Below are 57,671 nucleotides of genomic sequence, written 5' to 3'. Positions count from 1 at the left end.
GCATGCCAACTACCTTCCGACGAACTTAATTTATCCCAAGTATGTATAAATATATCTATTTCCCAACCATCGTCTTTATTTGCTTCTACAATATTCTTTAAAAAATTTTTATATGTTTTTTGATATGTTCTAAGATGACCAAAAAATTGAATCGCCAATTTTTTATTTGTTACAAGATCTTTCATAATCATCTTCCAATCTTACTATATCATCTTCACCTGTGTATTCACCTACTTGAACTTCTATCATCACAATAGGAATTTTGCCATAATTGCTTAAACGATGTTTTTGTCCCATTTTTATATAGATTGATTCATTAGGTCTTACTAAATTTTCAACTCCATCTACTTCTACGCTTGCTATACCGCTTAAAACTATCCAATGTTCATTTCTGTGAAAATGTTTTTGCAAAGAAAGTCTTTTACCAGGTTTAACTTCTATACGTTTGATTTTATATCCTTTTTCATCTTCAAGTATAGTAAAACTCCCCCAAGGTCTATGTGTGCAAAGATGATTTTTACTTAAATTTTCATTTTCTTTAATAGCTTCATAAATTTGCTTTACTTTTTGAGAGGATGATTTTTTACTAATTAAAAGTGCATCTTGAGTATCTATGATAAATATATTATCAAGATCAATTGTAGCTATAAATTTCTTTTGATCGCTTGCATAGCAAAAGATATTATTAGAATCTAAAAATTTAGTATTAACATTAGAGTAATTATTACCATTATTAAACTCTTTAGCTAAGCTTTCAAAGCTTCCTACATCACTCCAAGAAATATCACTAGGTATTACTTTTACTTTGTTTGATTTTTCCATTAGAGCATAATCTATGCTTAGTTCTGGAATTTTCTTCATGTCTGCTGATTTGATTTTAATAAAATCATTTTGCATCAAAGCATTTTTATGCGCTTTTAAACAAAAATCATATATTTCTTTTGCATAAGTTTGCATTTGCTCTAAGAAAAAACCAACTTTAAACATAAACATACCAGAATTCCATAAATAACTTCCATCTTCTAAAAATTCTTTAGCATTTTTAAAATTTGGTTTTTCTATAAAAGCTTCAGCATCATAAGCGTTTTTAGATTTAATATAGCCATATCCAGTATGTGGATTATCAGGTTTTATGCCAAAAGTTACAAGATAATTGTTATTTGCAAATTCTATAGCTTTAGTTATTGCTTCTTGATATGCTTTTTCATTTTTGATTAAGTGATCACTTGGTGTAATTAAAACTATCTCTTCTTTAGGCAAAGATAAACAAGCCAAAGTAATAGCTGCCGCAGTATTTTTTGCTAATGGTTCCAAAATAAACCTAGTATTACTTGTGTTTGAAATTTGATCAAGAGCCAGAAAATACTGTTCTTCATTGCATACTATTAAAGTATTAAAGCAAAATTTGGAATTTCTTTGCAAAGTCAATTCAAATAAAGTCTTATTATTAAATAATTTTAAAAATTGTTTTGGCATTAGTGTTCTGCTAAGTGGCCAAAGTCTCGTGCCGCTACCACCACAAAGAACAATGTTAGTCATTAATAAACCTCTTCTGTAAATATTTTTATTTTAATAATTATATCTATGATTAATGTTACATTATATAATATTACTCCTGTGTACACCTTAAGAAAGAGAGTTAAAACATAATTTATCAACTTTGCATATCTAAAAACATGATTTCATTATATATTCTTTTACAACACTCACCATCTCTAAATTTAAAAGTTGACATGATGTTATGCTTATAAATACCTTTTATCTCACAATCATCTTTAAGAAATTTTTCAATATTATCAATTAATTCATCTTCACTTATTGCAACTGGACCAAATCCATCTTTATCAAAATCAAAATAACCCAACTGAGAAGTATGATTATCTAAATTAAAATATTCATCTTTATCAAATTGAAAATACAATACAGGTTTTTCTAAATAAGCCATCTCAAAAGCTACACTAGAATAATCTGTTATCATCATCGAAGACTTTATAAATAAATCACTCAAACTACAATTATCTTCACGTTGATAAACTTCTATATAATGAGGAATATCCATTAAAGGCAACATAACTCTCATATTAATATGAGGACAAAATATGATTTTATAGTCAAATTTAACACATAATTCTCTAAATCTCTGACTTTTTAAAACACTCATCCAATTGATATAGTAATCACTGATAAACAAATCATCACTTATTTGTTTGTTAGCTGTATCTTCATTCAAGGGCTTAACTAATGTTTTTCTCCAAGTTGGCATTATTAATATAGTTTTTTCTTGGCTTCTAGCTTTTTTGGCATAAAGTCTATCATGTCTAGGAAGACCTGTCAATTTTACTTCTCTTTTTGTGTATAAATATCTATTACAATTATCAACTATTGAATGATATTCATTTTCCGTTGATGTAACAAATAAATCGATTTTTTTAGTATTCAACCATCTAGATAAATCATCTCGTATTACACCATGTTGTAAAAAGACAAAAAAATTTACATTTTCAAAATGCTTCAAAATATAATTATCTGCATGTGATGATATCAAAATATAAGTATTTTTTGCAAGAGCTTTAAAATCATCTGAGTTAAAATCCACCAAATTAAACCCTTCATCTTCAAGTCTTTTCCAATCAATAGAAGTTGAATCTAATGCAAAATATATTTTTTTATCCGGATGGTTGTGCATTACATATCTATACATACATTCAGCATTATCATCTGCTTCATAATCTCTATCGATAAACATCCAAACATCCTTTACTTGATGTGGAATAGATAATCTTGAATATAATTTATCGATAGAAAGCATAGAATAATGTTTTCCCTCAAATGAGATTTTAGTTACTTGTGAATTTAAATATATTTTCAAAAAATTAGCAGTCCTATATTCTTGTAATTTTAAGTATATTCTACATTGATAAATAAAAACTTCATTTATAAAATCATATTGTACTATTTTATACTCAAAGTTAATTTTATTATTATCAATATATATTTCAATATTTTCAATATTACTAGTTTCCATAAAACACATTAACACCACTTCTTTTTTATACAAATTAAGACTATCAATATAAACTATTTGAAAAGGTGGCTTTTCTTTTTTAAAGCAATTTAAAATTCCTACTTTATGAAAAAACCAACAACCAGCTAAATTAAAATCCATTATAGTATCATTATCTATATAAGTAAAAATTTTTCTTAACAAATCAAAATATTTTCGTTTTTCAGAAAAAGCCATAAAAGCAATTTTTTCCGGACAATTAATAAGAGAATTGATCTGCCAATAAAAAAAATATAAAGCAATATTTTGTGCATATTTAATATCAAAAGACTTCTTTTCAAACTTATAAAATAACTGTTGAATATATTCTCCAATTTGAAGATATACATTCTTATCTAATAAAGCTTTAGATGTGGTGGAAGATATATTTTTTCTATAAAAGTACACAGAATCTTGCAAATAGCAGATTTTAAAATCAGAATTATCTAAAATATAATCATAAAAAAATAAACCGTCTTCAAAATTTGATTTTAAATTTTTATCTTCATTAAATAATGTTTTAATATCATTAAAACAAAATAAAGAAGTTGTTGAACTCTGCATTTCATTTTGCAAATCACGGAAGAATTTTATATTTATTTTTCTATTAAATTTATAACTTAAAGGATGTTGATTAGTTGCTTCTGTTTGATTATTAAATATCAGAACATTAGTAGCAATTACTTTAACATCATCATCTTGATGAGTTGCTAAGAATTTATCTATTTCATAAAAATAATGTCTATCTAAGAAATCATCTGGATCGGTAAAAGTAACCCATGGAGTTTTATAGTTGTTTTCTTGCATATATTTTAAACCTAAATTTCTCGCACTAGCTTGTCCACCATTTTCTTTATAAAGATAGACAATGTTTTTTGGGTATTTTTCTTGATATTTTTTAATAATATTTGCAGAATTATCCGTAGAGCCATCATCTACTAGTATCATAAAGATATTTCTTTTAAAATCAAGTCTTTGATTTATAATTGAATTAAAATAATCATCTAAATATTTTTCTGTGTTGTATACAGCTGATATTATTGTATATTGAGTAAAGCCTTTGTATTTTTTCCTTTTTTCAATAGCATCCTTGAAGAATAGTTTTGGATTTTTAAACATTTTTTTTACTTTTTTAAAAACAAACATAAACAACCTTTTTGTATTCAAAAATAGGCCTTGAATTATAATTTAAATTTCCTAATATTATACTGAATTTAATATTTCATAAATTCTCTCACAACACTTACCATCTTTAAAAACAAAGGTTGAATCTATATTGTCTTTATAAACACCAAAAGGTTTACAATCATTTTGCAATAAGTTTTCTAGTTCTTTTAATAAATTTTCTTGATTCTCAACAACCGGCCCAAAGCCATCTTTTTTATAATCAAAATATCCTTTTTGTAATGTGTGGGAAGTAAAAAATTCCTCTTTATCAAACTGATAATAAACTACTGGTTTTCCTAAATAAGCCATCTCAAAAGCTACACTAGAATAATCTGTTATCATTAAAGAAGAATTGCAAAATAAGATTTGTAAGCTTTCATTTTGATTAGCTATTTTTATATAAGATGGAAGATTAAATTCTTTTAAATATGGTATAATATTAGGATGAGGATTAAAAACTATAGTATAAGAATATTGTTTGCACAACTTGCTTAAGTTATCACTATTTAATAGAGAATTCCATTTTTTAAAATATTCGCTTTCTTTAAAACTATCTTTCAACTCTCTTTTACTAGAATTTAATGTTACGCCAACTATATTTGCTCTCCATGTTGGCATAATAAGAATTTGTTTGACATCATATTTATTATTTTCCAATAAAACATCATGTCTTGCAAGACCTGTTAAAACCACCTCTTTTTTTCCAAATTTATAACGGTTATAATCATTTGCTATAGAATCATACTCTGCTTGAGTTGAAGTTATAAATAAATTTATTTTTTTAGAATTAAGCCATCTTGAAAGATCGTTTAAAATAATACCGTGTTGTGTAAAAATAAATTTATGCTCAGGTAATAAATACTTAATCAAATATTCATCAGCATTAGAACTTATAATTTTTGATGCTTTTTTTACAATCCTTTCAAATTCAAAACTTCCAAATTCTGTTAGATTAAATCCTTCTTTTTCTAATCTTTTCCAGTCTGAACTTTCTTTTCTTAATGCAAAAACTATTTCTTGTTCAGGATGATTTTGCATAATATATCTATATAAATGCTCTGCGTTATCATCTGCTTCTACATCTCTATCAATAAAAAGCCAAATATTACTTTTTGGTAGTCTTTTTTGAAATTCTTTTCTGATATCTTGAATAGATAAAAAATACTCACCATATTTACTAATCATAACTTGCTCATTGTTAACAAATATTTCTAATTTATCCTTTGCCTCTTTTGAAATACGAACCCATAGTCTTTTTTGATAACAAAACACCCTATCTAAAAAATCATACTTTACTATCTTTTCATAATCTGCATATACTTCTTCTCCATCAACAAGCATACTTTCAATATCTTTATCATCTCCAGTATAGTAAGTAATTAAAATTTGCTCTTTGTAAGGATCATAATCTTCTATATAAGCCATTTGAAATGGTGGTTTTTCATTTTTAAAGCAATTTAGAATTCCTACTTTATGAAAAAACCAACAACCGGCTAAATTAAATTCCATTATAGTATCATTATCTATACAAGAGAAATTTTTATCTAGCAAATTTAAGTATTCTTTTTTTTCACTTTCATTTAAAATAGAAGTTTTTTCAGGTGAGTTGATCATATCTATAACATGCCAATACAAGTCATATAGTATTAATTTACGAATAAAACTATAAGAAAAATTTTCATGTAATATTTTCAAATAGCCATATTTTGGAACAATTAAAAAAAATTCTTTTAATCGTAATTTTAAATTCAAAGTAGAATTTCCTTCTTCTCGTTTTCTATAAAAATATTTTGCATTTGGTAAAAAGGCACTTTTTAAATCAATATTTTCCAACAAATACTCATTTATAAATTTGGCATCTTCGAAATTAGATTTTAACTTTTCATCAAAATATATTTTATTAAAATACTTAGAGTTCATGAAACAACTAGCAGCAGATAATTGTATAAAATCATTAAGATTATAGTTTTTTTTAATTTGTATACCGTTTTTAAATTTAAAGCTTAAAGAATGATTGTTTCTATATAGCTTTTGCTTTTCATGATAAAAAACTATATTACACCCTATCATACAAATATCATCATCTTGATGAGTTGCTAAGAATTTATCTATTTCATAAAAATAATGTCTATCTAAGAAATCATCTGGATCGGTAAAAGTAACCCATGGAGTTTTATAGTTGTTTTCTTGCATATATTTTAAACCTAAATTTCTCGCACTAGCTTGTCCACCATTTTCTTTATAAAGATAGACAATGTTTTTTGGGTATTTTTCTTGATATTTTTTAATAATATTTGCAGAATTATCCGTAGAGCCATCATCTACTAGTATCATAAAGATATTTCTTTTAAAATCAAGTCTTTGATTTATAATTGAATTAAAATAATCATCTAAATATTTTTCTGTGTTGTATACAGCTGATATTATTGTATATTGAGTAAAGCCTTTGTGTTTTTTAGGAAGATATTTTTTATATATACTATTTATCCAAATTGATTTTTTCTCTATAGCATCTTTAAAAAATAATTTCGGATTATTTCTAAATTTTCTAAGCTTTTTATAATTTAAAATCACCTCTAACCTTTTAATTTTGCAATTTTAGAACCTATATTATACAATAATTTAATCATTTTTTGATTTTTAAGATCTAAAGCTTTTTGATAATCTCTATAAAACTCTAATGGTAATCTTTTATTTAAAACATCTTTTTTAATACTTTTTTTATATTCTATGGCATCTTTTTGATGTTGTAAAGATACTCTAATAACACTAAAAGGTAGAGTTAATTTTAATATGCCTTTTTTTCTAGAGAGTTCTTTTGTAAGTTTATACGAAAGATATTCTTTCACTCTATCAACTGCCCCTAAGGGTTGATTTTGTATATATATTTTTAAATTTTTAGTATATTTTTTTAAACATAGTGGATCTTTATCAAACCTTTGTAAAACCAAAGCTTTATTACAAACTACTGGCAAAAAATGTGTTTTTATATCTTCACTTAAATAATGATTAGAATTAATAAATTTGATAAAATCTAATGCGATTTGTATCCAGCTTGCACTTTCATAGTATAATCTAGTTATATTTGAGCTCTCAAAAACATCTATTTTTTTAAGATGTGAATTAGGATGTATTATCCATTTTTTATTAGTAAAATTCATAGAGCTTAGTTCTCTTAAGCGATATATATATACTTGCTTTGGATATATATATATATATTTACTTAAAGCAAATAGTAACACTCCAAAATGACAATCTTCTGCAAAAATCCCATTAATAAATTTTAATTTTATATTTTTAAAAAAATTAAAATTAATCATACCTTGCCAAGCAAACCAAAAATAAAAAAGTTTTCTTTCTCTAGCCTTCTCTAGCCATTCTTTAGGTGTGATAATAATCTCATTTTTATAATCAAAATAAGTCATTTGGCTAATATGTTTTCTTTTGACTTTATCGTATAAAGGCCTATAATCAAACCACAACGCATCTACCCCATCCATTCTAGGTACACATTCTTCTATGCAGTTTAATTCCCAATAATCATCAGAATCTAAAAAGATAATATAATCTATAATAGGATAAGTAAAGCTTGTTAAATCTTGTTCATCATTAAAAGCTTTATAGCTTTTATATACAGTATATATTTCATAAGGATTATTATCCTCTATATTAAATTCTATTAAAGAATTTTCTTTTATAGTTTGGGTTTTGTTTTTGAGTTTATATTCTCCGCTAAAATATTCTATACCTACATTTCTTGCTGTGCTTTGTCCACCATTTTTTTTATCAAAAAGAGTGATTCTTTTATCTTTTAAAGTGTATTCTTTTGCAATATTGAGTGAGTTTTCATCCGTGCTGCCATCATTTACTAGTATGATTTCTAAGTTAGTATAAGTTTGATTGATTACACTATCTAAACATTCTTTTAGATATTTTTCTACATTGTATATGGGGATTACTACGCCGATGGTTTTAGTTTGCATTTTTAAACTTTTTAAAAAATTTAGAATCATTAAAAAACGCTTTTGGATTATAAAAAAATTTTTGAAGTAAACGATAAAATTTTGTGTGAGAAAATTTAGTTTGTATAAACTTTAAACCTATATATTTATTGAACATTTTTATAAATGAAAATGACGAAATCTCGTATATAAAAGGCTTATAAATCAAGGAATTTAAACTATATTTGCTTTTTCGAATATCTTTAAAAAATATTTTTTTATTTTCTAAATTTATTTTATAAAATTTTATAATTTCTTGTTCTTTTTTGCCAAAACAGTATAAATCATTAATTAAAAAATTTACAAAAAAATCTAAATCATTTTTATCTATATTTTTTTCTACCATAAGATTTAAAATTTTATCATTGTCTTCTTTTGACAAGCTTTTTAAATACAATCTTGCTTGCGTTATTTCATCTTGATATAAAGTTTTATCAAATTCTAACATTTTATTTTTGTTGCTAGTTATCAAATAAGACTCTGGTAAAATTCCTTTTTCAAAATAAACAATCTCTAAATCTAGTTTTTGAAAAAAGTCTAATAAATTTTTGTTTTTAATGTACTCATTTAAAAGCAAAACTTTATGAATTTGTTTTTCTGTGATTATACTTTCGAGTTTTTTTTGGCTTTTGTAAATTAAACTATCTTCGTTTACATATATAATATTACCTATATAAGGTAGTATTTCTTTTATGGAATATAATGTTTCATTAGAGTGAATAAATAAAACATTATATTGATAAACACTTTTATCACATAAATGCTTTATAGAATGCGCTTTGATATTTGATATATGCTTGTAAAATCTTTGATGATTTTTGTGCTTATTATCCATATAACCATTTTGATTTGGTTCATCATGATAAAAATGATATAAATACACCCCATGAAAACTTACTTCATATCCAAGCAAAGCAAACCAGGCTCTAAAACCTTCAAAATTTTTAAAATTCCAATTTCTTGCATCATAGTTTAAATTAGCTGGTATTTGTTCTAAATCAATACAAGAATATAAAATTCTTGCCAAAAGATCAAAATCCTCATATCCATGACCTATAAATTGCTCATCATTTCCACCAAGCGTTAAAAATTTATGCTTATTAATCACTATACTAGAAGTAGAACTTGGGGCAAAAAATTTGATCCACTCTTTTTTTCCGCTAATTAAATCATTCTTTATCAAACCATCCCATAATTTTTTATCTTGAGTTTCGATAAACTTACTACCCTTTTGGTTTAAAAATACAACTGGTAAAGATAAAATATAATTTGGCTTTAAAGCTATTTCTTTAACATTAATAAGATCTAAAATATACTCCAAAGATCGCTGTGATAAATAATAATCCACATCTAAAAACATCACTACATCTGAATTTGCAAAAGATGCACCGAGATTACGGCATTTTCCTTGCGAGAAAAAATCTTTTTGACTTTCATCTTTAAGATAAATATGCCCATTTTCTTCAATGATCTGTTTTAAATCATTTTCTAAAGAAGAATATCCTTCAACAAAAATATATTCAATTCTATCATCACTTTTAAACTCGCATGCTTTTTGACTAACACGATCTTTTATATAAATTCTTTCCTTACTTAAACCAAAAGGTATGATAATAGAAAGCTTCACACATTGCCTATCGCATAAAGTTGTATAATGCCTACTATTTTTTCATCTTGAGTAACAACTATTTCTTTGATTTTATATTTTAGCATAAGCTCTTCTGCTTCACTTGCCATAGCACTTGCTTCTATGGTTTTTGGACTATCGCTCATGATTTCTTTAGCTTTAAAATCAAATCTTGGCTTATCATTTGCCCTTAAAGCTCTTCTTAAATCACCATCTGTGATGATCCCGACTAATTTTTTATTCTCAAGTACTATACAAAGTCCTAATTTACCACTAGTCATCACATCAACTAGCTCATTAAATTCACTCTCAGGACTTACTATAGGTAGATTATTTGACACCATCAAATCACCCACTCTAGTTAAAAGCTTTCTACCTAAGCTTCCTCCTGGATGAAATAAAGCAAAATCATCAGGTCTAAATTTCCTTGCTCTCATCAAAGTCACTGCTATAGCATCACCCATAGCTAAGGTAGCTGTAGTAGAAGAAGTTGGAGCAAGCTGGAGTGGGCAAGCTTCTTTTTTTACTGCTATATTTATAAAAACATCTGCTTGCTTAGCTAAAGTAGAGTTTTGATTTCCCGCCATAACAATTAAAGGAATTTTTCTTTTTTTGATCACCGGTATGAGTTTTAAAACCTCTTCAGTTTCTCCTGAATTTGAGATAGTCAAAAGCACATCCTCGCTTGTAAGCATACCAAGATCTCCATGTAATGCTTCACCTGGATGCATAAAAAAGCTTGGAGTGCCTGTGCTAGCCAAGGTTGCAGCTATCTTAGCTCCTATATGGCCTGACTTACCCATGCCACTTACTACACATCTGCCTTTGATAGATAAAATCAGCTCAATGGCTTTATTAAAACCTTCATCTAAATTATCACATAAATCTAAAATCGTTTTTGATTCTATTTCAAAAACTTCTTTGGCTATTTTAATCGCATCAATTTGGCTCATCTAAATTCCTATATATTTAACACTACATTAGTTGCAATAGCTATTTGGTACAAAATTTGTGTTAACATGCTAAAGATTTGTAAATTTTGACTATCTACTTTTGGTAAAACTAAAATAGAATCTCCTGCTTTGATATCTGCTGAGCTTCTACCGCTGTATTTAGTTGCTTTACCATTAGCGTTGATTACCAAAACTCTTGATATATCCGCCCTATCACTAAAACCACCCGCTAGGTTGATATAATATCTTAATTTTTCTTTATCCATATACACAAATGCACCTGGTATAGAAACTTCACCTTGAACTAAAACAAGATTATTTTTACTAGGTACATTTACTACATCACCTTCTTCTAATACTATAGAATTATACGCTTTGACATTGTCTATAACGATTTGTCCTTTTGGTTGGGCTTGTTTTGCACGCGCAATAAATTCTAAAATCGTCTTAGCTTGAGTAGCCCTAATGCTAGCTTGCTCAGCATTAACCGAAGAGCTTGTTAGAGCTAGTGTTTCAAGTTCCTTAAGCTGAGCTTCAATAAGTTGTTTTTGAGTCGCCGCTACGCTTTTTCTAAAAACTTGCAAGGCATTAATGTTTGATTGCTCATTAACTGTAATCATTTTAGCAAGTTCAGCTAAAGTTGTGCCTTTTTTTATCACCACTGAGTGCAAACCACTATGCTCACCTTCTATACTAATGCTAATATTTTGCGCAGTATAATCAGGTCTAAATTCTATCTCATCGCCATTGTATAATTTCACACCTAAAAACTGCTTTTTACTGTAAGCATCCACATGTAATTTATGATCATCTCTATAGCTTTTTACCACAGCATTAGTTACTATAGGTTTAGCTCCTGCAACTTTAGCTATATCTTCTAAATTTAAAATATCATTACTGAGCTCAAATCTAAAAGGCTTTTGCACATCTCCTTCTACAAAAACATACTTTTGCACACTACCCACTAAGATCACATCGCCCATTCTAAAAGGAAAAAGATCAAGCTGACCTTTAAGTAAAAAGTCATATAAATCTACCTTTTTAATGACTTTATTATCTCTTAAAATTTGAATATCTCTAAAACTACCATATTCTAGATTAATACCGCTTGCTTTATCTAAATACTGTATAATAGAATCTGAACTTAGTCCTTGATAAAGACCTGGTTGATTTACATTTCCTGTAACAAATACCGATACATTTTGATAAATATCCATATCCGCATATACATAGACATTGCTTTTATAGATTTTATTAATAGCTTTTGTAATAACTTGAACTAAAGCACTATTTTTCACACCCAGAAGATTAATCGCTCCTACTTTAGGTATAAAAATATTTCCTTGAGAATCTACTGTTAAAGTTTGTATAAACTCTACTGCACCCCAAATTTTTACATTAATCCTATCGCCTACTGCTAGTTTATAATCAGGGTTATAAACATGTTGGGCAAATTTAGTAAAATTACCATTAAATAAATGTGCACCAAATACTTTAGTTATCGGAGTTTGAGTTTGATTAAAATCACTTTGGTCGCTATCGTAATTTATAATTTGTGGCTCTAAAGATGGAGCTAATGGTTGATTTTGAATTTTTGCAATTTGAGAAACATCTACCGCAGAAAATAAAAACAAAGGTAAAAGTAAAAATAAAAATATCTTTTTCATTAGTATCTATGCTCCTCTATAATCATTTTAATAAATTTAACAATTCCATAAATCAAAGATAAAATCATAAAAGCTGTGAGTATATTATACAAAGCTTCTGGGTATTTAGCACTTTGAGGTAAACTTGGACTTTGCACTATAACTACTTGTTTTATCTTTCTTAAAGCTTCTATCCTAGCACTCTCATAAGCTTTTAGTGCAGCCGTATAAGCACTTTCTGCAAAACCTGCCTCTATGGTTAGATCTTGGAATTTAGCCGCAAGATCATTAAGTTTTTGAGAAGATTTTGGGGATGAAACTTTAGATTTTTCTTTTTGAAGTTGTTTTTTCAACGCATCTATCTCACTTTTTATAGTGACAATTTGCGGTGCATTATCATTTATATAACTTTGCATCATCAAAAGTTCAGCTTCTTTGGCTGCTATTTTTGATTCAAGTTCAGCTATGAGTTTTAAAGCACCTTCTGCTTGTTTAAGTGGATCAAATACTCCATATTTATTTTGAAAAGCTAAAAGCTCATCTTTAGCCTTTTGATATCTTTTTTTAAACTGCAAAAGCTCTTCTTCAGCAAATTGCATTTGATCTCTTGCGGCCTTATGTGAAATTTCATTGATAAATTTTTCACTTTCTTTAACTATAGTTGAAGCTATTAAATGTGCGCTTTGTGGATCAAAACCTTCTACTTCTACACGCAAAAGCCCATTGGCTGAGTTTTCTTGAATAATCTTAACACGATTTTGATAATACTTTAAAAAATCCTCTTGATCAGCTGATGAAGAAATACTATAAAAAAAATCAAGTTTTTGTTTTTGATATAACTTGCGAATTTGAATTTTTTCTTCTAAGATATTTAGCATATCTAAAGAATGAATATATGATTTTAAGAAAGTTATATCCTCGCTTGAAAAAGAATTATTGGTCAAAAATGCAGCAATTCCGGTAATAGCTCCGCTATCTCCTGTAGTTGATTTCACACTTAAAACACTTTCACTCACATAACGATTTGCTGCTATAAAAACATAATAAAATACAACAAATGCTGTCAAAATCAATACTATTTTAAAAGAATTTAGTATCTCTAAATTTTTAAACTTTTTTAATAAATCATTTTGCATTTATTTTTCCTTGATACACCGCTATACCCTCATCTACATCATCATATATAGTAGCTTGTCCATCTTGCATGAATATAATTTTATCACACCATTGTTTAATTTCAGCTACATTATGTGAAACCATGATAACTTTTGACTGACTTAATTTTTCTTTATAAATTTTAGAGCTTTTTTCTCTAAATTTAGGATCACCCACAGCACCTGCTTCATCGATTAAATAATAATCAAAATCAAAAGCCATACTTAAACCAAAAGATATCCTAGCACTCATACCAGCTGAGTAAGTATTCATAGGCTCATCAAAAAATTTACCAAGCTCAGCAAAATCTTCCACAAATTTAATCTTTTCTTCTAAGGCCTTTCCTTTATAACCATATACTCTAGCCACGAAGCGCGCATTGTCCCTTGCTGAAAGTCTGTGTTGAAATGCACCTGCTAAACCCAAAGGCCAAGATAATTTTTTATTAGTTACAATCTTACCCCTATCAGGAAGCAAGGAGCCACTTAAAAGTTTCATTAAGGTAGACTTTCCAGCACCATTGCGACCCATTAAACCTATGCTACAATTTTCAGGAAACTCAAAACTTAAATTTTTAAAAACATAATGTCTTCCACCATTGCGCAAAGGAAAAGATTTTGTTAAATTAACTAATTTTATCATCGCACTGCTATCAACTTTTCTCTAGTAAAATAATAAAAAAACAAACCCAAAAACAAAATCACACTCAAACATATAATAGGGTAGTAGTAATTATAATCATCAAGTAATGGATAATTTTGAAAAAAATTATATTTTAAAAGCTCCATAATATGTAAAAGTGGATTATAATATAAAATATCTAAAATAGGTTTTGGAACTATCCATACTGGAAATACTACCAAAGCTGTCCAGTATAAAACTATATTTAAATAATTTAATGCCGTTTTTAAAGGTTCTGCAAAATGCCCTGCTATAGCAAAACACATCCCCATAGCAAAACCAAACACCACAAGTAAAAAAAGCGAAAACATCACTTCTAAAAAATGCTTAGGTATAACTTGCATATGCAAAAACCAACCTGCTAAAAACATCACACAAATAAAAATAGTAAAATAAATGCAAAACTCAAGTATAGTTCTAGCAATAAATACATGTATAGGTCTTACTGGCTTATAAGCATATAACGCCAAATTTGCACCTATACCATTTAAAAGTTGGGTAATAATACTTCTAAACATAAAAAAAGGTATAATCCCTACTGCTAAAAATAAAAAAATAGAAATACCCTCGGGCATGATTTGATGATGAAATTCTCTAATAGCTGCCACAATAGAAGTGATTACTAAAACAACCATCATAGGCTCACCGATTACCCAAAAATAGCCCAAATATTTATTAATACCAAATCTTGTCTTTAGCTCTCTAAAAAAAAGAGCATGTATGACATTAAGCATATTTTTAACAAACCTTTTTAAATTTTCAAAATTTTTATATTATACTTTTTTATCTTATATAATATTTAACAAGGTTTAAAAATGAAAAGAAATTTCTTTGAAGAATTAGAAAAAATTTTATATCATAAAGATATTTTTAAAAAGATTGAATTATTTAATGAATTTTATGAAAATTTTAAAGCTAATTTGTATGATTTTAATCATTCCCATGAGGCGATCATTTGTGAAAACTCGCAAGTTAAAATCCTTCATCCTATGAAAATAAGACGCCCAAAAGAAGCAAATAGCACTTTGTCTTTAGCTAAAATCTTACATTCAGTTGCGCATATAGAATATAATGCTATAAACTTATCCTTAGATGCTAGTTATAGATTTAAAAACTTACCATTGAAATTTTACCAAGATTGGCTTGAGGTAGCTAATGAGGAAATTAAGCATTTTTTACTTTTAGAAAAAACTTTAAATGAACTTGGTTTTAAATATGGAGATTTTCATGCGCATGATAATCTTGAAAAAGCCTTATTTTTAACCAAAGATAATCTTGCTCATAGAATGGGTATAGTGCATAGAGGACTTGAAGCAAAAGGACTTGATGCTAATCCTTTTGTCTTAGAAAAATTAAACACCACTAATCATCCTATAAAAAGTTTATTTAGTGAAATTTTTACCATTATACTAAATGATGAGATTAAACATGTAAATAAAGGGGATTTTTGGTGGAATTATGCAAAAAATGAAAATGATAGTTATCTTGATCTTTGCGCCAAATATAAAGAATTTAATCTTTTAGGAAAAGTATATAACAAAACAGCTAGAATTCAAGCAGGATTTAATGAAAGCGAACTTCAAAAATTAGATGATTTTTATAATAGAAAATGAATGGTGGTTAGAGGCAGAATCGAACTGCCGACACGCAGATTTTCAGTCTGCTGCTCTACCGACTGAGCTATCCAACCACTGAATTGAAGTTGTAATTATACAATATTTTTTTTAAAAAAAGTTGAAATTTGCATAAAAATGCAAATTATTCGGAAAAAGCCCCAAATTTAAAGATTTTTTGCATTCTTAATGCAGCCAATTCGCGTTTATCGTATTGTTCTAATTCTTCTATAGCTTTTAAGACATAATCACTTAAATTTTTAATCGCATTTTCTTTATCTCTATGAGCTCCGCTCATTGGTTCTTCGATAACATCATCTATTAAACCTTGAGTTTTTAAATCATCAGCAGTTACTTTCATGGCTTTAGTTGCAGCTTCACTTTTTGATGGATCATTCCATAAAATAGCAGCACAACCCTCAGGTGAAATCACAGAAAAAACTGAATTTTTCATCATAGCAAGTTTATCAGCTACTCCTATAGCCAAAGCACCACCACTTCCACCTTCGCCTATAACTACTGCTATAGTGATTGTTTTAAGAGCGCTTAATTCATATAAATTTCTAGCTATAGCTTCACTTTGACCACGCTCTTCAGCACCCACTCCCGGATAAGCACCTGGAGTATCTACTAAAAACAACACTGGTATCTCAAATTTTTCAGCCATTTTTGCTACCCTTAGAGCTTTTCTATAACCTTCGGGATGAGGCATACCAAAATTTCTATGAAGTTTATCTTTAGTACCTCTACCTTTTTGCTCACCTATAACAATAACTTTTTTACCACCTATATAACCTGCATAACACACAATAGCAGGATCATCTCTAAAAGCACGATCACCATGAATTTCATAAGCATCACTTAATATAGCTTGAATATAATCAAGTGCATAAGGACGGTCAGGATGTCTTGCAAGCTGTAAGCGTTGGTAATCACTTAAATTTTTATAAACTTTTTGAGTTTCTTTTTCAAGATTTTTTTCTAAAATTTTTACCGCTTCATCATCGCCTTTGATTTTAGCATTTGCTAAATCCTCATCAATTTGCTGAATATTTTTTTCAAAATCTAAATAAGAAGCCATATTAATCTACTTTTTTGAAAATCACACAACCATTTGTTCCACCAAAACCAAAAGAATTGCTCATTACAACATTAACTTCGCTTTTTCTTGCAGTATTTGGTATATAGTCAAGATCACAGTTTTCATCTGCTACGATTTGATTGATAGTTGGCGGTAATATACCTTGATCAAGCGCCATTAAAGAAATAACAGCTTCAATAGCACCAGCAGCACCTAAGCAATGTCCTGTTTGACCTTTTGTAGAACTAACTAAAGGAATTTGATCTTTAAAAAGTTCTTTAATAGCTGCTGTTTCATTTTTATCATTTACCGGAGTAGAAGTTCCGTGCGCATTAATATAATCTACTTTTGGATTTCCTGCCATTTTTAAAGCTTTTTTCATAGCACGCAATGGTCCTTCTAAAGTAGGCGAAGTGATATGATGTGCGTCCGCACTTTCGCCAAAACCTATTAGCTCGGCATAAATTTTAGCTCCACGCTTTTTAGCAGCCTCATACTCTTCAAACACTAGAGCACCAGCACCCTCACCCATTACAAAACCATCTCTTTCTTTGTCAAATGGTCTTGAAGCTTTAGCTGGATCATCATTTCTAGTAGAAAGAGCTTTCATGGCAGCAAAGCCACCTATACCCACAGCACAAATGGCTGCTTCAGCACCTACTACAAGCATTTTATCTGCATTACCTAAAGCTATGCTTTTATAAGCTTCGCCTATAGCATGAGTTCCTGCCGCACAAGCAGTTACACATGAGATATTTGGTCCTTGTAATCCATGCTCGATTGAAATAATCCCACCAAGCATATTAACCAAAGCTGATGGTATGAAAAAAGGAGTAATTTTACGTGGTCCACGCTGTGCACAAGTAACGGAATTTTTTTCTATATTTGGTAAACCACCTATACCAGCTGCTGAAACTACGCCAAATTCTTCTTTGTTTATAGTTTCATCAAATTTAGCATCCTCCATAGCTTCTCTTGCTGCTTTAATACCAAGTTGTATAAAACGATCTATTTTTTTAACCTCTTTAGCATCACAAACACTTAAAGGATCAAAATTTTTTACTTCGGCAGCAATTTGCACTGGAAAATCAGTGGTATCAAAAAGAGTGATTTTATCAACACCACTTTTGCCATCACAAATTGCTTTAAATGAGCTATCTTTGTCTAGGCCAAGGGCATTGATCATTCCTATACCTGTTACTACAACGCGTTTCAAACCGCACTCCTTATTTTAAAAATTAAAATTATTTTTGAAGATTTTCTATATAATTAACAACATCTTCGATTTTTACTAGTTTTTCAGCATCGCTGTCTGGAATTTCTACATCAAATTTTTCTTCTAAAGCCATAACTAATTCAACAACATCTAAAGAATCTGCACCTAAATCTTCAATGATTTTAGATTCCATTTTAACTGCATCTTCATCAACACTAAGTTGCTCAACAACTACTTTTTTTACATCATCAAAAATTGCCATTTTTATCTCCTAGTTTAAAAAATTAAACCACATTTTACAATAAAAAAATAAATTTCTTGTTTAAAAAGTTAAAAATTAAAGATTATTACGAAAAATTTAATTATCTGTGTTTAAATAAAAGCTTAATTTTTAACAAAGGAAATTAATGCTTTTGGATAGACTTATAAAAGAAAATAAAAAAACTTGGGAACAATACATCCATCATGAATTTGTAAAAAAACTTCAAAATGGCACTTTAGAAAAAGATGTATTTTTGTTTTATCTTAAACAAGATTATATCTTTTTAAATAATTATGCAAAATGCTATGCCTTGCTTGCTTTAAATGCAAATAATGCTAAAGAAATTCAATTTGCTATTAAAAATCAAAACTACACTTTGGAAGGAGAGTTAGAGCTTCATAGAAGTATTTTAAAGCTAGGTATTAATGTAGAAAAACTAGACTATAAGAGTGAAAGTTTAACTAATATTGCTTATACAAGGTACTTACTAAGTGTGGGACAAAATGGAGATTATTTAGATATGCTATGTGCTTTGAGTGCTTGTGCTATAGGTTATGCATATATAGGAGAAGAAATTTGTAAAGAACTTGATGAAAAAAGCTTAGAAAATCATCCTTATAAAGAATGGATTTTAACCTATGCAGGAAAAGAATTTCAAGATGAAATCAAAGAATTTAAAGACTTTTTTAATTCTTATACAAATAGCATTAGCGAAGAAAAATTTAAAAAATTAAACGAAATTTTTTATACTACCGTAAGACTTGAAACAGCCTTTTGGCAACACTCTTTAGAGCAAAAAATGGAAATTTAATCATCATAAAAAAGATGATTAAATTATCAATTTAGTAATATTAATCCCTACAAAAGCAACAAAATACGCACATAAAGATGTAAATATAAAAAGATACCATGTATATTTTTTATTTCCTGCTTCTTTAGCAAAAACTATAGTTGCTGCAAAGCAAGGATTATAAATCATAACAAAAAGTATAAAAGCAACTGCTGTACTAAAAGGGATGTTTTCTTTTATAGCTTCTTGTAAATTTAAGCTTGTCTCATCAACCTCATCACCTAAAGAATAAAGCACACCCATAGTAGAAATCATCACTTCTTTAGCAGCTAAACCACTTACCAAAGATACACTAAGTTTCCAGTCAAAGCCAAGTGGTGTAAAAATAGGCTCTATTGTTTTGCCAAATTGTCCAAGATAACTATTTTCTATCTGAAGCTCTTGAATTAAAGCATCTTGAGTATTATTTTCTTGTGCAGGAAAATTACTCGCAAACCAAATAAGCAAAGAAGCTATCAAAATAAATGTTCCTGCTTTTTTTAAATACATTTTAGCTTTATTAAACACCATAAACCACACCAAATTCCAATTTGGCATTCTATATTTTGGCATTTCCATTACAAAAGGTTCATCTTGTCCTCTAAAAGCGCTCATTCTTAAAATCTTAGCTGCAATCAAACCCAAAAACGCGCCTAAAAGATAAATCCCAAAAAGATAATTTCCTGCCACATCAGCAGGAAAAAATACTCCGACAAAAAGCACATATACAGGAAGTCTTGCACCACAACTCATAAAATTAATAATAAAAAGAGTTAATAATCTATCTTTTTTATTTTTTAAAGTTCTTGTAGCCATAAATGCAGGCACTGAACAACCAAAACCCGTGATTAAAGGGATGAAGCTTTTACCATGTAAGCCAAATTTATATAAAATTCCATCTAATAAAAACGCAACCCTAGCCATATATCCGGTTGTTTCAAGTAAGGCTATACCAAAAAATAAAATCATAATATTTGGTAAAAAAGTCACAACCGCACCAACCCCACCTAAAACACCATCAGCTAAGGCTGAAGCGATAAATTCATTGCTAATATTATTCTTTACCATATCACCTAAATTAGCAAAAAATATTTCTATATAATCCATAGGGATTTGACCTAAAGTAAAGGTTAGTTGAAATAAAGTCCACATAAAAAACAAAAATATAGGAATTCCTAAAAATTTATTGATTAAAATAGAATCTATTTCTTTAGTATGATTTTTATACTTAACACCCTTGCTTAAAACCTTAGCACATATACCATTTGCAAAAGCAATCAGCTCTTCTTTAAAAATACTTTCTATATCTTTACTATGATATGCCATATAAATTTTTTCTAAAGCTTCATCAAGTATTTTTCTCAAAGCGTGTGAAATGACTATATTAGCTTCATTTTTAAGCAAAGCTATCGCCAAATCTTTTGTAGAATAATCTAAATAAGTAATTTCATTTTGATTTAAAAAATCACTTATTTTTGCAAGTTCTTCTTCTATAATATCACTATAAACACGCTCTTTGGCTTCAAATTTAGCTTCATGGGTTGAAATGATTAAATCCAAAAGTGCATTTAGATTTTCTTTAGTTTTAGCACACACGCCAAGACAATGTGTATTTAGAAGTTGGGATAAAATTTTAAAATCTATACTAAAACCTTCATTTTTAGCTTCATCTTGCATATTTAAAGCCATAATCATTTTGGTTTTAGTTTCTATTAAAGATGCACTCAAAATCAAATTACGCTCCAAATTTGTAGAATCAAGCACATTTACTACAAGATCAAATTTACCCTTTTTTAAAAACTCTTTTGTGATTTTTTCTTCTTCGCTATAACCATCTAATGCATAAGTTCCTGGTAAATCTATAAATTTAAACTCATAATTTTTATAAATTAATCTAGCCTCAGCCTTTTCAACCGTAACACCGCTAAAATTGCCAACTTTCATATTAGCTTTGCAAAGTGCGTTAATTAATAAACTTTTACCAACATTTGGCTGACCTACTAAAGCAACGATGATTTCTTTCATTAAAACTCTTTTGAAATTTGTATTATTTTTGCTTCACTTGAGCGTAAAATCACACAAGTTGTATCAAGTTCTACCATAATAGTAGAATTTGCAATAGAAGAGCGAATTTTTTTAACTTTTTTGTTTTTTGCAAAACCAAAACTAAAAAGTCTTGCTTGGAGTTGTTTATCTGCTTCAAAGCCTACTATAATAGCTTCTTCATTATCTTTTAATGTATCTAAAGTCATGTTTTTCCTTACAAAAACTAAGATAAAACATTATATAAAAAATTAAATTATTTCTTTTTTAAAATAATAAGCAATCTCAAAAAATGAGATTGCTAGAAATCAAAATCATTTAGATTTTCTAAATTTTGAAGCTTTTTGACTAATTCCTCAGCCTTTTCTAGAGAAAGTGCTATGCTAGCATTAGAAAGAAATTTATCTTTTAATTCATCAAAACTTAAAGGATTATCAAAATTTCCTTTGTTAATCAGTACATCTTTTTTAATTACTCTTCCATCATTTAAAACAGCTTCTAAATGTCCTGGAAAGTATTTAGGGAAACCGCTAGATTTTTTCTTTTCATAGCTAATTTTTTTAGCAAATTCTATTAGTTCGGCTCTATTTAAATTTTCATAAGATTTTAAAGTGATCTTGCCATCAAAAAACGCTAAAGCCATTAAAAAAGGCATGGAAAATTTAGCAGCATAAGCACTTTGTGGAGTGTATTTTGCTTCTATTGGATCACAGATAAATGAAATTGGTACCTCATCTACAAAACAATGCAAACTTTTGATATCTTGTGCTTTTAAGCCATCATTTCTTAAACTCATAGCACAATCAATAAGTCCATGCGCAAAATGACAACTTGGATAAGGTTTTAGTGAAACTTGCATTACTTGCCAAATTTCATTCAAACCCTTACAAAGTTCATTTTTATCACACTCATCTTCTAAGCCAAAAGTTCTAAAGATATTATCCCTTCCTTCAAATATACTCAAAGGACCGCTCATATTAGCTTTTGCGAAATTTGCTACTAAAATTCCATTTTTCAAAGCATTAGCTATGTGCAAAACTTTAGAATTAGAACCATTAGATAAAAACTCATTTACCCCACTTGCAAAACTTCCTGCTAAGCCTAGAGCATTGATGATTTGTTCTTTGTTTAAATCAAGCAAAACACAGCTTGCAGCCACACTACCAAAAATTCCTGCTATAGCTGTAGTATGAAAGCCACGTTTATGGAAACTTCCTTTGCTTGCTATACCCACTCTAGCAGCAATTTCCCAACCAACTATAAAAGCTTTTAAAACTTTTTTTCCATCTTTACTTACGCTAAATCCATAAGTTAAACAAAGCGGAGTTAAAATAGCACTAGCGTGCAAAATAGCTTCAGTATGAGTATCATCAAAATCAAGGGCATGCGCTGCAATAGCATTTACCATCGCAGCATAAATTACATCAAGCTTTTTATCTTCACTCCAAATTTTTTCACTAGGATTTATGCTTAAAGCTTCAAAAGCCTTAGTTGCATTTAAAACACAAGCTTCATTTTTAGCAGCTATGGCTGTTCCTAGTGCATCAAGCATAAGCTCTTTTGCTCTTTGCTTTACTTCACTAGGGATAGCTTCATAGTCTAAATTTACGATAAATTCGGCTAGTTTTTCACTTAAATACATTTTTTCCTACTTTAGAATTGGTGCATTAGCAATTTTTTCTAAGAACTCATCAACTAATTTTGGTGCATAACCTACATAAGTTGTAGCATCCATTAAAGTATCGATATCTTTTTCACTTAAAACCTTATTTACACGCTCATCTTCAAGTAAAACAACTTTAAAAGTTTTATGATTTTCTATGCCTCTCATAGCATTTTCATAAACAATTTCATGTGCATGTTGTTTACCATAATGATCACTCAAAGCAAACATCACGCGTTCTGCCAATACAAAACCATTAAGTGTATCAAGATTTTTTAACATTTTGTCTTTTTTAACTTCTAAATCATCAAAGACAAATTTCATATTTGCTAATACCACTGAAAGCATTAAAAATGCTTCTGGTAAAAGCTTCCATTCCATTTTCCATACTTGACCATCTCTTTCATGCTCATGTCTTTCTATATCGCTTAAAATTGCAATATTAGCTCTTAGGGCATTACTTACAGTCACTGCATTTTCACTTACTGCAGGATTTCTTTTATGAGGCATAGTAGAACTTCCTACTTGACCTTTTCCAAAAGGCTCAGCAATTTCATCGATTTCATTATGAGCTAAAATTAAAAGTTGATGTGCGATTTTGTTAAAGGTTGCATTGATATTACCTAAAACATAACCAAGCTCAATAAAACGATCTCTTGCTGGTTGCCATGAGATATCAGGAACTTCTAAACCTAAGCTTTCTAAAGTAAGTTTTTCTACTTCATTAGCCTTGTCACTTAAGCTTGCTTTAGTTCCCACTGCACCTACAATTAATCCTACATATAATCTTTTTTCAAGTTCGATAATTCTTTCGTAATGGCGATTAAGCTCACTAAGCCAAATTGCAACTTTGTGTCCAAAAGTTATAGGTAAAGCTTGTAAAGCTAAGGTTCTTCCCATCATCGCTGTATTTTTATGCTCTTTTGCGATTTTTGCTAAATTTTTAGCTATATCTTTTAAATCTTGCTTGATTAAAGCCATAGCTTCTTTAAATTGCAAAACTATACCTGTATCAATGATATCTTGCGTTGTTACACCAAAATGTACATATTCACCAAGACCATTTTCACAAGCTTTTTCTAAACCACGCACAGTAGGCACTAAAGGGTGTTTGGTCTTTTTAAACTCAGCAAAAATAAAATCCATATCCATAAATTTATAATGCGCTTTTTTAGCTATTTCTATAGCTGCTTCATTAGGGATAATGCCAAGTTTTGCTTGGGCTTTTGCCAAAGCAGCTTCTACATCAAGCCACTTTTGAATTCTATTTTCTTCACTAAAAATAGCTCTCATTGCAGGAGTGCTCCAAGAATCTTGAAGCAACCTCATATCAAATACACTCACACCCATGTTTTATCCTTTAAAATTTATTTTTTCAAATGCTTGTTTTAAGTCAGCAATCAAATCCTTACTATCTTCAAGACCTATATGAAATCTCACAAAAGGTCCTCTAGCACTCCAATCTGTTGCTGTTCTTGGCGGAGTAGTAACAGTAGCTAAACTCTCATATCCACCCCAGCTTGCACCGATTGAAAAATATTCTAAATTATCTACAAACTCGATAGCTTGTTCTTTAGAAATGCCATCTGCAAATTCAATCGTTACCATACCATTAGCACCTTTATGATCACGCATAAAAACTTCGTGGTTTGGATGAGTTTTTAATTTTGGATAAAAGATTGTTTTAACTTCTTTTCTACTTTGTAAAAACTCTACTACCTCATCTGCACTTTTTTCATGTGCTTTCATTCTTACATCTAAAGTTCTCATACCACGAAGCACTAAATAAGCATCATCAGGGCTTGTAGTAAATCCTAAAGCTTCTGGTAATTTGTCAAAATTTTTCCATTCTTTTTCATTAATCACTACTATACCCATGGTTACATCTGAATGTCCGCTTAAGTACTTAGTTGCAGCGATAACTGAAATATCCACTCCAAGCTCAAGCGGATTTAAAAAATACCCACTTGAATAAGTATTATCAATCGCTACTGGTATGTTGTGTTTGTGCGCAATTTCACAAAGTTTTGACAAATCTATGATTTCATAAAGTATAGAACCTGGGCTTTCACAAAGAATTAATTTTGTGTTTGGTTTGATTTTTTCTTCTACATCAGACGCATCAGCTTTTAAAAAGTCAATTTCTACACCCATTTTAGTTAAAAATAAATCACAAATTGTTCTAACAGGTCCATAAATAGCATCAGTGATTAAAAAATGAGCATCTTTACTAGCATAATTTAAAAGTACCATAGCTAGTGCTGCAAGTCCTGTTGGGAAAAGTTGTGCTCTATAGCCACCTTCAAGCTCACAAATTAGTTTTTCAAGCTCAAAATTAGTTGCTGTTCCTCTAGCACCATAACTTAAAACACGATCTGTTTTTCTTAGCTCGCGGTATTTTTGCCAAGTTGCATGATCTTTAAAAAGTATAGTTGATGCACGCATTAAGGTTGGATTAACTGATCTTACTTCAGCTTTTTGATCGCCTCTTCCTAGGTGGATTAATTTAGTTTTGTTGTTCATTTTGTACTCCTTTTTATAGATAAATATAAGTCATAATCACATTAACAATAGCAGCTACAAGCATAGGAATAGCCGTTCTTTTTACAACTTGTAATGGATTTACTTTAGCTATAGCCGAAATTGCCAAAATAGCAGGTGCAATAGGTGAAACACATCTACCAAAACCTGTCATGATTTGAATAGGTGCTATCATAGCTATGGTTTCAACCCCAAAAGATTTTGCTATATTTGGAATAAGTGGCGCAAAAGAGAAAAATGCTGCATTTCCTGAACCCATTAAAAATGCACATACAGCAAGCAAAATAGAAACTGCTATAATAATAGCAAGCACTCCAAAACCTGCATCTTTTGCAAAACCTATTAAAGTATCTACAAAGCCAACTGATAAAAGTCCGTTTGCAAAAACTTGACCACAAACGATCAAAGAAACTGTGATTACAAACAAATGCCCCATACCTTTGAAAAATACCATAATAGAATTTAAAGTATCAATCAAACTTCTATAACGAATGATTTCAAAAATAATCGCAATAAAGGTTGAAATCATCATTGCAACTGGCACATTCATTTTAATAGCAGTAGATGAAGCGGCTTTAACTTCTTCCATGGTAGTAAATCCCATTAACACCATAATACTATCTAAAACACTACTAAAACCCAAAATTAATACTAAAGGTATAATAGGTAAAATCGCATAGATTCTAGGTGGTTTTTTCACCTCTTCTTTTTTGCTATCATTTTCTGATAATTCTTTTTCTATCTCATCACGATTAAAAACAAAATTTTCCTTTTTATCAAAATATTTTGAGCAAAAATAAATCGCAATACCTACTGCTATGATAATAGGTACAGTTGTAGGAAGCTGATAATGCACAAAATACACCGCAGGATCAATTTCAGCTGTTTTTGCAGCTAAAATCACATTACCACTGCCTGGACCATGGTCAATGTATTGACAAATAGCGATAATTGAAAGCGCAGAAAGCTTAGAAACGCCTGAGCGTACCAAAATAGGATACATTGTAACCATAAGTAAAAGCGCCAAACCTGCATGTGAAGGTATAAAAAGCACTAAAAACTGGATTACAAAATATGAAACTAACAATAAAACATAAGGTGATTTTACTGCCTTTAAAGGTCTTTCAAATACTTTAAATAAAGCATAACTTGCACCCACATGATCCATATATGCAGAAAATCCCGCTATACACATCAAAGTAAGTCCAAGTCCTGCTAAAGTGCTTGACATATTTGTATTAACAACTTGGAAAATATCAAAAAGACCTAAATGTAAAGATTGCTTTTCACTAATGATAGGAGAAAGTCCAAAAATTCCTGCTAAAGATAGTAAGAATAAACCACTTAAAAGCAACGCCATATGGGCGTTGATTTTTTTATAGAGCATAAATACAAGTAAAAATACAGAACATCCTGCAAAAAATAAACCCAACATGCTCTATCCTTTATGAGCAATAACCTCTATCTCCACTTTAGCACCTTTAGGAAGATCTTTTACCGCAAAAGCACTTCTTGCAGGATATGGAGCTGCGAAAAACTCAGAATAAACCTCGTTAAAAGCTACAAAGTCATCAATATTTGCTAAAAAACAAGTAGTTTTTACCACATTGTTAAAATAAAGATTATTTTCTTCTAATATAGCCTTAACATTTAACAATGATTGTCTTGTTTGTTCTTTTACATCTTCACTTTCTATATTCCCATTTTCTGGATTAATAGGAAGTTGTCCTGAAATAAATAACAAACCATTAGCTTCTCTATAAGCTGAATATGGTCCTATAGCCTTTGGATAATTTGCCATGTATACTCCTTGTGTTTAAATGAAATCATAATATAATATTATCATCATAATAATAAATTGTCAATATTTTTTTATCATGATAATAATTTTTTTTATTATTGTAAATATTGACAACTTTGATGAAATATTTTGTAAAATAACAAAAAATAACAAAAAGGTCTAGATCATGGATGAACAACAAAAAGAATTATTTATCAAGCTCACTCAATTTTTAGGGCAGGTGCTTGGAGATCAATATGAAATAGTTTTTCATGTAATTGCACCTGAGGGTTCGTATATTGCAGCTATTGCAAATAACCACATTAGCGGAAGAACAATTAATTCTCCATTAACTTCTTTTGCAAGTGAGCTTGTACAAGAAAAAGAGTATTTAAACAAAGATTTTTTATGTGATTATAAAGCAAAGGTTGGAAAATCTAAGATTGTTACTGGATCAACTTTTTTCATTAAAAATCAAAATAAAATCGTAGGAATTTTATGTATAAATCATGATACCACAGAACTTAGAAATGCTATTAGTAAAATCATAGAACTTGAAAAAATCAATGATTTTAGTGATTTATTAGATATTCATAACCAAAACAATGTAAATTTACATAATATGAGTAATATAGAAACACTTAGTCATTCTATAGAAGATATTTTAGCTGAAAACATAGACTTAAAATATTTAAATTCAGGATATAGTTTAAGCACTGAGCAAAAAGATGAGATTATTAAAAAACTTCATTCAAAAGGAATTTTTAACATCAAAGGAAGCATACCTATAGTTGCTAAATCACTTAATATATCAGAACCTAGCGTCTATAGGTATTTACAAAAGCTTAAAAACAATCTCTAAGCTAAAATACAAGCTTAGAGATAAAATAACCCGTGATAGTCGCACTAATAATCAAAACAAAACCTGGCCTTAAGTAAGAGTGATTGATCACAAATTTACCTATTTTTGTTGTACCTGTTCTATCAAAAGCTACACATGCTATTTGATTAGCACCTGGGACTATAAAATCTCCACTCACACAAGGATAAAGTACGATAAGAATTTGGGGAGGAATTCCCAAACTCACACCCAAAGGCATCAAAGCTGCTACTGTTGCTGAAGGAGAAAAAATCACCATAGAAAAGGCAAATAAAGCCATCCCAAATAAATACGGATAATCCTCTACAACATGTGATAAAGAATCGCTAAATAAAGGCTTGTAAGCTTCAAAAAATGTTCCTGTCATCCAAGCTATACCAAAAACCCCTACAACACCTATAAGCCCTGATTTAAATACAGAAGCTTCACCAAGTTTATTAGCAGGAACTTTAGCAAAAAGCATAATCAAACAAGCTGTTGCAAGCATGATCATTTGAATTAAATTTGGAGTAGAAAGTCTTTCTATTTTTCCATTTGCAAGCTCATAATGAGGCAATAAATTCGTAAAAGTGCCAAAGAAAATAATAGTTAAAATTCCTAAAGCAAAAATATATAAAGACCTTTTAGCCATAGGATCATGCTCGCTGTCTTTATTTTGTAAGTCTTCACTTAAAAAATGATATTCTCCTGCTTTTACTCTTCTTTGAAATTCTTCATCTTGCTCAAGTTCTTTTCCTCTTTTAAAAACACTCAAACAAGCAAGAAATACACCTATAAAAAAAGCAGGTAAACTTACCATTAGAATTTGCACTATCGTTGTACCACTAAAAGCTAAAATAGCTACCATAGCAGCAGTAGCTGCACTCATAGGAGAAGCTACCACGCCAATACCTGCTGCAATCACTGAAACAGAAAGTGCTCTTTCAGGTCGAATTTTAGCTTGAGCAGCCACTTCTGCAATCACTGGATAAATAGAAAAAGCTACATAAGTAGTACCACAAAAAATAGTAAAAGTAGAGCTAATCAAAGGCCCCATAAAAACAATGGCTTGAGGTTTTTTCTTTAAAATTTTTTCTGCTATTTTTACCAGCAAATCAAGCCCGCCTGCACTTTGCAAAACACTTACACAAGTAATCACAGCAAGTATAATAAATACAACACTCACAGGAAGCAAAGCTGGTTGCATACCAAAAACCAAAACTAAAATACACATACCAAGTCCACCTGCAACACCAAGACCTATACCGCCATATCTACCACCTATGGCTATCATTGAAAAAATAATAAAAAGTTCTAATAAAAAAATAATATCCATCAATCTTGTGCCTTATATTGATCCAAAAGCTCTTTTGCATGTTTAATTTGCTCTAGTACCACTTTAGTTCCTGTGCCAGCATAAGATACTCTTGCATCTATACAAGTTTCTAAAGCAATTGCTTCATAAATATCTTCTTGGATATTTTCATTAAACTGATGGAATTCCTCCATGCTAAGTTCTTCAAGCATTTTGTTATGTTTAATACAATAATTCACAGCACCACCAACTATGCTATGAGCTTCTCTAAATGGTATATTTTTTCTTACTAAATAATCAGCCATATCCGTAGCATTTGAAAATCCTTTTGCAGCAGCTGCTCTTGTATTATTAGCATTTACTTGCATTTTTTCTATCATAGGAGTTATGATTTTTAAGCTAGCCATTAAAGTATCCATAGAATCATAAACTTGAGCCTTATCTTCACTCATATCAGTATTATAAGCTAGTGGAATACCTTTCATAATAGTTAGCATTGCCATAACATTACCATACATTCTACCTGTCTTACCACGCATTTTTTCAGCTACATCAGGATTTTTCTTTTGAGGCATTATGCTTGAGCCGGTACAAAAATCATCGCTTAATTCTATAAATTTAAAATCTTGACTTGAAAAAAGTATAAGCTCTTCGCAAAAACGACTAAGGTGCATAAAACACATAGCAGCCACAGAGGTAAATTCAACCATATGATCTCTATCACTAACACTATCAATACTATTTTCTGTTGGTTTTGTAAAACCTAATTCTTTGGCACAAAAATGTCTGTCTATATTAAATGTAGTTCCACCAAGCGCAGCTGCTCCTAAAGGACACTCATCCATTCTTTTATACAAATCCTCAAAACGAGAATAATCTCTACTTAACATCCAAAAATACGCCATAATCCAATGTGAAAAAAGTACCGGCTGACCCGTTTGTAAATGTGTATAACCTGGCATAATAGCTTTGATATTTTTTTGAGCTTGATTTATAATCTCTTCTTGCAAAGCAATAATTTGATTTAAAATTTCTTTAATAACTGCCCTCATATGCATTTTTGAATCAAGCGTAGTTTGGTCATTTCTGCTTCTTGCAGTATGAAGCTTTCCACCTACTGGACCTACAATTTGTGTCATTCTTTTTTCTACAGCCATATGAATATCCTCATCAGCTATATCAAAAACAAAAGTTCCATTTTGAATTTCTTTTCTAACTTGTTCTAAACCCTTGATGATAGTTTTTGCTTCATCTTCTTTTATGATGCCTTGTTTTGCAAGCATAGTGCAATGAATTATACTTCCTTGTATATCAAAAGGAGCAAGTCTTGGCTCAACTAATAATGAAGCAGTGTATTCTTCAACTAATTTATTTGTAGGCAAATCAAAACGTCCACCCCATAATTTCTCTGCTTTTTGTGACATATTTATCCTTCTATTTACAAATAAAAGGATAATTTTATAATTTTTATTTTTTCAAAGAGTTTAACTTTTCTTTCTTTTAAAAATTTTTAACACACCAAAAGCTATTTTTTTAAGAAAACTTTTTTTAGAATGTTTTGTTAAAAACTCTACTATATCTCTATGCCCAAACATTAGTGCAAAAGTAAAAGGTGTCATACCAAGACCATTGTTTTCATCAATATTTGCTCCATATTCTACCAAAAGCTTACACATAGGCAAATACCCTTTAAAACACACCCCTGCTAATGGAGTTTGTCCTCTATCATTTTTCTCATCTACTCTAGCATTATTTTCTAGTAAAAACTTAGCACACTCATAAGCATTATGATAACTCGCGAGCATTAAAAGACTATCGCCTTTATGATTTTTTAAATTTACACTCAAACCCGCTTCTATCATAATCTTTAAATTTTGTAAATCATTTTTTCTTGCGTAATCAAAAGCCATAGTGCAAAGCTCTTGAATTCTTTTTTCTTCTTCGTTGCTAAACATATTTTTCCTTTATAATCTTTAGTTTGCCACTTTTAAAGTGGCAAGTAAAAATTACATTTTCAAAGCTTTTTTAACACCATTTGCATATTCACTTGAAATTTTTTCAAAATGACTTAATGATCTTTGTATAATTTTTTCATCAACCCCACTCATAGAAGCTGCTATGTTTTTAAATAATTGCTCTTTTTGATCTTGATTCATTATATTAAATAAAGCTCTTGGTTGGGTGTAAAAATCATCATCAAGTGGAGCATATCTTTGCACGCTACCTTCAAGTGCTAAGTCAGGCTCAAGATAACTTTTATCTTCTTTTGGGCTATCATCATAACTATTTGGCTCATAATAAGCTAGACCATTTTTATAAGTGTCAAAATTCATAGCTCCTGCTACATTATAAGTATTTACTTCACTTTTTGCACGATTAACTGGCAATAAATGATAATTTGTTCCTATGCGGTATCTGTGCGCATCAGGATAAGAAAAGATTCTAGCTTGCAACATTTTATCAGGACTAAAACCAATACCAGGAACGATATTGCTTGGGCTAAATGCAGCTTGTTCTACTTCGTTAAAGTAATTTTGTACATTTTTATTAAGCACTAATTCACCTACATCAATTAAAGGCACAATGCTATGTGGCCAAACTTTAGTTAAATCAAAAGGATTAAAACCTAGTTTTTCTGCTTCATCTTCTTTTAAAACTTGAATTTGGAAAGTCCATTTTGGAAAATCTCCTTTTTCAATAGCTTCATATAAATCTCTTTGATGACTTTCTCTATCATTTGCTATTAAATTTGCCGCTTCTTCGTTGGTTAAATTTTTAATACCTTGCTTGGTTTTAAAATGAAATTTCACCCAAAATCTTTCATTTTTATCATTAATCAAACTATAAGTGTGACTTCCAAAACCATGCATATGACGATAACTTGCAGGAATTCCTCTATCGCTCATTAAAATAGTAACTTGGTGTAAGCTTTCAGGACAAAGGCTCCAAAAATCCCATGCAGCATTATTACTTCTTAAATGAGTTCTTGGATCTCTTTTTTGAGTATGGATAAAATCAGGGAATTTATATGCATCTCTTATAAAAAACGTCGGAGTATTATTACCTACTAAATCCCAATTTCCTTCTTTAGTATAAAATTTAATAGCAAAACCCCTTACATCTCTTTCTGCATCAGCTGCACCTGCTTCACCTGCAACAGTTGAAAATCTTATAAATAAAGGTGTATTTTCTCCAAGCTGTAAAACTTTTGCTTTAGTGTATTGAGAAATATCTTTAGTAATTCTAAGTTCTCCATAAGCACCACTCCCTTTTGCATGTACTGTTCTTTCTGGAATTCTTTCTCTATTTTGATGAGCAAGTTTTTCAAGCAAAATATAATCTTGCATTAAAAGTGGACCCTTAACACCTGCGCTTAGCGAATTTTGATTATCAGCTATGATATTTCCAAAATCATTTGTTAGTTTTTTCATCATTTCTCCTTTTTAAATAATAATTTTTATTATTTGATAAATTATATTCATATATTATTAAAATAAAATAAAACGATAAAAATTATCATTATTTAAAAATAGCTATATTTTTATTATTTTTTATATATAATCTTTTTTTAAGCAAAATTATTTTTATTTTGTATTAAAATTGTTAAAAAAATAAGAATAAAAATTCTTGTTTTAAATATTTTTACTACAAAATTAACAAAAAAAAGGAATATCCTATGGACAAAGAGACAAGAACTTATTATATTAAATTGGTAAAATTTCTCGCAGATGCTTTGGGAAGAAATTATGAAATAGTCTTACATGATGTAAGTGAAGATGGAGCCAATATAGCAGAAATTGCTAATAACCATATTAGCAAAAGAACTATAAATTCACCTCTAACTGGATTTGCCATTGAAATGATTAAAAACAAAATCTATTTAGAACGAGATTATATAACACACTATAAAACTTCAGCCAAAAGCTCGCAAGCAATGTCAGGCTCTACTTTTTTTATCAAAAAAGATGAAAAACTTGAAGGTATGCTTTGTATTAACCATGACACCTCAGCATATAAAAAAATTTCTGATGAAATTTTAAATCTTGGAAATATTTATGATAATTCTTATGAAAACCCTGAACAAGAAAATAAAGAATACATAAAACTTGACCTAGAAGAAATTATCGAAAATATTTCAGGTATGGATATTGAAAGTTTTAAGAATAAAAGTTTAAAACCAAAAGAAAAGCAAAAAATGATAGCTAGTTTATATGAAAAGGGCGTATTTAATGTAAAAGGTGTTATTCCTAAAGTTGCCGAGCTTTTAAGTATTTCCGAGCCTAGTGTTTACAGGCATTTACAAAAGATTAAATAATCATAATTTTAAAAAAATATAATTTTTGATACAATAACACTTTAAATTTAATAATTAAGGAAAAATATGGCTGAAGATATAATGGACGAACAAACCGAATCAAAGAAAAAAGGTGGCAATACTTTAGTAATTATTATCGTTGTATTTTTATTTGTATTTTTACTTGTGATTGTAGGGGCAATTGCCTATTTAATGTTTAGCGGTAGTTCTGAAGAAAATCCTGCTCCACAAGCTGAAGAAAGTGCTCAAGCAGCACAAACTCCTAAAAAAACAAATGCAGTAGCAGCCAGAGGGAGTGATTATGCAAATATTGGTGTGATGTATCCTTTAGCACCTTTTACGCTAAATTTATTAAGTGATGGCGGATCAAGATATGTAAAATGCACCATTCAACTTGAACAAAATGTTGAAACTCTAACTCCTGAGCTTGATAAAAAAGTTGCTATTATTAGAGATATTATCATTAGAACTTTAACTTCAAAAACCTTTGAAGAGGTAAGCACTACAAAAGGCAAAGAAAGATTAAAAGATGAATTAACGGGTAAGATTAATGAAGTTTTAACCGATGGTTTTATCAAAAATATTTATTTTACCGACTTTGTAGTATCTTAATGATAGGCTGTGACATAGTCGTATGCTCTCGCATAGAAAAAATTTATAAAAGACACAAAACGCTTTTTTTGGATAAATTTTTATCCAAAAAAGAGCAAAGTTATATAAAAAATACCAATACTCTAGCAGGATTTTGGGCTATTAAAGAAGCTGCTTCCAAGGCTTTGGGAGTTGGAATTTCTAAAGAGTGTTCTTTTTTTGACATCATCATCTCTAAAGATGATAAAAATGCTCCATATATTAGTTTTTCTCAAAAAGTTATACAAGAATTTAAAATTAAATCAGCAAGTGTAAGCGTAGCACATGATGGGGGTTTTGCTATAGCAGTAGTGGCTATAGAAACTAAGCAAGGTTAAAACCTTGCTTACATATAAAGTCCACCATTGACTTTTAAAATTTCTCCTGTGATATAAGAAGAATGGTCACTTAATAAAAACGCTACAGCTTGGGCTACTTCACTTGCATCTGCAAAGCGTTTTAAAGGGATATTATTAATATAATTTTGTTTTATTTCATCACTTAAAACTTCAGTCATATCACTTTTTATAAAACCTGGGGTAATGCAGTTATATCTTATATTTCTTGCTGCACCTTCTTTAGCAAAAGACTTTGTCAATGCTATCATGCCACCTTTACTAGCACTATAATTAGTTTGGCCCGCATTTCCCATTTCTCCAACTATAGAAGCGATATTTACAACCGCACCAAAACGCTTTTTACTCATAGTTTTTAATGCTTCTCTACAACCTAAAAAGCTTGAATTTAAATTAGCATTAATCACCGAAGAAAAATCATCCATACTCATTCTAAGTGCCAATTTATCATTTGTAATACCTGCATTATTAACTAAATAACTAAGCTCACCATCACTTTCTACTATAGTTGCAATAGCACCGATAAACTCTTCTTCAACACTTGCATCAAATTTAATCACAGCCGCAGTGCCACCATTTTTTTCTATCTCTTCTTTTAGCGCATCAGCAAGCTCAGGCTTACTTCTATAATTAATCCAAACTTTTAAACCGCAACTTGCCAATTCTTTAGCTATTGCTGCACCTATACCTTTACTTGCACCTGTTATTAAAACATTTTTTCCACTAAATTTCATTGTTCTCCTTTAAATTAAAATAAAGCCTCATTCATTTCTTTTGGGATAGGTAAGTTTAAAATTTTAAGCACGCTTGGAGCTATATTACTAAGCCCCATCCCTTCTTTAAGCTTTTCTACTCCTTTAGCTTCTATAAAAGCAAAAACATCAAAAGTTGTGTGATTAGTAAGTATATTTTCATTTTCATCCCTCATTGCTTCACAGTTTCCATGATCTGAAGTAACAATAAAAGCATAATCATACTTCCTTGCTTTGGCAATAACCCTACCCAAGCACTCATCTACACATTCAACCGCACTAATCGCAGCTTCAAAATCACCCGTATGTCCTACCATATCACCATTTGCAAAATTTACTACGATAAAATCCATACCATTTTCTATACCTTTAACCACCTCATCTGCGACTTCTTTAGCGCTCATTTGAGGTTTTTCATCGTATGTTTTTACCTTAGGACTTGGGATTAAAACTCTTGTTTCATTGCATTCTAATTCTTCTTTTCCTCCGTTAAAGAAAAAAGTTACATGAGCGTATTTTTCTGTTTCAGCCGTGTGAAGTTGACTTAAATTTGCATTAGCTATCACAGAAGCTAAGGTATTATTTAATTCTTCTTTTTCAAACATCACAGGTAGTTTAAAACTCTCATCATACAAACTCATAGTAATGGCATTTTTTACAAGTACTTCTTTTGGAAATTCATTAAAACTTTCTTGGGTTAAAGAAGCAACTAATTGACGCATTCTATCATTTCTAAAATTGATAAAAATCACACCATCTTCAGCCTTAATCCCATCAAAGTTTTGACTAATAACTGGGGTTAAAAACTCATCTGTGATGTTTTCATCATAGCTTTTTTGTATAAATTGCACAAAATCATCACACTTTGGTGCCTTAGCAAACAAAGCATCATAATAAGACTTAACCCTATCATAGCGCTTATCTCTATCCATAGCATAAAATCTCCCCGATAAAGAAGCAAAATTAACCCCTTCTTTTTCGCAAAATTCCTGTAAAGATTTTATAAATTCTAAACCCGAATTTGGAGGACAATCCCTACCATCACTAATTGCATGCGTAAAAACTTCTTTATTTTCTTGCTTACAAATTTTTAAAAGCGCATTAAAATGTGTATGCATAGAATGCACCCCACCATCACTATAAAGCCCTATAATATGTACTCTTTTGCATTTTTGTAATAAATCTTTTAAAGCCTTATTATCTTTTAAAGTATCATTTTCTATGGCTTTATTTATCTTGACTAAATTTTGATAAATTATGCGTCCACTACCTATACACATATGCCCTACTTCACTATTACCCATTTGACCTTCAGGTAGACCAACTGCCAAACCGCTTGTTTTTATCAAAACATTAGGGGTATTTTCAAAAAGCTTATCATAAGTTGGCTTTTTAGCATGAAAAAAAGCATTATAGTTTGAATTTGTATTATGTCCTATACCATCTGTGATTATCAAAATACATTTTTGACTCATTTTTTACTCTTTTTTATAATTTATTTATGTGATTTTACTAAAATTATGCTTTTAAAAAACAAATACAAGGTTAAAATTTTGCTTTATCTTACAGAATATACAAATTATATGTTTTTTTCTTATATTAGCGTGCGTGCTGGTTTTGCATTTTTTATCGCCTTATTTTTGAGTTTATATTTAATGCCAAAATTTATCAAATGGGCTCAAAATAAAAAAGCAAATCAACCTATTTATGAATACGCTCCACAATCACACCAAGCTAAATCTCATACTCCTACTATGGGTGGGCTTGTTTTTATCTTTGCTACTATCATAGCAAGTGTTTTAAGTGCTGATTTAAATAATAGTTTTGTAATTGTTGGATTATTATGTTTAGTACTATTTTGCACTATAGGTTTAGTAGATGATTTAGGTAAAATTTTAAAAAAAGACAATCATGCAGGACTTAGCCCAAAAATGAAGCTTTTAGGGCAATTTAGTGCTGCTTTTATCTGTGTTGGATTACTATATTTATTTGATATAAATACTGAATTTTATTTACCTTTTTATAAACATGCTATATTTGATGGTGGTATGTTTATGTTGTTTTTATGGATTTTAGTTATTGTATCAAGCTCTAATGCTGTGAATTTAACTGATGGGCTTGATGGTCTTGCAACTGTGCCTTCTATATTTTCTCTTTTAAGCCTTGGTGCTTTTTTATATTTAAGTGGAAATGCTATTTATAGTTCTTATTTATTTTTACCTAAAATTCAAGGCCTAGGAGAACTTGTGGTATTAAGTGCGGCTTTAGTTGGTGCGCTTATGGGATTTTTGTGGTATAACTGCTATCCTGCACAAGTTTTTATGGGGGATAGCGGGAGTTTAAGCATAGGGGCATTTTTAGGCTATCTTGGTATAGTAAGTAAAAATGAAATTTTACTTTTACTGATAGGTTTTGTATTTGTTTTAGAAACTATTTCAGTGATTTTACAAGTAGGAAGTTTTAAAATTTTTAATAAAAGAGTATTTAAAATGGCACCTATTCATCATCATTTTGAAAAAATAGGTTGGGTGGAAAATAAAATCATCGTACGCTTTTGGATGATAGCCTTACTTGCAAATATTATTGCATTAATTAGTATAAAGTTAAGATAATGAAAATTTCACTTTTTGGATATGGAAAAACAACTAAAGCTTTTGCACAACGTTTTGGAAATTGCAATATTTATGATGATCATTTTACAAGTATAAGTAAAGATGAATTTAACAATACGCTTTTACCGCCTTGTGAATTTGATCCTTTAAAAAGTGACTTAGAAATTCCAAGCCCTGGTTTTCCAAGTGATCATCTTCTCATACAGCAAGCAAGAAATTTAAGCAGCGAATATGATTTTTTCTATGATGGCATGCCAAAAAGTGTTTGGATAAGTGGAACAAATGGTAAAACCACCACCACTCAAATGACACATCATCTTTTAAAACACATCAACGCACAAATGGGAGCAAATATAGGAACTCCTTTAGCACAAATGGATGCTAATGCTAAATTATGGATTTTAGAAAGCTCATCTTTTTCACTTTTTTACACCAAAGTAGCTAAACCTGAAATTTATGCACTTTTACCTATCACACCTGATCATCTTTCTTGGCATAAAAGCTTTGAAAATTATGAGCGAGCAAAGCTTAGCGTGCTTGAAAGAATGAATGAAAATGATGTGGTAATTTTACCTAAAAAGTATGAGGCTTATCCAACTCATGCTTATGTTGTAAGCTATGAAGATGAGCAAGATTTAGCTAAAAAAATGCAAATTGATTTAGAAAAAATTCATTTTAAAACCCCATTTTTACTTGATGCGCTTATTGCTTTAAGTATAGAAAAAATCATACTAGATCGTTGCTCTTATGAGCTTTTAAATGAGTTTAAAATAGAAAAAAACAAGCTTGAAGAAATATTTGATCATAAAAATAGACTTTGGGTAAATGATACTAAAGCAACTAATCTTGATGCTAGTTTAGCTGCTCTTAAACGCTATAAGGATAAAAAAATTCATCTTATCATAGGTGGGGATGATAAGGGAGTGGATTTAAGTGCTTTATTTACTTTTATGAGAGAGCTTAATATAGAGCTTTATGCCATAGGAAAAAGCACTAATAAAATGCTTGAATATGCTAAAAATGCTAATTTAAAAGCACATTTTTGTGAGTTTTTACCTAAAGCAGTAGAAAAAATCAATCAAAACCTAACTAATGATGAAGTAGCCCTGCTAAGCCCTGCTTGCGCGAGCTTAGATCAGTTTAAATCTTATGAAGAAAGAGGGGAGCTTTTTAAAAAATGTATTCAAGAGCTAAACTAAATCTTTTTGAACGCAAAGTTTTAAAAACTCACATAAATTTATAAATTTTATGCTTGGCTCTTTATTTTTATGATAAATCAAGCAAAGTTCTCTTGAAATTTTAAAATTTTTTAATCTCACTTCAAATAAGCTTTTAGTTTCAAGTTCTTCTTTAACACTAAATTTAGGTAAAACTGCTAAAAAATTACCTTTTTTAACTAACTCTTTTATCATAGCAGTTGAGTTTAGCTCATAAACTAAGTTAAGCTTTACATCTTTAGGCAAAGCATTTAAAAACACTTCTTTTGCACCAGAACCTTGCTCACGACTTAACCATTTAAAATCCTTTAACTCATCTATGAAAAATTCTTTTTTTAAGTCATTCTTACTCACCACAATAAGCTCATCATCACAAATTTTAATCTTTTTTATATCTTTATCTTTGCAAATTCCTTCAATCAAACCTATATCGATTTCTTTATCTAAAATATCTTTGATGATATTTTGGCTATTATCCAAGGACAAATTTAACTTGATATTTTCTGCCTTTTGATCTAAAAAAGATCCTAGTAAATAAGTACCTACATTTTGACTCACTTTCATACTTATTTCATAGCTTTGATCATCTTGCATTGCTTTTTCAATGCGCTCAAATTCTAAAATTAAAGGTGTGATTTGTTTTAAAAAAACCTTTCCTTTTTCATTTAAGCTTAAAAATTTAGCATTTCTATCAAAAAGCTTGGTGTTTAAACTTTTTTCAAGTTCAAATATAGCTAAAGACAAAGCAGATTGAGTTATACTTAATTCTTTAGCACAAGCTCTTAAATTTAAATTTCCACACAAAGCTTGAAAATATTTTATTTGTTTAAAAGTCATAAGTGCTCTTTTGATAAATATTTTTAATCATTATATCAAATAAAATTAATTTTACTTATCATAAAAAAATCATTAAGATTACAAAAAACAAAATAAGGAAAATTTCATGCATAAAAATATATATAAACATAGAAAATTTGAAGCTTTTTTACTGCTTTTTACCCTTGCTTTTTGTGCTTTTGCTATTTCTGAGCTTAGTTTTTTTAAAAATCTTGGAATTTCAGCTTTAATCATAGCCGTGATTTTGGGAGCTTTAATAGGAAATTTAGCACATCAAAATACAAATTTACTTAAAAAATCAGGAGTTTTAAACATAGCAACAAAAGAAATTTTAAGACTTGGAATTATACTTTATGGCTTTAGAATTACTTTTAATGACTTAGAAAAAGTTGGATTAAATGGAATTTTGCTAGCATTTTTAGTGGTGTTTTCTACCTTTTTTATAGGACTTTTACTAGGAAAATTATTTAAACTTGATCTTAAAGAAAGCATACTTATAAGTAGTGGCTCAAGTATTTGTGGAGCAGCTGCTGTGATGGCAAGTGAGAGCATTGTTAAAGGTGGCTCTGCTAAAGTTGGCGTGGCAGTTTGTACTGTGGTGGTTTTTGGAACTTTAGGGATGTTTTTATATCCTTTGGCTTGGAATTTGGGCTGGTTTGATTTTTTTAATTTAAAACAAATGGGGTATTTTATGGGAGCAAGCTTGCATGAAGTTGCACATGCTGTTGCAGCTGGTGAAGCTGTGCAAGCAGGAGATGGTGCTGTCATAGAAAAAATGATGCGTGTTTTAATGCTAGTGCCTTTTTTGATTTTCTTAAGTCTTTTTTCATTAAAATTTCTAAGCAGAAATAATGAAAAAATTTCCATTAAAGCAAATATTCCTTATTTTGCCTTATGGTTTTTATTTGCTTGTGGTATTAGCTCACTTGAAATATTAAATACCGATTTTGCGCTTAACTATATAAAACCAAGCATACAAACTATAGATACACTTTTACTTTCTATGGCTATGGTAGCTTTGGGAGTGAATATCCATAAAAATGTTTTAAAAAATGCAGGGTTTAAACCATTTTTAATGGCATTGTTGCTTTTTATTTGGTTAATCTTTATATCAATTAGCTTAATTTTCTTATTAAATTTATAATATGTTTCATTATGAAACATATTATAGTGTTTTACACTCTTTTGTTAATTTATTATTTATTTTTTTATACTTTATGTTTAATTAGTATTATAATTTTAAAGAGAAATTAAACAAAGAAGGAGTCAACATGTTCACGCCTAAAACAAAAAGCGAATTAGTTGCTCTTGTTAGAGAAGAGCTTATTACCTTAGATGAAATCGATGTAAGCTTAATCGCAGATATGTCTTATTTATTCTACTATTCTACTAGGACTAATTTTGACGGTATAGAAAAGTGGGATGTGTCAAGTGTAAAAGATATGTCTTATATGTTTTATTGTTGTAAAAATTTTAATAACGATATTTCTAAATGGAATGTATCAAATGTTGAAAACATGGAAGGAATGTTTTTTGATTGCGAAGCATTTGATCAAGATTTATCTTCTTGGAATATGTCAAGTGTTAAAGATACAAATTATATGTTTTGCAATTGTCTTAAATTTAACCATAAAGTAGAAAATTGGGATGTGCATAATACCATTACGATGGCACATATGTTTGAAAACTGCAAACAATTTGATCAAGATTTATCAAGATGGGATGTACACAATGCTAAAACAATGGCATTTTTATTGCACAATTGTACTAATTTTCACTATGATGTTAAAAAATTAGATATTGATAAAAACTGCAATGTTCAAAAAATACTAGGACATGAAGAAATACAAAATAAATATGCTATAAAACATTGATACAAGGTAAGCTATTGCTTACCTGCTTGGTTAATCCAAAGCCCCATAGCAATCACAACAATAACCTGCCCTAAAAATCCTTGAAATACGCTAAATAATCTTAGTAAAGAACTAACAGGCGTTACATCGCCAAAGCCTATTGTTAGCATAGTAACTCCGCTAAAATAATAACAATCAACTAAACCTTTTATTCTATTTTGAATTTGAGGTTTTAACTCATCATTTAAAGACCAAAAATTATGAATTCCTCTTATAGGGGTTTGAAACTGCACCTCTATAACTTTTTCTTGCAAATCTACAATATCTAAATTTTCATTTTTTTGAGTAGCAATTAACATTCTATTGTAATTATCTACATCACAAGAAAAATAATACAAATTCCCATACGCAAACCATATCAAAACATAAGCATATAAAATAATAAAAAATTTTTCTTTGATATTAATCTTACTACTAAAAGCAGCCCAAATACTAATAAGCAAAAACATCATCAATGCCATAGCTACCATAATAGGAATAATATTTAAAATTAAAAATAAAATTTCAGAAGTAATTTTACCCGTTGCATAAATGGCAAGCTCGTCAAATAAAAAACTACAAAATAAAGGCACCACAGCAAGCAAAGTCCAAACAAAAAGAAATTGTTTGGTGCTTTTGTGATAAATGCTAATATAATGATTTAAAAGTCTATGGTGCAACATTAGCGAATTAACAATAAAGGTTTTTTAGCCTTAGTTAAAATATCATTTGTCAAACTACCAAATAAAATACTTTTTACCCAGTGATGTGAGTAAGCCCCCATAATCAATAAATCTATATCATTTTGCTCACCAAAATCAAATAAAGCTTGAGTAATCTCTCCATTTAAATGCTGTGTTTGCACATTTAAATTTGCTTCTTTAAAAATTTGACCTACTTGAGCTAATAACTCACAAGAAGCTTTTTCATCCTTAGACACATTTACCACATAACGCTTTGCTTCTTTGAAAATAGGTCTTTTAATGGCTTGCTCTATGGCCTTTTTAGCTAAATTACTCCCATCATAAGCCATCATCACACTTTTAATCTCTTTAAATGCAGAATTTACAAGCAAAATAGGCACATTTAAAGCTCTTACTAATTCTTCTGTATGAATGCCTATTTTATTTTTCTTACCTCCGCCTTTTAAACCTGCTATGGCTAATCTTATTTGATCATTGTATTCTTTTAAAATCTCTTCCAAATCTCCATCTCTTTGCACGCTAAAGCATTCTTTTACACCTTGTTCTTTTGCATAAGCACAAAATTCTTCTAAAATTCTTTGCCCTTTTTTACAAAGATTTTCATTTTTTTGGCTTTGCTCTTCTACTAAATCTTCAATCACACATCCACTAGCACCTATTCCAAAACTACAAGCTAATTCAGCATTAGTAAAATTTGGTTCTATGGTATATAAAAACATTAAAGGTAAATCTAACTTTTTAGCTAAATACACCCCATAATGCAAACTTTCCCTACAAGGTTCTAAAACATCCACACAAACTAGAATTTTTTCCATTTAATATCCTTTTGTAGTATTAATCTTGTGCTTTTTGTGCTATTAAAACACCTTCTATGATTTTTTTAATATCCCCATCTAAGATATTATCAACCTGTGAAAAAGCTTCATTTGAGCGTGTGTCTTTGACTTGTTGATAAGGAAAAAGCACATAAGAGCGGATTTGATGTCCCCAACCTATCTCACTTTTTTCACTTGAATTTGCTTCATCTTGTTGTTTCATAAGCTCAAGTTCATAAAGGCGTGATTTTAACATTTTAAAAGCAGTTGCTTTGTTTTTATGTTGGCTTCTATCGTTTTGACATTGCACTACTATACCACTTGGCATATGAGTTATACGCACTGCTGATTCGGTTTTATTAACATGCTGTCCACCTGCTCCGCTTGCTCTATAATAATCAATCCTTATATCTTTTTCTTCAATTTCTATTTCTATATCATCATCAAGCTCAGGTGAAACCATCACACTAGAAAAACTCGTATGGCGACGCCCTGCGCTATCAAATGGAGAAGTTCTTACTAAACGATGAATGCCATTTTCAGCTTTTAAATACCCATAAGCATTTTCACCTTTAACTAAAAAGCTCACATCTTTAAGCCCTGCTTCTTCGCCTTCTTGAAAGTCAAGTGTTTCTACTTTAAAACCTTCTCTTTCACAAAATCTCAAATACATCCTATAAAGCATGCTAGCCCAGTCATTACTCTCCGTTCCACCTGCTCCTGGGTGAATGGAAACTATGGCATTTTTACCATCATTTTCCCCACTTAAAAGCATAGAAATTTCAAGATTTACGATAAGATCTTCTAGCTTATTTGCATCTTCAAATAAAGCTTCTATAGTGTCTAAATCATTTTCACTATTTGCTAGATCAAAAAGCTCGCTTGCATCATTTAAAGCATTGTTTGCATTTTCATAATTTTTAAGTAAATTTGAAATTTTAGTTTTTTCTTTACCTATCACTCCTGCTTGTTTTACATCACTCCAAAAAGAAGGGGAATTTTCTAAATTTTCTATTTCTTTTAATCTAGCTTTTATCTCTTCAGGTTTAATAATAGAAGCGATATTTCCAACTTTGTTTTTTAATTTTTTTAAAAGTTCGCTGTATTCGTAATTATCCATAAAAATTTTCTTTCTAATTTTGATATAATTTAATCTTATAATTTTAGCAAAAAAATAAAATATTTAAAGTGAGAAATATGCCAAAACTTTTTTTAATGTCTTTAGGTTGTAATAAAAATTTAGTTGATAGCGAAATCATGCTTGGAAGATTAAGTGATTATGAAATTTGTGATGAGCCAAGCATAGCTGATGTTTTGATTGTAAATACCTGTGGCTTTATAGATAGTGCTAAAAAAGAAAGTATAAATGCGATTTTAGACTTACACGAGCAAAGAAAAAAAGATTCATTGTTAGTTGTAACAGGTTGTTTGATGCAACGCTACCGCGAAGAATTAATGAAAGAACTACCTGAAGTTGATCTTTTTACCGGTGTGGGAGATTATGAAAAAATTGATGAAATGATACTTAAAAAAACTAATCTTTTTTCAAATTCCACTTACTTGCAAGATAAAAATACCAATCGTGTAATCACAGGATCAAATTATCAAGCTTTTATCAAAATAGCTGAAGGATGTAATCAAAAATGTTCATTTTGCGCCATACCAAGCTTTAAAGGAAAACTCAAATCAAGAAGCCTAGAAAGCATTGTAAATGAAGTAAAAGAGCTTGTTAAAAAAGGCTATAAAGACTTTTCTTTTATTGCTCAAGATACAAGTTCGTATTTATTTGATCAAGGTCAAAAAGATGGACTTTTAAAGCTTATTGAAGCTATAGAAAATATTCAAGGTGTAAAGGCTGCTAGAATTTTATATCTATATCCAACAAGTATTAGCAAAGAAGTGATAGAAAAAATCATTCAATCAAAAGTTTTTGTAAATTATTTTGATATGCCTTTGCAACACATCAGTGATAATATGCTTAAAATCATGAAACGCGGAGCTAACAAAGCTAAATTAATCGAACTTTTAAATTTAATGAAACAAGCCCCAAATTCATTTTTACGCACAGGTTTTATAGTAGGACACCCTGGAGAGAGCGATGAAGATTTTGAAGAATTATGCACTTTTATAAAAGAATTTGGTTTTGATAGAATTAGTGTTTTTGCTTATTCTAAAGAAGAAGATACCGCAGCTTTTGACATGGAACAAATTCCTAGTAAAATCATCAATACAAGATTAAAAGTGATAGAAAAAATCGTCGATGAATGTATAGAAAAAAGTTTTAATCAACAAGTTGGTAAAAAAACCTTAGCATTTTGTGAAGGTCAAAGCTCTGAAGGAGAATTTTTCATCGGCGCAAAAGATTTGCGTTGGGATAGAAATATAGATGGAGAAATTCTCATCAATGAAAGTGATTGTGGCGATTTAGAAATGGGTGAGCTTTATGAGTGTGAAATCACACAGAGCTTAGATAAAAAACTCATTGCAAAAGCCTTAAGAAGGCTTGATGATTGATAGCAAATATTTAAATCATTTAAAGCAAGGGAAAAATCTTTTAGCATTTTCTCACGGGAGTGATTCGAGTGCTTTATTTTTCATGCTTTTAGAAAAAAATATAGATTTTGACCTTGCTTTTATAAACTATAAAACTCGTAAAAATAGTGATAAAGAAGAGCAAAATGCCAAAGAATTAGCCAAGAGTTTTCACAAAAAAATTTACATCAAAACCGCACCCAATATAACAAAAAATTTCGAAGCTTGCGCAAGAGCTTTGCGTTATGAGTTTTTTGAAAAACTTTGCAAAAATCACTCTTATAATAATCTTTTACTAGCTCATCATTTAAATGATAAACTAGAATGGTTTTTAATGCAATTTTCCAAAGGTGCAGGACTTAGAGAATTACTTGGCTTTAAAGATATTGAAAAAAGAAAATATTTTACTATCATAAGACCCTTGCTTGAAATTCCAAAAGAAGAAATTTCAAATTACTTAAAAGAAAACAATATCACTTTTTTTCATGATGAGAGTAATGATGATGAAAAATATTTTAGAAATTTCATACGCAAAAATTTTGCTAATGAGTTTTTAAAGCTTTATCCAAATGGAGTAAAAAAGAGTTTTAAATACCTAGAAAAAGACTTAAAAGAAGAAAATATTTGTGAATTTAAAAATATTTACATTACTCATAAAGATGAAAGTTTAATCGCAAAATGCTTTAAAAAACTTGGAGTGCTTTTAAGCGCCAAACAAAGACAAGAAGCTTTAAAAGGCAATGGAGTGATTTCGCATAAAATAGGCATTGTTTATATACAAGAAAAAGTGTTGATTTTTCCTTTTATAAGTTGTGAGAAAATGCCAAAAGAATTTAAAGAAATTTATAGAAAAGCAAAAATCCCTAAACTCTTAAGAGCATATTTATACACAAAAAATATTGATGTAAAAGAGCTTATGCAAGCTCTTTTATGATTTCTTCAAAAAGTTCTTTTACTCTTGCTTCTAAAAAGTCTTTAAATTCAGCACTTGTAGCTTCGGTGCGCATGATAAGATATGGACTTGTATTAGAAGCACGCAAAAGCGCCCAACCCTCTTTAAAGGTGATTCTAACTCCATCAATTTCATTACAATCAAGCACATTTTCAAAAGCGTTTGCTTTTACTTTTTCTTTAAATTTTTCTATGATTTGAAATTTATTTTCCTCACCAACCTTAAGCTTAATCTCTTCACTTGCATAAAGTTTTGGTAATTCTTTAACCAATTTTTCTATATCAAAACCATTTACTAAAAGCTCTAAAGTTCTTAAAAATGCATAAATTCCATCATCATAACCAAAATATCTATCTTTAAAGAAAATATGCCCACTAAGCTCTGCTGCTATGTCGATATTTTGCTCTTTCATCATTTTTTTAATATTAGAATGTCCAGTCTTACCCATCATGATAAAACCAAATTTAGCTACCTCATCGAAAAGATTTTTAGAACATTTTACTTCACCTAAAACTCTAGGATTTTTTATATTTTTAGCAAATAAATAGCAAAGCTCATCGCCCTTAAATACATAGTCTTTACTTGCGACTACTAAACGATCTCCATCTCCATCAAAAGCAAAGCCCATTTTTGCATTTTCATTTTCTTTTAGCGCAACTTGCAATGCGTGTAAATTTTCAAGCTCTGTTGGATCAGGCGCGTGGTTTGGGAAATTTCCATCAGGATTTTCAAATAAAATTTGTGCATTAAGATTTAATTTTTCCACCAAAGGCTTTATAATCACTCCAGTAGCTCCATTTGCACAATCAATAATGATTTTTTCTTTATAGCCCTTAAGATGTGAAAAATGCTTAGCTAAAAAGTCTATATATAAGCTTTTAACATCATAATTTTCATATCTTAAATCATCATTGATTTCAAGTTCTAAATACTCTTGCACTTTTAAAGAAAGCTTTTTCAAATCAGCACCAAAAAAACTTTCTTTGTTAATCGTGATTTTAAAGCCATTGTATTCTTTTGGATTATGCGAACCTGTTATCATGATGTTTGCATCAAAAATATCATCAAAAAATAAACTAAAATACCCCATAGGAGTTGGTGCTAAGCCTATATTGAAAACTTGCATATTAGCTTTATTTAAACCACTAATTAAATAGTTAAAAAGTTCATTTGCACTATATCTTGCATCATAGCCCACACTTACTTTCTCACAACCTCTTGATTTCATTTCTAAACCCAAGGCATAACCTATAGCTTTTACACTTTTTTCATTTAACTCACTTGGGTAAAGCCCTCTTATATCATACTCTCTAAAAATCAAATCTAACATTTTAATCCTTTTGTCTTCTAAGTTCTAATTTTGCTTGTTTTAAACTTTCTTCTATGTTTTCATTTTTACTTGATAAACAAAGTTTAATTTCTAATTTTGCATTTTGCTCTTTCAATTCAAAACTATATTTTTGCATAAAATTTTCAAGCATTTGAAGCTTACTTTGAACAAAAGCTATATTTTCATTTTCAAATACAATGATAAAATAATCCTTATCATCTTTAAAAACCCTAACGTGTAAAGCTTTTTTTAAAATCCTAGCAAACTCATACATTACAAACTCGCCCATTTTTGAGCCTTTTTGATGATAAATTTCATTGATATTTTTTACTTCAATCAAGGCTAAATGAAAATTTTCAAGTCCTTGTGCATATCTTCTTAAAGCTTTTAAATTTGGCAAATTGGTTAAAGTGTCAAAAAAGGCTATTTTATAAGCTTTATACGCTAAAAATCCTATCAACACTAAAGAAGCAAATTCATAATAACCCAAATCAACACTATTGTAAAATAAAAACTGCACACTCAAGCCCATATAAGCTAGTAAAAAATGAAAATCATTATTTTTAAAATAAGAAAATAATAAAAATATCATTCCCACCCAAAACACACAAAAGCTTAACTCACTAATAGGCTTAAAAAATTGCGTTGAAAGGCCAAAAATTTCACCTGTAATACTTGCATTAAAATTAGTACTTGTGCTAAGTATTAACGCTACAAAACCCATAAAGGCTAAATACGCAAATTTAATGAGATTAATTCTTTCAAACACAAGCTTGCTATCTTGTAAAAACACAAAAAGTACAAAAGAAAAAGGTAAAAACACCGAAATAAACAAATGTGCTTGATATTCACTTGCTACTAAAGATAAAGCCCTAGCGCATAAAATCAACAAAAGTAAGAAAAAAATCTTATTTTGCTTAAAAAAATAAGCTAAAAATAAAGCTAAGATATTAAAAACCAAAGTCATACTAGGCAATGTTTTTAACAATAAATACGAAAAATCCAAAATAATAAACCTTTTTTTGTTAAAATTATAGCAAAAATATTTTAAGGATATTAATGGTAGAAGTAAAAAATCTCACTATGCGTTTTGCAAATCAACTTTTATTTGAAGATGTAAATTTAAAGTTAAACCGTGGTGAAAGATATGGACTTATAGGCGCAAATGGCGCAGGAAAATCAACTTTTTTAAAAATTCTCTCAGGCGAAATAGAATCAAGCAGTGGAGAAATTTGTATAGATCCAAATTTAAAAATTGCTGTATTAGGACAAGATCAATTTGCTTTTGAAAACTACACTATCAAAGATGCGGTAATGTGTGCAAATAAAAGATTATATGATGCGCTAAAAGAAAAAGAAAAACTTTATATGAGTGAAGAATTTACCGATGAAATCAATGATAGATTAAGCGAGCTTGAAATCATAACAGCAGAAGAAGATCCAAACTATGATTGTGAGCTTAGATGTGAAAAAATTCTTAGTTCTTTAAATATTAAAGATTTTAATGCTCTTATGAGTACTTTGCAAAGTGCGGATAAATTTAAAGTTTTATTAGCACAAGTATTGTTTTTAGGTGCTGATGTATTATTTTTAGATGAGCCTACAAATAACCTTGACTTAGAAGCTATTTCTTGGCTTGAAAATGAACTTTTAAGACATGAGGGAACTTTAGTAGTAATTAGCCATGATAGACATTTTCTAAATAAAGTTTGTACAAGAATTTTAGATGTGGATTTTAAACAAATACGCGATTTTGCTGGAAATTATGATGATTGGTATATGGCTTCAACCTTACTTGCTAAGCAAGCTGAACTCAAACGCGATAAAACCTTAAAAGAAAGAGAAGAATTAGAAAATTTCATACGTCGTTTTAGCGCTAATGCTTCAAAAGCCAAACAAGCCACAAGTAGAGCTAAAGCTTTAGAAAAACTTGAACTTGAAGAGATTAAAACTTCAAGTAGACGTGATCCTAGCATAGTTTTTAGAACAAATAGAGAAATAGGAAATGAGGTTTTAGAATTAAAAGGCATTAGCAAAGCTTATGATAAAACCTTATTTGAAAATTTAGAATTGAAATTAGAAAAAGGTGATAAAATAGCCTTAATTGGTGCAAATGGTGTTGGAAAAAGTACTTTAGCTAAAATCATTGCATCAAAATTAGAACCTGATAGTGGCCACATCCACCTTGGTGCTACCATAGAAATGGGATATTTTTCACAAGATACAACGAATTTAATTAATGAAGATTTGAAACTTTATGAATGGCTAATGAGTGAAAAATTCAAAGATTTAGACGAAATTCGCAAATGTCTTGGTAGAATGCTCTTTAGCGGAAGCGATCAAGAAAAAATGGCTTCTAGTTTAAGCGGGGGTGAAAAACACCGCTTAATGCTTTCAAAATTAATGTTAGAGCGTGGAAATTTCTTGCTTTTAGATGAACCGGATAATCATTTAGATCTTGAAAGTATCATTGCATTAGGTGAAGCCTTGTATAATTTCAAAGGTTGTGTGATATGCATAAGCCACGATAGAGAACTAATTAGTGCTTTTGCTAATCGTATATGGTTTTTAGAAGATGGGAAATTAACAGATTTTAAAGGAAGTTATGACGAATTTTTAGGAGGTTTAGAATGAATTCGTTTAAGATAAAATATGCAGCTGGTTTTGGACATTTTACTCAAAATCACAGAGGCTTTGGTCCAACTATCTATGTAGAAGAAAGTATTGATTTTCAAAGCAAAAAAGATTATTTTGACTATGTTGAATTTTATGAAAAATTCAGCAAAGAAGATGATACTTATTTTCACATTTCATTTTTAGAAGATCGCCCTTTAACTTCTCAAGAATTAGAAAGTAGAAATGCTTATAGAAAACTAAGAGATGAGCGCTGTAACAAAGCTAGAGAAGAGTTTATTAAAAACAATGAAATAGAAGCGGAATACTACCCAACTCATGGTGATTAAGGAATGATTTTTGCTTGTTTTTTCCTTGTAATATTTTGAAAGGAGAAAACATGCAAGTTAACCATGATAATTTATCGGTTAAAGAGTATGGATATGGTCAAAGTAGTGCTTATAAAAGCACTCAAGGAGCTAATGAAGACTTTATGTCTTTACTTAGTCAAAACAATAGTGAAAATTTAAACGAGCAAAGCATAAAACTTGATGAGCTTTTTTCAAAAGCTATGAGTCAAGATCAATTTAGCACAGGAATTTTTAGCTCAAATATGTCAAATATTTATAATTATCGTTTTAGAGGACAAAACGAAACTCCTATGCAAGCTAATATAGAAGAAAAACAAGAGCCACAAAAAGATATGATAAAAGATCTTTTAAGTTCTTTATAAAAATGAAGTAAGCAAACGCTTACTTCCAAACAAGTCCGCTAAATTCAAACTCTTTTGCAAATTTTTTAAATTTCTCTTCTTCTTTTACATTAACACTTAAAATCAATTCAACATTTTCTTGAAATTTTTTTTCATATGAAATGTTATTTTTATTTAAAAAATGCTCAAATCTTGCATAAAGGTGAAAAGGAATATTTAAATTTAAAATATTTTTAGCTTCAAATTCTAAAAGCGTTGCATTTAAAATAGCTTCATTTGTAGCTTCACTATAAGCTCTTACAAGACCACCTGTACCAAGTTTAATCCCTCCAAAATAACGCACCACAATCACCGCGCAATTAACAAGCAAAGCCCCTCTTAAGACATTCAAACAAGGCATAGCAGAAGTTCCTTTTGGCTCTCCATCATCGCTTTTATCTTCTATGATTTGATCAAATTCATTTAAATACCTATAAGCATATACAAAATGCACAGCTTTTAAATGCTCATTTCTTAGTTTTTGCATTAAAGTTTGAAAATCTTCAAAAGGACATAAAAAAGACAAAAAAGTTGATTTTTTAATTTCTATTTTTGCTTGATAAATTTGATCAATGGTTTTCATATTTTCCTTAAATTAGTTATAATATTTAAATAAAATTATAATCAAAACAACTTATAAAAATTTAAGGATAAACTATGCTTCAAACTTGTATTTTTCCTGCAGCAGGTTATGGTACTAGATTTTTACCTGCTACAAAAACCCTACCTAAAGAAATGCTACCTATACTAACTAAGCCTTTAATTCATTATGGTGTAGATGAGGCTTTAGAAGCTGGCATGGAAACTATGGGTTTTGTTACAGGGCGTGGAAAAAGAGCTTTGGAGGATTATTTTGATATTTCTTATGAACTTGAACATCAAATTGCGGGTACTAAAAAAGAATATCTTTTAAGTGAAATAAGAACACTCATAGATCGTTGCACTTTTACTTTTACAAGGCAAAATGAAATGAGAGGCTTAGGAGATGCGGTTTTAAAAGCAAAGCCTTTAGTGCAAGATGAAGCTTTTGGGGTAATTTTAGCAGATGATTTATGTGTAAATGAAGATGGGGTAAATGTCTTAGCTCAGATGGTAAAAATTTATGAAAAATACCGCTGCTCTGTTATAGCTGTAATGGAGGTTGAAGCTGATCAAGTCTCAAACTATGGGGTTATAGCTGGAAATGCTGTGGAAGAGGATTTAATCATGGTAAATTCTATGATAGAAAAACCTGATCCAAAAGATGCCCCAAGTAACTTAGCCATCATAGGAAGATACATTCTAACACCTGATATTTTTGGCATTTTAGAAAATACTAAAGCAGGTAAAAACGGAGAAATTCAACTTACCGATGCCTTGCTTTCACAAGCAACTAACAATATGGTTTTAGCTTATAAATTCAAAGGAAAAAGGTTTGATTGTGGAAGCGTAGAAGGCTTTGTGGAAGCGACAAATTATTTTTATGAGAAAAGTAAAAATGCTAAATAATACTTTATTTTTTAAAACTCAAGATTTTAAAAAAATCACCGCTTATGCAAATAGAATGAATGATGAGTTAGAAAGTGGCGATATAGGGTATTATCACTTAGTGGATACAAGCTTTGATTTAATCAAAGAAAGCAAAGAATTTATCACTACTAAAACTCATATAGAAAATATCGTTTTAGTAGGTATGGGTGGATCAAGTTGTGGAGTTAAAGCTTTAAAAGAGCTTTTATTTGATCAAGTAGAAGAAAAAAAACTTTTTATTATTGACAATACCTCCTCACATACTTTTACCCAAACTATGCAAAAAATAAACCCCCAAAAAACACTTTTCATCATAGCAAGTAAATCGGGTACAACTATAGAAGTAATTTCTTTATTTAAACTCATCATTGCTCATTTTGATTTTAAAAATGAAAATTTGCATGAAAACTTTGTTTTTATTACTGATTTTGAATCAAAACTTCATAAACTAGGTGAAGAATTAAACATAAAATGCTTTTTTATACCTAAAAATGTTGGAGGTAGATTTAGTGTTTTATCTGCTATTGGTATTGTTCCTTTGAGTTTTTGTGGGTATGATACTAAAGCCTTATTAGAAGGTGCAAAAGCTTGTTATGTGGATTTTTTTGAGAAAAAATGTGATCAAATTTTACAAAAGGCTTATCATTATTGCACGCATAAAAGTGCGCATATTAATGTGCTTTTTTCTTATGGAGATGCTTTTAAAGGTTTTAATGAATGGTATATTCAGCTAATTGCTGAAAGTCTAGGTAAAAAACAAGGCTTTAAACGTATAGGTTTAACTCCTATTGCTTTAATTGGCGCTAGAGATCAGCATAGCTTTTTACAACTTATCATGGATGGACCCAAAGATAAAACTGTTACTTTTTTAAAAATCAAAGATAGTCAAAAATCTCCTAGTATCCCAAATATAAGCTTTAATCATTTACAAAATTGTGATTTTACCAATGAAGTCAATTTACATGATCTTTTAAATGCTCAATGTGATGCAACCATGCATGCATTAATTGCTGAAAATTTAAGTGTTGATGTCATAGAACTTGAAAAATTAGATGCTTATCATTGTGGATATTTGATGTATTATTATGAGTTATTTACTTCTGCATGTGGTATTATGCTGGGAATTAATACTTATGATCAACCTGGTGTAGAAGTAGGAAAATTAATACTCAAAAATATGTTAAGTAAATAAATTTGCTTTATTGTAAAAAAAGAGTATAATGAAAATATAATAATTACTAATATTAAAATTTATTAGATAATAATAATTATTATTTAAGAATTTTATGTTATAATTTTAAAAATAAAAAAGGAGATAACATGTCAGTAACAAAACAATTATTACAATTACAAGCGGATGCTCATAGTTTATGGATTAAATTTCATAATTATCACTGGAATGTAAAAGGTTTACAGTTTTTCTCAATTCATGAATATACAGAAAAAGCTTATGAAGAAATGGCAGAACTTTTTGATGATTGCGCTGAGAGAGCTTTACAACTAGGAGAAAAAGCTATCGTTTGCTCAAACACTTTATTAGAAAATGCAAAAGCACCTAAGGTTCAAAAAGATTGCTTTACTCCAGTAGAAGTTTTAGAGCTTATTAGAGAAGATTATAAATATCTTTTGGTTGAATTTAAAAAACTAAATGAAGAAGCTGAAAAAGCAAGTGATACTACAACAGCAGCATTTGCTCAAGAAAATATTGCAAAATATGAAAAAGCTCTTTGGATGCTTAACTCAACTATCCAAAATACTTGCTCTATGTAAGAATTTATAATGTTTTTTGACTTGCAAAGCTTTATTGCTTTAAGTCAAAAAACAAATTTAACTTCCCAAGAAAAACTACTCTTATTAAAACTCTATGCTCATTTTGAAAAAAATATCAATTTATTGCAAAAATTATATGATTGTAGTTTGGTAGCTTATTGTGCTAATGTATATTTAAACCAAAGCCTACAAAAAGAAGGTTTGCAAAAATACAAAGCCATTATAAAAGCTTTAACTAATCCTTTTTATAAAAAAGAAAAAATCCCCGTAGGTGGTTTAAACAATGCATTTTTAGCTTTAAAATTTTTAAAAAATTATGAAATACTCGAGCACATCAACGAAACACACCCTCAATCTAAAATGGGTTTTAGAGCTAGTTTTATTTATGATAAAAAAAGAAAAAACTATATTTTAGCCTTTGCAGGAAGTGATTTAAATCCTTTGTGTTTTGATTTTAAAGATTTTTATAGCGATTTTTTGATTTTACTTAACAAAACCCCAAAAAGACAAATTCAATCCATGCAATATTTTTACAATCAACTCAAACAAAAATACACCATTGATAAAAATCTCATCATCATAGGACATTCTTTAGGAGGATATCTAGCTCAAACTTTTGCAAGAACCTTTCCTAGCGCGGTAAAAGAAGTCTATGCCTTTCAAGCACCTGGTTTAAAACAAAATTTCAAAAACCATTCTTATATAAATTTTCATATAAATACCACCCATAATTTAAATTTCAAAACTTACAAATGGTGGAATTTTAATTTTGTGCAAAAGCTTTATAAAAAAGATAGCAAAGAGATTTTACTACATACAGGAAGCATTAAACATCACCCTAGCGTGTGTATTTATAAACTGCATGAATTATTTAAAATTCTTAACCCATAAGGGTTAAGAATTAATGTAAATCCTCATTAAGCTTCACTGCTTTTTTGTTTAAAGCTGCTATCATCACTCCGCTTTGAGAATCTTGTCTAAAATGTAAGCCATTTAATCCTGCTAATTCTAGACCTTTATATATATCTTTATCAAATTTAAAATCAGGATTGATTTTTTGAAGTTCTTCTTTATTTTTTAAAGCAAATTTAGTCCCTTCTAAGACAGCAATACCCGCATCAACAATACAATTATCGCCTAAAGGAATCCCCGTAACCGAATTTGCACCCAAAAGACAAGCTTTACCAATGCTAATAGCATTGCCACTTGTACCACTTAAAACACCAAGTATAGAAGCACCGCCTCCTACATCACTGCCCTCGCCCACAACAGCTGAAGAACTAATACGCCCTTCTACCATACAAGCACCCGTTGTTCCTGCGTTAAAATTCACATAAGCAGCCCCTGGCATTATAGTAGTACCTGCAGCTAAAACCGCACCCATTCTTACTTTAGAACTTTCTAAAATTCTAGTATTATCCTCAGGAATAACATGGGCTAAAAATCTTGGAAATTTATCTACATAATCAATCCTTGGATATCTTCCACTCATTTTTAAATCAATCTCATTTTCTCTTAAAAAGTCTAAATCAATAGGCTTATTATCACTCCATGCAACATTTGGTAAAATCCCAAAAGCACCTGTTAAATTTAAGCTTCTTAAAGGTACTTTTTTATTTGAAAGCAAGTAAAGTTTTAAATATACACTTTCTAAGCTTTTTGGTGCTTCATCTTCAAAAATACAAACAAAGGAAAAAGCATTTTCTCTAAAATTTTCCTTTGCTGCTTTAATTGCTTCTATATTTTTATGGCCTTGTTCTTGTAAAAATGGTGCAAAACATTCAAGTGCAAAATCCAAATCCTCTTTAATCAAAGTAGCCACAAACTCACTTTCATTAAAATCAACATCAACCCCTCTTCTAAAAAAAGCTTCAAACATAACAGCTGCAGCAGCATAATTTTGCTCAAAATTAATCACACCAAAATTAGCTTGAAGTTTTTTACTAGGATCAACTTGACTTAGATCAAGTCTTGCTATAGCAAAAGCTTTAGGCTTTTTATAATTAATCCTTTGTTCGATTTGCTTGATTAAATTTAAAAATTCTTCTTTACTTTCTATTGGCATATCTTCCTCCTTATTGCGAGCACGCACTTTTGCCATTCATTATAGGTTGAATAGCTGAATTATCTACTTTACCTTCTTGATTAACTTTTTCTATAAATTCCCAAATTTTTTCAGCAGCTTGCAAATATCTTTTTGAACTTACACTCTCGGGCATATAAAAACTTACAGGCTTACCGCTATCTCCACCTTCTCTTACACTCATTTCGATAGGAATTTGAGCTAAAACATCGCACTTATAAGCTTTTGCTATTTCTTCTGTGGTACCTTTACCAAAGATATCATATTCTTTGCCATTATCAGGACATAAAAAGCCACTCATATTTTCTATAATACCTGCAATAGGAATGTGTAATTTTTCAAACATATCTAGCGCTCTTTTACTATCATCCAAAGATACTACTTGAGGAGTACTTACACACACACCTGCACTCACTGGCACGCTTTGAGCTAAGGTAATTTGCGCATCACCAGTTCCTGGAGGCATATCAAGTAATAATACATCAAGTTCAGGCCAAAGCACATCAGCTAAAAGTTGCTCAATTGC

Annotated in this window: 54 protein-coding genes and 1 tRNA gene (1 of these 55 cut by a window edge); 19 read left to right on the top strand and 36 right to left on the bottom strand. The window is 29.7% G+C overall.

All coding sequences use genetic code 11. The annotated features are described in order from the left end of the window. Positions 1 to 162: 162 nt before the first annotated feature. The 10 genes from EL235_RS01575 to kpsM form a co-directional block, all read right to left on the bottom strand. The gene (locus EL235_RS01575; protein WP_126340660.1) at positions 163 to 1,539 is read right to left on the bottom strand and encodes a mannose-1-phosphate guanylyltransferase/mannose-6-phosphate isomerase; all 1,377 of its coding nucleotides are present in this window, start codon (positions 1,537 to 1,539) and stop codon (positions 163 to 165) included. Positions 1,540 to 1,654: 115 nt separating this feature from the next. Continuing rightward, positions 1,655 to 4,189, bottom strand: a complete 2,535-nt coding sequence (locus tag EL235_RS01570; RefSeq protein ID WP_126340659.1) for a CDP-glycerol glycerophosphotransferase family protein — start codon at positions 4,187 to 4,189, stop codon at positions 1,655 to 1,657. A 57-nt stretch (positions 4,190 to 4,246) separates the two neighbouring features. After that, on the bottom strand, positions 4,247 to 6,784 hold the full coding sequence (locus tag EL235_RS01565; protein ID WP_126340658.1) for a CDP-glycerol glycerophosphotransferase family protein: 2,538 nt from the start codon (positions 6,782 to 6,784) through the stop codon (positions 4,247 to 4,249). 2 nt (positions 6,785 to 6,786) lie between these two features. Further along, the gene (locus EL235_RS01560) at positions 6,787 to 8,193 is read right to left on the bottom strand and encodes a glycosyltransferase family 2 protein (protein WP_126340657.1); all 1,407 of its coding nucleotides are present in this window, start codon (positions 8,191 to 8,193) and stop codon (positions 6,787 to 6,789) included. After that, positions 8,183 to 9,838, bottom strand: coding sequence for a galactosyltransferase-related protein (locus tag EL235_RS01555; RefSeq protein WP_126340656.1), 1,656 nt, complete (start codon positions 9,836 to 9,838; stop codon positions 8,183 to 8,185). Before EL235_RS01555 ends, EL235_RS01560 begins: the two co-directional genes overlap by 11 nt. Beyond that, complete coding sequence (locus EL235_RS01550) at positions 9,835 to 10,791, bottom strand: KpsF/GutQ family sugar-phosphate isomerase (RefSeq protein ID WP_126340655.1); 957 nt, start codon at positions 10,789 to 10,791, stop codon at positions 9,835 to 9,837. Before EL235_RS01550 ends, EL235_RS01555 begins: the two co-directional genes overlap by 4 nt. An 8-nt stretch (positions 10,792 to 10,799) precedes the next feature. After that, on the bottom strand, positions 10,800 to 12,458 hold the full coding sequence (locus EL235_RS01545; RefSeq protein WP_126340654.1) for a polysaccharide biosynthesis/export family protein: 1,659 nt from the start codon (positions 12,456 to 12,458) through the stop codon (positions 10,800 to 10,802). Next, positions 12,458 to 13,573, bottom strand: coding sequence for a KpsE/RkpR family capsule polysaccharide export protein (locus EL235_RS01540; protein WP_114640043.1), 1,116 nt, complete (start codon positions 13,571 to 13,573; stop codon positions 12,458 to 12,460). Before EL235_RS01540 ends, EL235_RS01545 begins: the two co-directional genes overlap by 1 nt. Continuing rightward, a complete protein-coding gene (locus EL235_RS01535) occupies positions 13,563 to 14,234 on the bottom strand; it encodes an ABC transporter ATP-binding protein (protein ID WP_126340653.1) in 672 nt (223 codons plus the stop codon). The genes EL235_RS01540 and EL235_RS01535 overlap by 11 nt, the downstream gene beginning before the upstream one ends. Continuing rightward, a complete protein-coding gene (gene kpsM / locus EL235_RS01530; protein WP_039625354.1) occupies positions 14,231 to 15,007 on the bottom strand; it encodes a capsule polysaccharide transporter KpsM in 777 nt (258 codons plus the stop codon). The genes EL235_RS01535 and kpsM overlap by 4 nt, the downstream gene beginning before the upstream one ends. Positions 15,008 to 15,088: 81 nt before the next feature. Here kpsM and EL235_RS01525 point away from each other — a divergent pair, with 81 nt between their 5' ends. Then, entirely contained in the window at positions 15,089 to 15,886 is a 798-nt protein-coding gene (locus EL235_RS01525) for a ferritin-like domain-containing protein (protein WP_039625353.1), read from the top strand. A gap of 1 nt (position 15,887) precedes the next feature. Here EL235_RS01525 and EL235_RS01520 read toward each other — a convergent pair. The 4 genes from EL235_RS01520 to acpP form a co-directional block, all read right to left on the bottom strand. After that, positions 15,888 to 15,963 (bottom strand) — tRNA-Phe (locus tag EL235_RS01520). A 68-nt stretch (positions 15,964 to 16,031) separates the two neighbouring features. Beyond that, complete coding sequence (locus EL235_RS01515; protein WP_126340652.1) at positions 16,032 to 16,967, bottom strand: acetyl-CoA carboxylase carboxyltransferase subunit alpha; 936 nt, start codon at positions 16,965 to 16,967, stop codon at positions 16,032 to 16,034. Position 16,968: 1 nt separating this feature from the next. Then, positions 16,969 to 18,183 (bottom strand): beta-ketoacyl-ACP synthase II, encoded by a 1,215-nt coding sequence (locus EL235_RS01510; RefSeq protein ID WP_126340651.1) that lies wholly within the window; start codon positions 18,181 to 18,183, stop codon positions 16,969 to 16,971. 28 nt (positions 18,184 to 18,211) lie between these two features. Continuing rightward, on the bottom strand, positions 18,212 to 18,445 hold the full coding sequence (acpP, locus tag EL235_RS01505; RefSeq protein WP_039617517.1) for an acyl carrier protein: 234 nt from the start codon (positions 18,443 to 18,445) through the stop codon (positions 18,212 to 18,214). Positions 18,446 to 18,590: 145 nt separating this feature from the next. Between acpP and tenA the strand changes: the two genes are divergently transcribed. Beyond that, a complete protein-coding gene (tenA, locus tag EL235_RS01500; RefSeq protein WP_126340650.1) occupies positions 18,591 to 19,256 on the top strand; it encodes a thiaminase II in 666 nt (221 codons plus the stop codon). 18 nt (positions 19,257 to 19,274) lie between these two features. Here the strand turns inward: tenA and feoB are convergent, their stop codons facing one another. The 7 genes from feoB to EL235_RS01465 form a co-directional block, all read right to left on the bottom strand. Further along, entirely contained in the window at positions 19,275 to 21,299 is a 2,025-nt protein-coding gene (gene feoB, locus EL235_RS01495; protein WP_126340649.1) for a ferrous iron transport protein B, read from the bottom strand. Then, a complete protein-coding gene (locus EL235_RS01490; protein WP_039625344.1) occupies positions 21,299 to 21,526 on the bottom strand; it encodes a FeoA family protein in 228 nt (75 codons plus the stop codon). The genes feoB and EL235_RS01490 overlap by 1 nt, the downstream gene beginning before the upstream one ends. 92 nt (positions 21,527 to 21,618) lie before the next feature. Next, positions 21,619 to 22,959 carry an MmgE/PrpD family protein gene (locus EL235_RS01485; protein ID WP_114640039.1) on the bottom strand — a complete coding sequence of 447 codons (1,341 nt, stop codon included), beginning with the start codon at positions 22,957 to 22,959 and terminating at the stop codon, positions 21,619 to 21,621. Positions 22,960 to 22,965: 6 nt separating this feature from the next. Then, complete coding sequence (gene purB / locus EL235_RS01480; protein ID WP_114640038.1) at positions 22,966 to 24,330, bottom strand: adenylosuccinate lyase; 1,365 nt, start codon at positions 24,328 to 24,330, stop codon at positions 22,966 to 22,968. Positions 24,331 to 24,333: 3 nt separating this feature from the next. Further along, entirely contained in the window at positions 24,334 to 25,503 is a 1,170-nt protein-coding gene (locus EL235_RS01475; protein WP_039625340.1) for a trans-sulfuration enzyme family protein, read from the bottom strand. 13 nt (positions 25,504 to 25,516) lie between these two features. Continuing rightward, positions 25,517 to 26,956, bottom strand: coding sequence for a C4-dicarboxylate transporter DcuC (dcuC, locus tag EL235_RS01470; RefSeq protein WP_039625338.1), 1,440 nt, complete (start codon positions 26,954 to 26,956; stop codon positions 25,517 to 25,519). A gap of 3 nt (positions 26,957 to 26,959) precedes the next feature. Then, positions 26,960 to 27,322, bottom strand: a complete 363-nt coding sequence (locus EL235_RS01465; protein ID WP_039625336.1) for a Rid family detoxifying hydrolase — start codon at positions 27,320 to 27,322, stop codon at positions 26,960 to 26,962. Between the two features lie 166 nt (positions 27,323 to 27,488). Between EL235_RS01465 and EL235_RS01460 the strand changes: the two genes are divergently transcribed. Continuing rightward, entirely contained in the window at positions 27,489 to 28,163 is a 675-nt protein-coding gene (locus EL235_RS01460; protein ID WP_039625334.1) for a YheO-like PAS sensor domain-containing protein, read from the top strand. 1 nt (position 28,164) lies between these two features. Here EL235_RS01460 and EL235_RS01455 read toward each other — a convergent pair whose 3' ends face one another. The 4 genes from EL235_RS01455 to EL235_RS01440 are packed head-to-tail and all read right to left on the bottom strand — an operon-like array spanning position 28,165 to position 32,906. Further along, positions 28,165 to 29,496 carry an anaerobic C4-dicarboxylate transporter family protein gene (locus EL235_RS01455; protein ID WP_126341186.1) on the bottom strand — a complete coding sequence of 444 codons (1,332 nt, stop codon included), beginning with the start codon at positions 29,494 to 29,496 and terminating at the stop codon, positions 28,165 to 28,167. Next, positions 29,496 to 30,899: an argininosuccinate lyase gene (gene argH / locus EL235_RS01450; protein ID WP_126340648.1), complete on the bottom strand. Its 1,404-nt coding sequence runs from the start codon at positions 30,897 to 30,899 to the stop codon at positions 29,496 to 29,498. Before argH ends, EL235_RS01455 begins: the two co-directional genes overlap by 1 nt. Positions 30,900 to 30,959: 60 nt before the next feature. After that, positions 30,960 to 31,430, bottom strand: a complete 471-nt coding sequence (locus EL235_RS01445; protein ID WP_039625330.1) for an ankyrin repeat domain-containing protein — start codon at positions 31,428 to 31,430, stop codon at positions 30,960 to 30,962. A gap of 51 nt (positions 31,431 to 31,481) precedes the next feature. Beyond that, complete coding sequence (locus EL235_RS01440; protein WP_126340647.1) at positions 31,482 to 32,906, bottom strand: catalase; 1,425 nt, start codon at positions 32,904 to 32,906, stop codon at positions 31,482 to 31,484. A gap of 245 nt (positions 32,907 to 33,151) precedes the next feature. Between EL235_RS01440 and EL235_RS01435 the strand changes: the two genes are divergently transcribed. The 3 genes from EL235_RS01435 to acpS all read left to right on the top strand — a co-directional run bounded on the left by EL235_RS01435 (position 33,152) and on the right by acpS (position 34,758). Then, positions 33,152 to 33,790, top strand: coding sequence for a YheO-like PAS sensor domain-containing protein (locus EL235_RS01435; protein WP_039625327.1), 639 nt, complete (start codon positions 33,152 to 33,154; stop codon positions 33,788 to 33,790). A gap of 81 nt (positions 33,791 to 33,871) precedes the next feature. Then, positions 33,872 to 34,402 (top strand): flagellar basal body-associated protein FliL, encoded by a 531-nt coding sequence (gene fliL / locus EL235_RS01430; protein ID WP_373274433.1) that lies wholly within the window; start codon positions 33,872 to 33,874, stop codon positions 34,400 to 34,402. Further along, positions 34,402 to 34,758, top strand: coding sequence for a holo-ACP synthase (acpS, locus tag EL235_RS01425; RefSeq protein WP_039625323.1), 357 nt, complete (start codon positions 34,402 to 34,404; stop codon positions 34,756 to 34,758). Before fliL ends, acpS begins: the two co-directional genes overlap by 1 nt. Positions 34,759 to 34,766: 8 nt before the next feature. Here acpS and fabG read toward each other — a convergent pair whose 3' ends face one another. Next, entirely contained in the window at positions 34,767 to 35,510 is a 744-nt protein-coding gene (gene fabG, locus EL235_RS01420) for a 3-oxoacyl-ACP reductase FabG (protein ID WP_039625321.1), read from the bottom strand. A gap of 14 nt (positions 35,511 to 35,524) precedes the next feature. Then, positions 35,525 to 37,003 carry a 2,3-bisphosphoglycerate-independent phosphoglycerate mutase gene (gpmI, locus tag EL235_RS01415; protein ID WP_126340646.1) on the bottom strand — a complete coding sequence of 493 codons (1,479 nt, stop codon included), beginning with the start codon at positions 37,001 to 37,003 and terminating at the stop codon, positions 35,525 to 35,527. Positions 37,004 to 37,081: 78 nt separating this feature from the next. On the opposite strand from gpmI, the gene mraY reads away from it, so the two are divergent. Beyond that, positions 37,082 to 38,140: a phospho-N-acetylmuramoyl-pentapeptide-transferase gene (mraY, locus tag EL235_RS01410; protein ID WP_039625318.1), complete on the top strand. Its 1,059-nt coding sequence runs from the start codon at positions 37,082 to 37,084 to the stop codon at positions 38,138 to 38,140. Further along, complete coding sequence (murD, locus tag EL235_RS01405) at positions 38,140 to 39,339, top strand: UDP-N-acetylmuramoyl-L-alanine--D-glutamate ligase (RefSeq protein WP_114640032.1); 1,200 nt, start codon at positions 38,140 to 38,142, stop codon at positions 39,337 to 39,339. Before mraY ends, murD begins: the two co-directional genes overlap by 1 nt. Here murD and EL235_RS01400 read toward each other — a convergent pair. Next, positions 39,331 to 40,194, bottom strand: a complete 864-nt coding sequence (locus EL235_RS01400; protein WP_039625314.1) for a LysR family transcriptional regulator — start codon at positions 40,192 to 40,194, stop codon at positions 39,331 to 39,333. The genes murD and EL235_RS01400 overlap by 9 nt on opposite strands. A gap of 106 nt (positions 40,195 to 40,300) precedes the next feature. On the opposite strand from EL235_RS01400, the gene EL235_RS01395 reads away from it, so the two are divergent. Both EL235_RS01395 and EL235_RS01390 read left to right on the top strand, forming a co-directional pair. After that, complete coding sequence (locus EL235_RS01395; RefSeq protein ID WP_126340645.1) at positions 40,301 to 41,338, top strand: YeiH family protein; 1,038 nt, start codon at positions 40,301 to 40,303, stop codon at positions 41,336 to 41,338. A gap of 127 nt (positions 41,339 to 41,465) precedes the next feature. Next, positions 41,466 to 42,068, top strand: coding sequence for a BspA family leucine-rich repeat surface protein (locus tag EL235_RS01390; protein WP_114640031.1), 603 nt, complete (start codon positions 41,466 to 41,468; stop codon positions 42,066 to 42,068). A gap of 11 nt (positions 42,069 to 42,079) precedes the next feature. On the opposite strand, the gene EL235_RS01385 is transcribed toward EL235_RS01390, so the two are convergent. The 3 genes from EL235_RS01385 to prfB are packed head-to-tail and all read right to left on the bottom strand — an operon-like array spanning position 42,080 to position 44,725. After that, on the bottom strand, positions 42,080 to 42,769 hold the full coding sequence (locus tag EL235_RS01385; protein ID WP_197719678.1) for a potassium channel family protein: 690 nt from the start codon (positions 42,767 to 42,769) through the stop codon (positions 42,080 to 42,082). Continuing rightward, positions 42,769 to 43,605: a universal stress protein gene (locus EL235_RS01380; protein WP_126340644.1), complete on the bottom strand. Its 837-nt coding sequence runs from the start codon at positions 43,603 to 43,605 to the stop codon at positions 42,769 to 42,771. The genes EL235_RS01385 and EL235_RS01380 overlap by 1 nt, the downstream gene beginning before the upstream one ends. A gap of 19 nt (positions 43,606 to 43,624) precedes the next feature. Beyond that, a complete protein-coding gene (gene prfB / locus EL235_RS01375) occupies positions 43,625 to 44,725 on the bottom strand; it encodes a peptide chain release factor 2 (protein ID WP_039617474.1) in 1,101 nt (366 codons plus the stop codon). Between the two features lie 77 nt (positions 44,726 to 44,802). Between prfB and rimO the strand changes: the two genes are divergently transcribed. Then, the gene (gene rimO, locus EL235_RS01370; protein ID WP_126340643.1) at positions 44,803 to 46,119 is read left to right on the top strand and encodes a 30S ribosomal protein S12 methylthiotransferase RimO; all 1,317 of its coding nucleotides are present in this window, start codon (positions 44,803 to 44,805) and stop codon (positions 46,117 to 46,119) included. After that, positions 46,109 to 47,071 carry a tRNA lysidine(34) synthetase TilS gene (tilS, locus tag EL235_RS01365; protein ID WP_164717485.1) on the top strand — a complete coding sequence of 321 codons (963 nt, stop codon included), beginning with the start codon at positions 46,109 to 46,111 and terminating at the stop codon, positions 47,069 to 47,071. The genes rimO and tilS overlap by 11 nt, the downstream gene beginning before the upstream one ends. Here the strand turns inward: tilS and EL235_RS01360 are convergent. Next, positions 47,052 to 48,419: a phosphomannomutase/phosphoglucomutase gene (locus EL235_RS01360; protein ID WP_126340642.1), complete on the bottom strand. Its 1,368-nt coding sequence runs from the start codon at positions 48,417 to 48,419 to the stop codon at positions 47,052 to 47,054. The two genes, tilS and EL235_RS01360, sit on opposite strands and share 20 nt — an antisense overlap. A 1-nt stretch (position 48,420) precedes the next feature. Next, a complete protein-coding gene (locus EL235_RS01355) occupies positions 48,421 to 49,425 on the bottom strand; it encodes a diguanylate cyclase domain-containing protein (RefSeq protein WP_039625301.1) in 1,005 nt (334 codons plus the stop codon). 53 nt (positions 49,426 to 49,478) lie between these two features. Here EL235_RS01355 and EL235_RS01350 point away from each other — a divergent pair, with 53 nt between their 5' ends. From EL235_RS01350 to EL235_RS01340, 3 genes are read left to right on the top strand one after another with little or no spacing between them, the layout of a single operon-like run. After that, positions 49,479 to 51,053, top strand: coding sequence for an ABC-F family ATP-binding cassette domain-containing protein (locus EL235_RS01350; RefSeq protein ID WP_047207957.1), 1,575 nt, complete (start codon positions 49,479 to 49,481; stop codon positions 51,051 to 51,053). Beyond that, positions 51,050 to 51,382, top strand: a complete 333-nt coding sequence (locus tag EL235_RS01345) for a hypothetical protein (RefSeq protein WP_126340641.1) — start codon at positions 51,050 to 51,052, stop codon at positions 51,380 to 51,382. The genes EL235_RS01350 and EL235_RS01345 overlap by 4 nt, the downstream gene beginning before the upstream one ends. 50 nt (positions 51,383 to 51,432) lie before the next feature. Further along, complete coding sequence (locus tag EL235_RS01340; protein WP_114640027.1) at positions 51,433 to 51,765, top strand: hypothetical protein; 333 nt, start codon at positions 51,433 to 51,435, stop codon at positions 51,763 to 51,765. Between the two features lie 19 nt (positions 51,766 to 51,784). On the opposite strand, the gene EL235_RS01335 is transcribed toward EL235_RS01340, so the two are convergent. Further along, complete coding sequence (locus EL235_RS01335; protein ID WP_126340640.1) at positions 51,785 to 52,366, bottom strand: IMPACT family protein; 582 nt, start codon at positions 52,364 to 52,366, stop codon at positions 51,785 to 51,787. A 74-nt stretch (positions 52,367 to 52,440) separates the two neighbouring features. On the opposite strand from EL235_RS01335, the gene galU reads away from it, so the two are divergent. From galU to EL235_RS01315, 4 genes are all read left to right on the top strand, one after another. Next, positions 52,441 to 53,271 (top strand): UTP--glucose-1-phosphate uridylyltransferase GalU, encoded by an 831-nt coding sequence (galU, locus tag EL235_RS01330; protein WP_039625295.1) that lies wholly within the window; start codon positions 52,441 to 52,443, stop codon positions 53,269 to 53,271. Next, positions 53,261 to 54,484, top strand: a complete 1,224-nt coding sequence (locus tag EL235_RS01325; RefSeq protein WP_039627338.1) for a glucose-6-phosphate isomerase — start codon at positions 53,261 to 53,263, stop codon at positions 54,482 to 54,484. The genes galU and EL235_RS01325 overlap by 11 nt, the downstream gene beginning before the upstream one ends. Positions 54,485 to 54,612: 128 nt before the next feature. Further along, a complete protein-coding gene (locus EL235_RS01320; RefSeq protein ID WP_039625293.1) occupies positions 54,613 to 55,062 on the top strand; it encodes a Dps family protein in 450 nt (149 codons plus the stop codon). 9 nt (positions 55,063 to 55,071) lie between these two features. Then, positions 55,072 to 55,953, top strand: coding sequence for an alpha/beta fold hydrolase (locus EL235_RS01315; protein WP_126340639.1), 882 nt, complete (start codon positions 55,072 to 55,074; stop codon positions 55,951 to 55,953). A gap of 10 nt (positions 55,954 to 55,963) precedes the next feature. Here EL235_RS01315 and EL235_RS01310 read toward each other — a convergent pair whose 3' ends face one another. Further along, on the bottom strand, positions 55,964 to 57,127 hold the full coding sequence (locus EL235_RS01310; protein ID WP_114640023.1) for a tetrahydrodipicolinate N-succinyltransferase N-terminal domain-containing protein: 1,164 nt from the start codon (positions 57,125 to 57,127) through the stop codon (positions 55,964 to 55,966). A 10-nt stretch (positions 57,128 to 57,137) separates the two neighbouring features. Further along, positions 57,138 to 57,671, bottom strand: partial view of an Mrp/NBP35 family ATP-binding protein gene (locus EL235_RS01305; protein WP_126340638.1) — the final stretch only. The gene runs 570 nt beyond the window's last position; the window shows 534 of its 1,104 coding nt (coding positions 571–1,104); its start codon lies beyond the right edge, outside the window — the gene reads right to left on this strand; it ends in the stop codon at positions 57,138 to 57,140.

The organism is Campylobacter lari (assembly GCF_900638335.1).
In the GTDB taxonomy this organism is placed as follows: Bacteria; Campylobacterota; Campylobacteria; order Campylobacterales; family Campylobacteraceae; genus Campylobacter_D; species Campylobacter_D lari_E.
Note: the sequence above shows the minus strand (reverse complement) of the source record. Positions and strands in the feature narration are given on the sequence as shown.

What these genes read in the sequence shown, in the direction of transcription:
- EL235_RS01435 (WP_039625327.1), top strand. Translation starts at nt 33,152, where the DNA reads ATGGACAAAGAGACAAGAACTTATTATATTAAATTGGTAAAATTTCTC.
- EL235_RS01395 (WP_126340645.1), top strand. Translation starts at nt 40,301, where the DNA reads ATGCATAAAAATATATATAAACATAGAAAATTTGAAGCTTTTTTACTG.
- galU (WP_039625295.1), top strand. Translation starts at nt 52,441, where the DNA reads ATGCTTCAAACTTGTATTTTTCCTGCAGCAGGTTATGGTACTAGATTT.
- EL235_RS01350 (WP_047207957.1), top strand. Translation starts at nt 49,479, where the DNA reads ATGGTAGAAGTAAAAAATCTCACTATGCGTTTTGCAAATCAACTTTTA.
- EL235_RS01575 (WP_126340660.1), bottom strand. Translation starts at nt 1,539, where the DNA reads ATGACTAACATTGTTCTTTGTGGTGGTAGCGGCACGAGACTTTGGCCA.
- EL235_RS01570 (WP_126340659.1), bottom strand. Translation starts at nt 4,189, where the DNA reads ATGTTTGTTTTTAAAAAAGTAAAAAAAATGTTTAAAAATCCAAAACTA.
- acpS (WP_039625323.1), top strand. Translation starts at nt 34,402, where the DNA reads ATGATAGGCTGTGACATAGTCGTATGCTCTCGCATAGAAAAAATTTAT.
- EL235_RS01475 (WP_039625340.1), bottom strand. Translation starts at nt 25,503, where the DNA reads ATGAACAACAAAACTAAATTAATCCACCTAGGAAGAGGCGATCAAAAA.
- rimO (WP_126340643.1), top strand. Translation starts at nt 44,803, where the DNA reads ATGCCAAAACTTTTTTTAATGTCTTTAGGTTGTAATAAAAATTTAGTT.
- murD (WP_114640032.1), top strand. Translation starts at nt 38,140, where the DNA reads ATGAAAATTTCACTTTTTGGATATGGAAAAACAACTAAAGCTTTTGCA.
- EL235_RS01550 (WP_126340655.1), bottom strand. Translation starts at nt 10,791, where the DNA reads ATGAGCCAAATTGATGCGATTAAAATAGCCAAAGAAGTTTTTGAAATA.
- fliL (WP_373274433.1), top strand. Translation starts at nt 33,872, where the DNA reads ATGGACGAACAAACCGAATCAAAGAAAAAAGGTGGCAATACTTTAGTA.
- EL235_RS01540 (WP_114640043.1), bottom strand. Translation starts at nt 13,573, where the DNA reads ATGCAAAATGATTTATTAAAAAAGTTTAAAAATTTAGAGATACTAAAT.
- EL235_RS01455 (WP_126341186.1), bottom strand. Translation starts at nt 29,496, where the DNA reads ATGGATATTATTTTTTTATTAGAACTTTTTATTATTTTTTCAATGATA.
- EL235_RS01560 (WP_126340657.1), bottom strand. Translation starts at nt 8,193, where the DNA reads ATGCAAACTAAAACCATCGGCGTAGTAATCCCCATATACAATGTAGAA.
- purB (WP_114640038.1), bottom strand. Translation starts at nt 24,330, where the DNA reads ATGGGTGTGAGTGTATTTGATATGAGGTTGCTTCAAGATTCTTGGAGC.
- EL235_RS01315 (WP_126340639.1), top strand. Translation starts at nt 55,072, where the DNA reads ATGTTTTTTGACTTGCAAAGCTTTATTGCTTTAAGTCAAAAAACAAAT.
- EL235_RS01325 (WP_039627338.1), top strand. Translation starts at nt 53,261, where the DNA reads ATGCTAAATAATACTTTATTTTTTAAAACTCAAGATTTTAAAAAAATC.
- EL235_RS01385 (WP_197719678.1), bottom strand. Translation starts at nt 42,769, where the DNA reads ATGTTGCACCATAGACTTTTAAATCATTATATTAGCATTTATCACAAA.
- EL235_RS01380 (WP_126340644.1), bottom strand. Translation starts at nt 43,605, where the DNA reads ATGGAAAAAATTCTAGTTTGTGTGGATGTTTTAGAACCTTGTAGGGAA.
- gpmI (WP_126340646.1), bottom strand. Translation starts at nt 37,003, where the DNA reads ATGAGTCAAAAATGTATTTTGATAATCACAGATGGTATAGGACATAAT.
- EL235_RS01390 (WP_114640031.1), top strand. Translation starts at nt 41,466, where the DNA reads ATGTTCACGCCTAAAACAAAAAGCGAATTAGTTGCTCTTGTTAGAGAA.
- EL235_RS01465 (WP_039625336.1), bottom strand. Translation starts at nt 27,322, where the DNA reads ATGGCAAATTATCCAAAGGCTATAGGACCATATTCAGCTTATAGAGAA.
- EL235_RS01445 (WP_039625330.1), bottom strand. Translation starts at nt 31,430, where the DNA reads ATGTTTAGCAACGAAGAAGAAAAAAGAATTCAAGAGCTTTGCACTATG.
- EL235_RS01460 (WP_039625334.1), top strand. Translation starts at nt 27,489, where the DNA reads ATGGATGAACAACAAAAAGAATTATTTATCAAGCTCACTCAATTTTTA.
- argH (WP_126340648.1), bottom strand. Translation starts at nt 30,899, where the DNA reads ATGTCACAAAAAGCAGAGAAATTATGGGGTGGACGTTTTGATTTGCCT.
- EL235_RS01535 (WP_126340653.1), bottom strand. Translation starts at nt 14,234, where the DNA reads ATGATAAAATTAGTTAATTTAACAAAATCTTTTCCTTTGCGCAATGGT.
- prfB (WP_039617474.1), bottom strand. Translation starts at nt 44,725, where the DNA reads ATGGATAATTACGAATACAGCGAACTTTTAAAAAAATTAAAAAACAAA.
- EL235_RS01360 (WP_126340642.1), bottom strand. Translation starts at nt 48,419, where the DNA reads ATGTTAGATTTGATTTTTAGAGAGTATGATATAAGAGGGCTTTACCCA.
- kpsM (WP_039625354.1), bottom strand. Translation starts at nt 15,007, where the DNA reads ATGCTTAATGTCATACATGCTCTTTTTTTTAGAGAGCTAAAGACAAGA.
- EL235_RS01485 (WP_114640039.1), bottom strand. Translation starts at nt 22,959, where the DNA reads ATGTATTTAAGTGAAAAACTAGCCGAATTTATCGTAAATTTAGACTAT.
- EL235_RS01320 (WP_039625293.1), top strand. Translation starts at nt 54,613, where the DNA reads ATGTCAGTAACAAAACAATTATTACAATTACAAGCGGATGCTCATAGT.
- EL235_RS01400 (WP_039625314.1), bottom strand. Translation starts at nt 40,194, where the DNA reads ATGACTTTTAAACAAATAAAATATTTTCAAGCTTTGTGTGGAAATTTA.
- EL235_RS01310 (WP_114640023.1), bottom strand. Translation starts at nt 57,127, where the DNA reads ATGCCAATAGAAAGTAAAGAAGAATTTTTAAATTTAATCAAGCAAATC.
- EL235_RS01335 (WP_126340640.1), bottom strand. Translation starts at nt 52,366, where the DNA reads ATGAAAACCATTGATCAAATTTATCAAGCAAAAATAGAAATTAAAAAA.
- EL235_RS01345 (WP_126340641.1), top strand. Translation starts at nt 51,050, where the DNA reads ATGAATTCGTTTAAGATAAAATATGCAGCTGGTTTTGGACATTTTACT.
- EL235_RS01545 (WP_126340654.1), bottom strand. Translation starts at nt 12,458, where the DNA reads ATGAAAAAGATATTTTTATTTTTACTTTTACCTTTGTTTTTATTTTCT.
- EL235_RS01490 (WP_039625344.1), bottom strand. Translation starts at nt 21,526, where the DNA reads ATGACTTTAGATACATTAAAAGATAATGAAGAAGCTATTATAGTAGGC.
- feoB (WP_126340649.1), bottom strand. Translation starts at nt 21,299, where the DNA reads ATGAAAGAAATCATCGTTGCTTTAGTAGGTCAGCCAAATGTTGGTAAA.
- EL235_RS01340 (WP_114640027.1), top strand. Translation starts at nt 51,433, where the DNA reads ATGCAAGTTAACCATGATAATTTATCGGTTAAAGAGTATGGATATGGT.
- acpP (WP_039617517.1), bottom strand. Translation starts at nt 18,445, where the DNA reads ATGGCAATTTTTGATGATGTAAAAAAAGTAGTTGTTGAGCAACTTAGT.
- EL235_RS01440 (WP_126340647.1), bottom strand. Translation starts at nt 32,906, where the DNA reads ATGAAAAAACTAACAAATGATTTTGGAAATATCATAGCTGATAATCAA.
- EL235_RS01515 (WP_126340652.1), bottom strand. Translation starts at nt 16,967, where the DNA reads ATGGCTTCTTATTTAGATTTTGAAAAAAATATTCAGCAAATTGATGAG.
- fabG (WP_039625321.1), bottom strand. Translation starts at nt 35,510, where the DNA reads ATGAAATTTAGTGGAAAAAATGTTTTAATAACAGGTGCAAGTAAAGGT.
- tenA (WP_126340650.1), top strand. Translation starts at nt 18,591, where the DNA reads ATGCTTTTGGATAGACTTATAAAAGAAAATAAAAAAACTTGGGAACAA.
- dcuC (WP_039625338.1), bottom strand. Translation starts at nt 26,956, where the DNA reads ATGTTGGGTTTATTTTTTGCAGGATGTTCTGTATTTTTACTTGTATTT.
- EL235_RS01525 (WP_039625353.1), top strand. Translation starts at nt 15,089, where the DNA reads ATGAAAAGAAATTTCTTTGAAGAATTAGAAAAAATTTTATATCATAAA.